Raw genomic sequence first — 55,727 nt, forward strand, 5'->3', positions numbered from 1 at the left:
CTGAACCACTTCGCTGCGAGTCAACTGACGGAAGACAATAATCTCATCGACACGGTTGAGAAACTCCGGTCGGAAATATTGCTTCAACTCGTCGTTGACTAAAGTGCGGATGCGATTGTACTGAGCTGACTCAGCCGAACCGCCACTAAACTCAAAGCCTAAGCCACTGCCACCTTTCTCGATCACTTTCGAGCCTAAGTTCGAGGTCATAATCACGAGCGTGTTCTTGAAGCTGACAGTACGACCTTTAGCATCCGTGAGCCGCCCATCATCTAAAAGTTGCAGCATCATGTTGAACACATCCGGGTGAGCTTTTTCGACTTCATCGAACAGAATCACCGTGTACGGATTACGGCGAACGGCTTCAGTCAGTTGTCCACCTTCGTCATACCCGATATATCCAGGAGGCGAACCGATCAGCTTAGAAACCGTGTGCGATTCCATGTACTCAGACATATCGAGGCGAATCATCGCATCTTCAGAACCAAATACCGCTGCTGCTAGAGCTTTCGCAAGTTCCGTTTTACCGACTCCGGTAGGCCCTGAGAAAATGAACGACGCGATCGGACGATTCGGATCTTGCAGCCCAACCCGCGATCGCTTCACGGCTCTCGCTACGGCAGTCACAGCTTCATCTTGTCCAATTACTCGCTGATGCAGCACTTCATCTAAGTGCAACAACATCGCAGATTCAGATTCAGTCAGCTTGCTCACCGGAATGTTCATCCAGGAAGAAATCACCTGCGCGATATCCTCTTCATTCACAGTCGGAAGCTCAGAGGTCGGAACATCTGTCGCTAATTGCCGTTCGAGTTCGATTTCTCGATCGCGCAATTGACCCGCTTTATCAAAGTCCTGAGCCGCTACGGTCGCTTGCTTTTCTTTCTGAACCTGCCGCAGTTCTTTCTTCAGCGCTTTTAATGCTGGATTAGTATTCCGCAACCGCACCAAAGAACCTGCTTCGTCGATTAAGTCGATCGCTTTATCCGGCATGAATCGATCGGTAATATAGCGATCGGCTAGCTTCGCTGCCGCTTCGACCGCTGCATCTTCGATTTGCAATTGATGGTGCTGCTCGTAACGCTCGCGCAATCCGCGCAAGATGTCGATCGTTTCTTCGACCGTCGGTTCTCCCACCATGACAGGCTGGAATCGCCGTTCTAGCGCTGCATCTTTCTCAATATGCTGGCGATATTCATCCAGCGTCGTCGCACCGATACATTGGAGTGCGCCCCGTGCTAGAGCGGGCTTCATCAAGTTTGCAGCATCCATTCCGCCGCCGGTCGAGCCTGCACCCACTAGCGTATGAATTTCATCAATCACCAAAATAATGTTGCCGGACTGCTGCACTTCATCGAGGATCTGCTTCATTCGTTCCTCAAACTCACCCCGGAAGCGCGTTCCTGCCAACAATGAACCCATATCAAGCTGCACCACTTGCTTACCTTGCAGCAAGTCGGGAACCGCTTGATCATAAATGCGTTGAGCTAATCCTTCGGCGATCGCGGTCTTACCGACTCCAGGTTCACCCACTAAAACAGGATTGTTCTTCGAGCGGCGACCCAGGATTTGAATCACGCGATCGAGTTCTTTTTGCCGTCCGATCATCGGATCGAGCTTACCTTCTGCGGCTCTTTGCGTCAGATCGGTGCCAAACTCATTCAGCGCAGGCGTTTTATTAGAAGATGCCGCTTTGCGGGGAGCGGCGGGCTTCGTTGCACCGACAAGTTCAGTTTGAGCGAGATCGACTTCAGCGCGAATCTCGTCTAGATTCAAGTTCAACTGCTTCAGTACCTTAATCGCGACACCCTGGTTATCGTCGATCAAGGACAACAGAATATGCTCCGATCGCACATAGCGCATTCCCATCATCTGGGCTTGTTGCAGCGCACGTTCAAGAATTTGGCGCGTTTTGGGCGTAAAGGGAAGTTCTCCAAACGACGAGCCAGATCCGCGACCGACAATTTTTTCCACTTCTGAGCGCCCAGCTTCGAGTGCGGCTCCCAGCTTATTTAAAACCAATGCTGCGATCGTGTCATCCTGTCTGAGCAAGCCCAGCAAAATCGCTTCTGTTCCCACGGCGTTTTGCCGAAGCCGACGGGCTTCTTCCTGAGCAAACATGATGGTCTCAATCGCCTGATCGGTGAAGTATTCAAACATCGGGCTTTCTCCACTATGCGAGGTCTGTGCTGTCGCCTTGTAAAGGGTTGTGCAGCAACAGAGAGCTACAAACTAAGTTAGTTGTAAACTTTCCTGTAGTTCTTTCACCCACTCTAGCGGGGGAATCTTGATCGCAGCGAGGGAGGATAACCGTCAAAAAGCAGAGACAACCGTACTAGGTCGGGAGATGGAGAGGAGCGAGTAGAAAAGATGATTTCTCTTCTCGCTTTCAGGCACGATCGTCTTCGGAGATGTCGGTTTCTTCGGGTTTAGTCAAGCCTTCTTTGAAGTTACGAAGGGTTTTACCAAACGTTCCACCCAGTTCAGGAATTTTCTTTGGGCCAAAAATCAGTAGGGCAACGGCGCAGATGACTCCGATTTCGACCCAGCCCAAGTTAAACATAATGTCTCTCCGATGCAATGTTTTTAATGTAGCGGTTTAGGGGACAGGTTTGATACGGGATTGATAGAGTTTGCGTGAGAATTGCCGCTTCGTTTAGGGCGATTGTGCCCCATTTGGGGCTTATCGCTGCGCGACTCCATCTTCTCTCGCGGCGCGTTGAACCGCTGCTGCAACCACGGTCGCCACTCGTTGATCAAACACCGAAGGAACGATGTGTTCACGATCGAGATCTTCCGTCTTAATCAAAGACGCGATTGCCAGCGCTGCTTGTAAATACATATTTGTAGTAAAGGCAGAAGCCCGACAATCCAGCGCACCCCGGAACACACCCGGAAACGCCAGCACATTATTAATTTGATTCGGATAGTCGCTGCGTCCGGTTGCCATCACGGCTACATCGTCTTTCACCAGTTCGGGCTGAATTTCGGGGATCGGATTCGCCATTGCAAAGACGATCGGATTAGTTGCCATCGCCCGCACCATTTCAGGCGTAACTACTCCAGGCGCACTCACTCCTAAAAAGACATCTGCTCCCTTCATCGCGTCGGCAAGCTTTCCAGATTGTTCGACCGCAAAGGCGCGTTTTTGATCGTTTAAGTCGGCACGATCGAGCGAAAGAATCCCTTTTGAGTCACACATCACAATCCGGTTTGCCCCGTTCTTTTTCAGAAGAGTGGCGATCGCCACTCCGGCTGCTCCTGCCCCGTTAATCACAATCTGCACCTCTGACATGGCTTTTTTAACTAATTTCAACGCATTCGTCAAAGCAGCAAGGGTGACGATCGCGGTTCCATGCTGGTCGTCGTGAAACACTGGAATATTTAATTCTTGCTGAAGTCGCGCCTCAATTTCAAAACAGCGAGGAGCCGCAATATCTTCCAGATTCACACCCCCAAACACCGGAGCAATTCGCTTCACTGTTTCCACGATTTCATCCGTGTCTTGAGTCGCCAAACAAATCGGAAACGCATCAATTTCTCCGAACTCCTTAAATAACATCGCCTTGCCTTCCATCACCGGCATCGATGCTTCCGCCCCCAGATTTCCCAAGCCCAAAACCGCACTGCCATCCGTGACGATCGCCACCATATTTTGCTTGATTGTCAGTTCGTAAACTCGATTCGGGTCTTGCGCGATCGCCGTACAAATCCGCCCCACACCGGGAGTGTACGCCATCGCGAGATCTGCCTGCCCTCGGAGGGGAATCTTACTAACAACACTGATTTTGCCGCCCCGGTGCAGCGTGAAGGTGCGATCATACACTTCCAGCACTTTAATATGAGGCAATTGTTTGACCGCCTGCACGATCGTTTCTGCGTGTTCGGTGCTGGCAGCATCGACTGTAATATCACGCATCGAAATATCCCGCGATTGTTCGATCAGATCAATCTGCCCCAAACTACCACCGCGCGCCGAAATCACTTGAATCACACTAGCAAGCATTCCCGGACGATTGGGAACCTGAAACCGAATCGTCAAGCTAAAACTGGAATTGGGAGTAAGAAGGTCTGACATGAGTAAAATCTGGGTGATTTGCGACTCGGCAAATCTTACCGCACTTGAGGGTCAGGAATTGTAAAAAGCGAACGACTAGGACTAGAACCCATGCCAAGTTTGTACACCGAAATCGATATTCGTGCAGCACGATCGCAAGTGTGGCAAATTCTCATTGCCAAAGAGCGCTGGAAATATTGGAATACCTTTTTATATGACTGTGATCCCTCACTGCCGTTTATTCAGGGGCGCGATGTTGCGCTCTCGCTGCTGCGCGTACCAGGAGAAGAAGAAATTCAATTTCGCCCGATCGTCACATTGGTTCAGCCTGATTACTGTCTTAAGTGGCTCTCAACGATTCCAGGTTTGCGAAACGAGCACGTTTTAGAGCTTCAGGACGTGGGCGTGAATCAAACGCGGTTTTTCTATCGACAGAATTTCTCTGGTACGCTGGCTCGGTTTTTGATGCCTTTTATTCGGCAGGATGAGCGCCAAGGCATTCAGCGAATGGCATGGGAACTGAAGCAGTACGCCGAGCATCAGAGCAAATCTGCTCTGTTCAACCGCTGAGGAGACGATCGCGCTGTGTTCTCGCTTCTAGAAAGTTCGGGTTAAAGCTGAGCGCAGTATCGAAAGACGCGATCGCCTGCTGCTGCTGTCCAATGCGGCTCAGAACGATACCGCGCCTGTACCAAACTTTGTCGCTTTCGGGATTGAGAGCCAGGGCTTGATCGTAGCTGTCGATCGCGCACTGAAGCAGTCCCAATTGATAGAGGGCGTTTCCTTGACTGTGCCAACCTTCATCGAGGTCAGGGCGGATCTTCAACACCTGCTCATAGCTCTTCAAAGCTTCCTTGTAGCGTCCTAAACGGTAAAGCAGATTGCCTTGATTGTAGTGAGCCGCAGAGAAATAAGGGCGCAAGATGAGGGCGCGGTTGTAGCTCTCGATCGCGTCCTCGAAGCGCTTCAGGTGCGTCAACACGATGCCTCGGTTGTACCAAGCTTTGGGATAACTGGGCTTGAGTTTTAGGGTTTCTTCGTAGCTGTAGAGAGCTTCGTAGATTGATCCGATCTTGAGTAAAGCGTTACCACGGTTGTACCAGACCTTGTAATTTGTGCCGCGAAGCTTGAGGGCTTGATCGTAGCAAGCGATCGCCTCCGCATGACGCTCAAGCTTAGAGAGCGCCACGCCTTGTAAATTCCAGGCGAGTTCGTGATCCGGCTTGAGCAAAATTGATTCTTTAAAGCTAGCGATCGCGCTGTCGTATTGCCGTAGTTGATAAAAAACTTTCCCGCGCTCAAACCAAGCGATCGCTGCACTCGGCTGCTGCTGCAAAAGCTGATCGAGTGCAGCGATCGCCTCGTCGTAGATTCCCGCTTTGCTAAATTGCTGCGCTTGTTGAAGGTAAATTTCAGACTGAGGATCAACAGGATCGGTCATAACAAACTAGAACGCAATGCCCGATTTAGTATGGACAGCAAAAATGCTCAACCCCCTGCTTCTCCAAAAGAAAAGCAGATGAGCCTAACCAGTTCTCATCTGCTTTCGCAATGCTTGAGGATGCAGCTGCTTTAGACTTTGAGCGGCTCTTCTTGAAGCGATCGCGCGATCGGCGTTTCGACGGGGGGTGAGGTCGTATTGGTAATCAATCGCGCTCCCCGTCCGCGAGTGATGTAGCTCCAAGTCCAGTGAATCATCACGACAAGCTTGTTATTAAACTCGATCAGGAAGTAGATGTGAGCCACAATCCAGATAAACCAAGCAATGAAACCAGACAAGTGAATTCCACCCAGGTTGGCAACGGCGGCATTCTGCCCGATCACCGCAAGGCTACCGAAATCTTTGTAGCTAAATGCAGAGAGCGATCGACCTTGTAATCTTGCTTGAATCAGTCTGGCAACGTATTTGCCTTCCTGCATGGCCACAGGTGCAACTCCTGGATAAGGCTTGCCTTCAGGATCGGCACAGTGCGCCAAATCGCCAATGATAAAGACATTCGGATGGTTCGGAACGCTTAAGTCTGAATTGACCATGACGCGACCCACCCGATCGAGCGATGCGCCTGTGCGCTCAGAAATCACGCGGCCGACACCAGATGCTTTCACCCCTGCTGCCCACAGAATCGTTTTTGCCGAGATCGTTTCGCACTGGTCGTTGTATTCGATCTTCAGCGTTTCGCCCTCGATCTGCGTCACTTTGGTTTTGGTCAGTACCGTAACACCCAATTTTGTCAGCGATTCTGCTGCTTTTGCAGACAGCTCAGCCGGGTAAGGCGGCAGTACGCGATCTAACCCTTCGATTAATAAAATCCGGGCTTCGGTCGTATCAATGCTGCGGAAATCGTGCTTGAGCGTATTGTTTGCCAGTTCGGCGATCGCGCCTGCTAACTCAACGCCCGTTGGGCCGCCGCCGACCACGACAAAGGTAAGGAGCGCTCTACGCTTTTCGGGATCGGTTTCTTTTTCTGCTGCCTCAAATGCCATGAAGATCCGGCGGCGCATTTCGATCGCGTCTTCCACGGTTTTTAAGCCGGGTGCGGTATCTTTCCACTGGTCATTGCCGAAGTAGTGATGGCTGACTCCAGTGGCAACGATTAGCGAGTCGTAAGGAATTAATCCCTGATTTGTCTTGACGTGCTGAGTTTCGGGATCGATGTCGATCGCTTCTTCCATGAGCACTTTGGCGTTTTTCTGACGGCTGAGGATCGAGCGCAGAGGCGCAGAAATGTCAGAAGGAGAGAGGCTTCCGGTAGCAACTTGGTAGAGGAGCGGCTGGAATAGATGGAAATTACGTTTATCAATCAGGGTCACATCAATATCAGCGCGGTTGAGATTTTGAGCAGCATATAAGCCCCCAAATCCACCTCCGATAATGACCACACGATGCTTGGGCAGGTTCGTCACTGGTTCCATAGGTTGTCAACAATGCTTATGTGGGCAGGCAAGGCTAGGAAGAATGCACTCGAACGGATAAAGCAGTCCGAAAAGCCAAGTGATAGGGTGATAACGTTCAACTCATCGATCTCGGTTCCTCGCTCCTCGTTCAAAAATGCCCGATCTCTACTTCAGTGTACTTAGCCTGATCGTAAATTTGTGACAGATTGTAACCGAATTTGGAAGATTTTACTATAGCGTCATAATTTGCTGATATTTGAGCGACTTTCTTCATCTCTAATTTGTGCTTTCGGTAGGTGCAGGACAAATTCAGGAGTATCTATTGCGATCGCTTAGCGTTCTAAGAATCGCTTATCTTCTGACTAATCAATAAATCCTGTTATTTTCATGGATTGTGTCGCGGGTGGATGAGGCCAAATTAGAGCGACTTTTATCGGAACATGATCCATTTAAGAAGTAGTAATGAGAGTGGAGAGTAGGGCGTAGAAATCTTTCTTGATCCCCCACTCTCATTACTACTCCCCACATTTGTCTAGAATAATCGCAGTCCCTCGATCTCTTTTTGCATGACTCAACCGCCGCTGCCCCCTCGCCGATCGCAAACCATGCTTGGCAATCTTACGCAAGCCGTGAAAACGTTGACGCGGATCAATTTCTCTAAGCTGAAGTTGAGACCGAATGCGCGTGTCCCGGAGTTGTTGGTGCAGGATGCAGATGCGCCGAAAGCGCAGGTCTTTCCGCTGCTGGGCGATCGCTATTCGGTGGGACGCAGCTCTAAATCCTGCGATATCGTGGTTCGCAATCCGGTGGTCAGCCAGGTTCATGCGGTAATCAAGCGCGATCGCAAACGGAAATTCTTGGGACTGCCGACGCGATCGAGATTTATGATTCGCGATGAAGGCTCAACGAATGGGCTGTATCGCGGCAAGCGCAAGCTGAAGTCAAAGATTCTCTACAATGGCGATATTGTGAGCTTAGGGCCACCTGAACTTGCTGCCTCCGTCCGTCTTCAATATAAAGACCCGCTGCCGTGGTATCTCAAAGCGGTGCGCTACGGTTTGTTCGGGATTAGTGGCGTGACCGCCCTAACTGCATTTGTCATTGGAATCGAATGGCAGCGATTTTCGGTCTATCCCTTACCGGAATCGGTGCAAGGCCCTGTGGTGATCAATTCACGGGATGGACAGCCGTTGCGAACCCCTAGAACCGATCGCCACATTGAAGTGGAAAACCTTTCAGGATTTTCGCCTTATCTCCCTAATGCAGTGATGGCTTCTGAAGACTCGCGGTTCTTCTGGCATTTGGGGGTTGACCCGATCGGGACTGCCCGTGCGCTATTTACCAATGTTCGAGGCGGTGAGATCCGAGAAGGAGGCAGTACGCTCACACAGCAGCTTGCCAGAAGCGTTTTGCCGGATTATGTCGGGCGACAAGATTCCGCAGGGCGCAAACTTCGAGAAGCGATCGTAGCCCTCAAGCTCGAAACGGTCTATAGCAAAAATTTCATATTAAGAACGTATCTCAATCGCGTCTATCTTGGTAGCGGAATTTATGGCTTTGAGGATGCCGCTCAGTTTTACTTTGGAAAATCGTCAAAAGATCTCAATCTCTCGGAAGCAGCAACGTTAGTGGGAATTCTGCCCGCACCAAATAGCTTTAATCCGGTAACAAACTACAAAGCGGCGATCGAATATCGCGATCGTGTCCTAGAACGGATGGCGCAGCAGGGCATGGTGGCACAAGAAGAAGCTGATCGCGCCCGACGATCGCGGATTGAGATCAGCCCCAGAGCTAGACAGGAACTGCAAAGCGCGATCGCTCCTTATTTTTACAGTGCAGTCTTTGATGAGCTTGAATCTTTACTCGGTGGCAGTCTTGCGAGTGAAGGGAATTTTATTGTCGAAACAGGACTCGATCGCCAAATGCAAGCGAGAGCTGAAACTAATTTGAGAAATAGTGTGGCGACAAGCGGCGCAAGCGCAAATTACTCACAGGGTGCGGTTGTGACGATCGACGCGAAAACAGGCGAAATTCTAGCCATGGCTGGAGGAGTTGATTATCAACAAAGCCAGTTCAACCGAGTGACGCAAGCTCTGCGGCAGCCCGGATCGACGTTTAAAATCTTTGCTTATGCGGCTGCGATCGAGCAGGGCATTTCTCCTGGAACGAGCTATTCTTGTGCGCCCTTGAACTGGGGCGGACAGACATTTGCAGGGTGCGGGGGCGGAGCGGCAGATTTTTACACCGGAGTCGCGCAGTCGTTAAACGCCGTTGCGCTCAGAGTGGCTCAAGATGTGGGATTAGACAAAGTGGTGCAAATGGCGCAGCGCATGGGTGTAAAGTCCACTCTCAAAGCGGTTCCGGGGCTGGTCTTGGGGCAAAGCGAAGTCACTCCACTAGAAATGACGAGTGCTTTTGGAGTGCTGGCAAATCAAGGAGTACGAAACCGTCCTCATACGATTAAGCGCATTCTGGATAGTGGAGACTGTAAAAATCGCCAAGACATCAATACTTGCCGTGTGATTTATCAGGCCGATCAAGATGGCGAGAATAATCAAAAGGTGATTGCGCCGGAAGTTGCGAATACGATGACGACGCTGCTGCAAGGAGTCGTACGATCGGGAACCGGACGCGGTGCCGCGATCGGGCTGGGTGAAGCCGGGAAAACGGGAACGACCAACGACAATAAAGATCTGTGGTTTATTGGCTATGTTCCGAGTCAAACGATCGTCACTGGTGTTTGGTTGGGCAATGACAATAATGCGCCCACGGATGGAAACAGTGGGCTTGCGGCGAAACTTTGGGGTGATTATATGCGGCAAGTTGTGCGGCAATAGGGCAATCAATATTAAGTCGCTATTTCTACTGACGTGATCCGACGGTATGGCAGATCGCGTGTCTTATCTCAGTTCTGGTAAGAAGAATAGGGGCTTCGATCGATCACTACCCGGTTTCATTTATAACCAGTGATTATACGGTAAGGCGGACTTCTATCTCAGGATAGATTGTCCTAAAGCTCTGTGAAACCTTTAATAATCTCAGAATTCAACCTCTGTATACAAGGGTCTGGCATCGCCACATGACAAAAACATCGGTGCAACTACGGGAATTTTCTACTACGGCAACTGCCGCAGCCTCTGATTCCGAGAGCGGACTCTGCTCTCTATTCGCTACAATTCCACCGGAGAGAATTGGTCTAAATGGTGAATATGATCATCATGGTTTAGTCAAGCGGGTGTGGCAGGCGCTTAGGGTTCGCTTTTCTGCTAGAGATCTTGAGAAATTGAGGGTCATGCAGCGAGGAAAAGTCGTTATTTTCCTGGGGAGCGTTGCATCGTTGGAAGTGTTGAAGCACTTTGTTTCGATCGCGCGAGAAATCGAAGGCGCGATCGATGTGGAGACGCACGGCGTTCGGATCAAGTAATCTCGAACTCAACACCGTAGTCTAGGCGCAAATTGCAAGTATCGTGATCCACAAGGTTGGTATCACTGAGTTCGAGATTGTAGAAATCAACGATCTCATCGTCGAAGTAGGGGCCAGCGTGCCAGGTGCCGATCTCTAGTTTGATGAAGCAGTTTCCTGGAATGCGGAAAGCTCTAAGATCCGAGAGCGCTGGACTCACGCTTTCACCTGGAGGCGCAACCACGATCAGCCATTCTTTGCCTTCTAGGGAACCGAGGCACTGAGTGCACTGCTGATGGCGCGTGATTTTGTGGAATTTCCGCCCGCGATGCTGGAGTCGCATAATGTAGAAGCGGGGAATTCCCTCTTCAAGATAGAGCTGAGCATCATCTCGATCGAAGCCTTTCCCGTCAGGTGAGGCTTGAATCAGTTGTCCAAAGGGACGAAAGGCTTCAGCGGTGATGGGTTGGGCTTGAATTGAGCGAATTGTTGACGGTTGCATGAAAATCTCTCCTGTGGTTCATCGTGAACCTTTCTTCCGGTTGACGATCGTTTTCTAAATTCTTTCTAGGATTCATGAGTTACTTCAATTTTGAGGATATGACTCATGAATAGATTAAAGCTAGTGTTAAAAGAATTTCGTCTCGCTGTATTAGCAATTCTACTGTTTGCAGTTCTGTTGCTTGCCCCGATGCAAGTCGCTCACGCGGCAGCAGATCCGTCTTATTCTCCAGGTGCGCCAGATAGCCCGAATAAGAAAGAAAAAACTCTGTACGAAGGTCGTCGGGTGGTGAGTGCAGAGGAGCAACCTGGAACTCAGAACTTGATGGGCAAGATCAAGCAAGATTTACAAAGTGACACCAGCGATCGCCCCAAAACCACCGGAGAATGGAACCGCGAAGCTCGTGAAACTTCCGGTAACTTGGGCGAACGTCTGAACCGCATTGGGAAAGAAACAGGCGAAGCGGTGAAAGATTTCGGACAAATGTATCCGGATACCGCAGAGCGTAGCGGTGATGCCCTGCAAGACAGCCTGAATCGATCGAACTAATTTAATTTTGTTTCAACAGGATGTTGACCATAGTAGGGGAGCGCTTCTGACCAATGGGGGCGCTCCCCTTTTTTCCAATTGATGAGCGCGATCGCGCTTATCCCCTCAACATAGCGTCCTTGATGCGGCTCCGCTTCAACTCGGAAATCAATCGATTGTTTTATTTGCTCCCATTCTGGGGCGGTCATCACGGCATCAGGTTGCATGACCTTTAATGTTTCATCGCGCTGATAGATTGCAGTATAAAGTTCACCTCGCTGCGCCGGCATTTGCACGGCGATCGTGCCACGGTACCCCGATTGAAGCGCGATCGCTGCTAAACTCGACACTCCAAATAATGGAATTTCTAGCTGTTGTGCAAGCGTTCGGGCGGCAACAACACCGATACGAGTGCCAGTAAATCCACCTGGGCCGATGGCGACAGCAAGAAAAGCAAGATCTTGCCAAGATTGAGGTTTGAGAAATTCGGTGAGGTGAACGTGCAGCGAACTCGATAATTCACGTCCTAAATTTTGAACGGACGATCGCTGATTGCCCTCAAAATCTGAAATCATCAATCCCAAATCAGGACTACTGGTGTGAATGGCTAAAGCATAAAGTGACATAGCTTAGAGCGACATAACTTAGAGTGACATAACTTAGTTTCGATTAATTTGTACCGAATAACAGAGACGATCGCCGCGTGAGATGGATTTACCGTGTACGATCGCACAATTCCCTTCGATATAAGCAGTGTGCTGATAAACGATGAGCGGATGTCCCAGGGGCACTTCTAATTGCTCACTGGTTTCGTCATCTGCTTGTGTACATTCAATCACAGCATCAAGCTTCTCTGTAAAAATTCCATGCTTCTCAAGCACGGTGAGGCTGAGTTGCTGCTTAAGATCTTCCGCATAAATCTCCCCTAGCTCTGGAACAATGTAAGTAATATCAACACAGCCCGGAACCCCATTGAATAGCAATACTTTCTTTTGAAAGTAGGCGATCGACACCGCCAAGATTTCCTGAACATCCTGCGGAACGGTAACTAATTCAAACACTAACGTCCGAACTGTGATCGTTACGCCTTGCTGCGCCATATCTGCTTCGAGCAACAATGGACTCGATAAAGAATGCGTGACTTTCTGCTGACTGGCGACGAACGCCCCCTTCCCTTGCTGCACGACGACTAAACCCTGCTGCATCAGATTTGCGATCGCTCGTCTTGCTGTAATCCGGCTGACTTCAAACTCCGACATTAATTGATGCTCACTCGGTAGTTGATCTCCGGGTTTATACTGACCGCTAACCATACGATCGCGTAGTTGTTTGGAGATTATCGCGTGTAGAGGAGTTCCCATGATTTAGTAGCATTCATTACAGAGTTTTGGTGATATATTGCTATTCTTGCTTGTTATAACAAGTTCAGCTTAATGGTAGGAAAAAGACGATGACTTCATCCATTTCTGAGTCTAACTTGATTGAATCCGAGTCAAAGCGCTACACACCTCTCAGTAGCGAAGCTTTGAAAGCGTTGAATACGCGATCGACCCTGAAGGGGCTGCTTCAACTTTTTGGACATTTAGCGATCTTAGGCATTAGCGGTTATCTTTGGGGCACGAATTTAGGACACAATTGGGCAATTGCAATTCCCGCCGTGATTGTTTACGGGTTTGGGTTTGCTGCGATGTTTGCTCCAATGCACGAGTGTTCACACCGGACTGCATTCGAGAACAACTTGTTGAATGATGTCGTTTGCTGGATCGCAGGTCTCTTATCTTTTTACAATGGTGCGTTCTACCGTCGCTATCACAAATGGCATCATCGCTACACCCAACTGATTGACAAAGACCCAGAACTTGGCGATCCGCTTCCTCAAACTTTAGTAGACTATCTCATTACTATGAGCGGTATTACTTGGTGGTGGGGCAAGCTGAAAACGCATTTTCGCGTTGCTTTGGGACAGTTAGAGGATTATCCCTACATCTCGGAAGAAGCTCGTGCGGGTGTAATGCTTTCAGTCCGATCGCAGTTAGCCGTGTATGCGATTGCGATCGCGGTTTCAATCTATGCTCATCAGCCTTGGTTTGTCGTCTATTGGGTGCTGCCGTTAGCCGTTGGACAGCCGATTCTGCGGATGATTCTGTTGTCGGAACATACCGGATGCACCCATGATGACAATCCGTTTACGAACACTCGATCGACCAAAACCCTATTTCCGCTTCAGTTTTTGATGTGGAATATGCCCTTTCATGCAGAACACCATCTTTATCCCTCAATTCCGTTTCATCAACTTCCCGCAGCACACCAACAGTTAAGAGAGCAGTTCACCTTCAAAGATCAAGGCTATGTTGAAGTGAACTACAACTTTGCAAAAGAGCTAGTATGACCCAATCTGCAAGTTGTTTTACGCTGAAAAACTTCCCGTTGTACTGTGGTGCAACCTTGCCCGAAGCGCAGATCGTCTATCAAACCTACGGGACGTTGAACCACGATCGTACCAATGCCATTCTCTACCCCACTTCATACGGAGCGCAGCACACCGATATCGATTGGTTAATCCGCCCCGACGGAATCTTAGATCCAAGCGAATGGTTCATTATCATTCCGAATATGCTGGGCAATGGTCTATCAACCTCGCCCAGCAATAGTGATGTTGGTTTAGAAGAACAAGGCTTTTGGTTTAGTCACTTTGACAATGTTCGTGCACAGCAACAGCTACTTCAGGAATTCTTTCAGATTGAACAACTTGCCCTGATCTATGGTTGGTCAATGGGCGCACAGCAGGCGTACCACTGGGGAGCGCTTTATCCCGATCGTGTGTTACGCATTGCTGCCCTCTGCGGTACGGCTCGAACCACCGATCACAATCGCATCTTTCTGCAAAGCTTACGAACTGCACTGACGGCTGACCCAGCTTGGACAGGAACGCGATTTGAAACAGTGCCCGATCGTGGATTTCGAGCCTTTGCCCGCATTTATGCAAGTTGGGCGGCTTCCCAGGCTTTCTATCGAGAGGGTTGCTACTATCAGCTTGGATATAGTTCGCTGGAGGACTACATCACGCGATTTTGGGAAATGAACTACCGCAAGCGCAACCCGCACAATCTTTTAGCCATGATTGATACTTGGCTGCATTGCGATGTCAGCGACAATCCAATCTACCAGGGAAATTACCTTGCGGCGATGAGTGCGATTCAGGCAAAAACATTTGTAATGCCTGCAACAACAGATTTGTACTTTACACCGGAAGATTGTGCAGCAGAAGCTGCTCTCTTGTCGAATGCAGAATATTATGCAATCGACTCGATCTGGGGTCATCGAGCGGGCAACCCCTATGACAATCCCAACGACGCAGCCTTTATCCGATCGCATATTCAAACCCTACTCCAGCACTCATTATGACGACGCTTTCCCAAATCGCTCAATCTCAAGGGATTCGCTACTTTCTGATTTCGTTTACGGATTTGTTTGGGGTGGCGCGATCGAAGCTCGTTCCGACTGAAAGCATTGATCAAATGGCAATCAGCGGAGCCGGATTTGCAGGCTTTGCCGCTTGGTTAGACATGACTCCCGCAGATCCAGATATTTTAGCCATTCCCGATCCATCCAGCTTAATTCAACTGCCTTGGCAACCCGAAGTGGCTTGGTTAGCTGCGGATTTGCACACCATTACCGGAGAGCCTTTAGAGCAAGCGCCGCGTGTTGTTTTAAAGCGAGTTCTACAACAGGCACAAGACCTCGGATACCGAGTGCGAACGGGCGTAGAATGCGAGTATTTCTTGCTCAGTCCAGAGGGTGAACAGATTGCAGATGGGCGCGATCGCCAAAGCAAGCCTTGTTACGATCAACAGTCTTTAATGCGTCAATATGAGGTCATTCGCGAAATCTGCGATGCGATGTTAGGACTCGGATGGGGCGCATATCAGAATGATCACGAAGACGGAAACGGGCAGTTCGAGATGAACTGGATGTATGCGGATGCGTTAGTGACGGCAGATCGACAAGCGTTCTTCAAATACATGGTCAAATCGATCGCAGAAAAGCATGGACTCCGAGCCACTTTCATGCCAAAACCGTTCGCCCATCTTACCGGGAATGGTTGCCACACCCATGTTTCACTCTGGGACAATGCCGGACAGGAAAATCTCTTCTACGACCCGCAAGGCGAGTTAGGACTGTCCCAACTCGGTTATCAATTCATCGCGGGTGTGCTGCATTCGGCTGAAGCCCTCTGCGCCATCACGAATCCAACCGTCAACTCTTACAAACGCATTAATGCACCTGTCACACTCTCCGGTGCAACTTGGTCTCCGAACACAGCGAGCTACAGTGGCAACAATCGCACACATACGATTCGCATTCCCGACGCTGGACGCTTTGAATTCCGTTTAGCCGATGGTGCAGCGAATCCTTATCTATTACCAGCCGCATTAATTGCAGCCGGATTAGATGGCATCGTTCAAAAACGTGATCCGGGCGTTAGACGCGATAACAATAGCTATACTGATCCGCTACCCGTGGGTGAAGCAACACCGTTACCTAAGAATCTACTCGACGCTCTGCGGTGTTTAGCATCGAATGAAATGATTACTCGATCGCTGGGTAAACCATTCGCCACTGCTTATCTCAAGCTCAAACACCAAGAATGGAATCAATTTACGAGTTGCGTCACGCCTTGGGAACTGGAAAACACTTTAGATTGCTAATTGCATTGATTGGGGCCAGCTTTTATCTGACCCTTTTATGTTTGCATCGAAATCAGCGTCTTCAAATCTTCAATCAGGCTGGTGAAAAATCTTGCTGCATCGACTTCGGTGGCAACCCAAGCATTTGCAGGTTGCTTTGCAAGATTACGATCGTCGATCAATGTTTGTCCTCGTGTCCATTCTCCCCGCGTTTCGATCTGCACTCTTGCCCGTTTCCACATCATTGTTTCTGGGTAAAACAAGTACCCTAGAGTTGCCGCATCATGCACAAGAAACCCTGAGATTCCATTTGTTTCTCGATACTCTAAGGCAGTACCAATCATGAACTCACAAAGACTGATCAAAAATTGTGCTAATTCACTGTGTGGATTGCTTTGAACGATCGACTGTGCCACTTCTCTCGTAAAGATCAGTCGTCGCGTAATATCGAGCGGAGTGATCACCAAATCACAACGACTATTCAGCACAATCTCTGCTGCTTCTGGATCAAACCAGACATTAAATTCTGCATGAGAAGTAATGTTGCCGGGACAGCTAAATGCACCGCCCATGATGATAATTTCCTTTGCTTTTCTGAGAACACCGGAGGCTTTTTTCTCTGCGGCTGCGAGATTTGTGAGTGGCGCGATCGCGACGATCGTAATTTCCCCAGGCATCGCATTCAATCGATCAATTAGAAGATCATCAGAGTGCCGAGCCATTTCATAGCTGTGAATCGCATCGGGAAGTTGCGAGGATAAATTACCCATGCCATCGTTACCGTGAATGTGTGAAGCATCATTGGGGGAATGAGCGATCGTAACTCCCCGCCCCACTTCCACCTCTGCCAATCCCCCTAAGCCTAGAATTCGACTTGCACTAGAAAATGTCTTTTCAGTCGAGACATTGCCGCCTGCAGTCGTGACCGCAATCAATTCTGCTAAACCTTGTTTCGCGAAACTTTGCAGCCAAAGCAGCACAAAAATATCATCGCCACCCGGATCGGTATCGAGAATGATTTTGGGAATGTTTGAAGATACGGGCATGATGATTGAACTCGATGATCACCTGAATTCTACTGTTAGCCTGCGAATTAGGGATTGGAATGGGTTTGCTCTATAGTTAGTGCAACTCGATACGATCGAGGGGGGCGACGTTAAGATTCAGTCTCTAAGTGAATTGGAATCGATCAATTAAGCACTACACCCGCTCATCCGAATGTTAAGAATCTTGAGAAACCTCAGATCCGTGTCACCCTTCACAGGTACATTCACAAATGGAATCATCTAACGAATAGGAAACTTTTCTTATGACAGGTTCATACGCAGCTTCATATCTGCCCTGGATTCTCATTCCCGTCGTGACCTGGTTAGTTCCCACGGTCGTCTTCGGTTTGTTGTTCTTGTACATCGAGCGCGAAGATCCAAGCGGCATCTAGCCTCTAGTTCCAAACGCATTAGCATACAAAAGCCGTCCAACATAACCCATTGGACGGCTTTTCCTATTTGAACGGTTCGATCTGCTTATAGCGACGAACCAATGCTGGTATAGGAACCGTAAAAGAACAGTCCCAAAACACCGATTGCACCCAAGCCTGCAACCGTTGCCACAAGCCACAAGGGAATTCTTCCACCAGTTTGCACAGTCTTATCCTCCTAACTCAAATGAAACAGAGTATCTAGTTGAAGAAATAGCTAGAGAACAAAATCCCCAGCGTGAAAATTAGCAAAAGACCCAAATAAAGCGAAGTCCGATTCAGCTCAACGGGCTGCTTGTTTGGGTTTGGAGAACCTTTAATTCCTGCCACAGTTCAAGCTCCTATCGTTGAATAAATTGCATTGAAGCGATCGCGCCAATGAAGAAGATCGCTGGAACTGCCAAAGTATGCACTGCTAACCAGCGAACGGTAAAAATCGGATATGAAATCGGTTCGTTCGGAGTGTTGCTTGTCATTGTTTTATAACCTCGTAGAACTAAAAACTACTTGCCAACTTGCGAGGCAAACTTATCAACCTGCTGCTTTGCTTCGGAGCGGTTGCTGACGATCGGCAACTGCTCTTGACGGGCAGTGGGATAGTATTCATTCGGGCGAGGCGTACCAAAAACGTCGTATGCCAAACCTGTGCTGACGAACAACCAACCTGCAATAAACAATGCAGGAATCGTGATGCTGTGAATCACCCAATAGCGAATGCTTGTAATAATGTCCCCAAACGGACGCTCACCAGTAGTACCTGCCATGTATTAGCTCTCTCCAGAAGTCAACGAACAAAAGCCTTATCTGTATCATACGGGACGGGAGATACCCTCACAAGGGAATCTGTGAAATTGATCCCCTGATCCTCAGTTATGCAGTTTGCGGAGTGGATTCATACTTCAATAAAGTCCCGCGCTGACCCATGATGAATCCTGTGTTTGAGTCGAAGAAAATAACTCTGTAAAGGTTTGCGGGAATGTTTTCAACATCGCGATCCTTTTGCCAAGTTTTACCGCCATCAAAGCTTGCTAAGAGATTGCCACTTCCGCCGACAACCCAGAGTTCTTCGGGAGTGCGATATCCCAAATCTAACAGCCCCCAACTGGTCGAGAATTCAGGATTTTGAGCTTCTAGCCAATCTTCTGGATTGTCTGAAGCAGTGAATTGAATTTGTCCACCTCTAGCTAACATCCACAAATGACCGTCAGGAGCAAAGCCCATGTTCTGTAGCTTGCGTGAACTGTTACGGTTGTAAGGTTGCCAAATATCTTGACCGGGCTTCCAGGTCGAGAAGAAGTTACCTGTTGAAGAAACAGCGAGGTACTTGCCATCGGGAGTGCGATCGATACTCCGCATCACCCCAAACGCCTCGGAAACAAGCGCTTTCCAGTTCTTCCCCCCATCGGTGGTGCGATAAATTGCACCCACATCGGTAGTCATCTCAGCACTGTCCTTACCCAGTGCAACAATCTTCTCCGGAGATCCGGGAAGCTTACTACTCAGTGGCAGACGTGACCACGATTTACCGGCATCGCTAGTATGCAGCAAAATCGAAGGCTGACCGGCAATCCAACCATCGTTTCCTGAGAAATGAACTGAAGTGAGGCGATATTTTTGTTCACCCAGTTCTAAAACCTTCTGCTTCCAGGTTTTACCGCCGTTTGTCGTTTCAAGCAGCGCTGAATTCGTACCCACCATCCAGCCATGATGCTTGTCACCCGTGAACCCAATATCGAGCATATTCTCCTCGATCGGCAGCGGCACCACTTGCCACGGATTATTTACAACGGCGGGTAAAAACCCTTTACAGCCAGTCGCCAGGAAGACAACCGCTAACAAAATTACAAACTGTTTCCAGGCTCTCAAAATCCGATACATCGCACTTGATCTCAGTGAATAAAGGGTTCAATCCGTTGCACTACTGCAACCCGTAAAGACTTAGAAAGAAAATAAATGCCAGAATCAGTCCGCCAAAGATGAGGAGGTTCTTTTGCCCTGGCGTTAAGGTGTTGACCCCCAACCCGTAGCTTAGATTCTGCTTGAATCCAGAAGGTGCATTCAGCGGCCCCACATTCTGAAAGCGCTTTTTCGGCACACCGCAAACTGGGCATTTCCAAGTCGACGGCAAATCCTCAAACGCCACGCCAGGGGGGATATCGTTGCGATCGTCGCCCTTCGTTGGCTCGTAGGTGTAGCCACAGGCTGCACACTCATGTCGATCGAGATCTCTCGGATCGATAGGCTTAACTTCAGGCTCTAGCGCGTTTTCTTTCGGATCAGCAGCTTCGGTACTCATGGCAAAACGTCAGGGAGTGACCCAAACCTTAAAGTGTTCGTTAATTATTATGACATTATTGCGATCTCCTCAAACATCGATCGTCTAAAGCGAAAATGTTTGGCGATCGTCATATACTCTTTCTAGAAATGACTCAGCTTCGATAGATTTCTCTTGATGAATTCGATTCAGAAGCGATCGCATCAGAGTCCTTGATTTGGGCGCGGTTTCAGCGCACGATGATATGTTGCGGCACACTATAATTAAGGTGTAAAGCGACGTAAACCAGTCCACTTTGTAGAACGAGAGGCGGCGAATACCTGTGTATGTCCTAAGCGGCTATGAATATCTATTAGGCTTCCTGCTGATTTGCAGTTTAGTTCCGGTTCTGGCTCTTCTGGCTTCTAAGCTAGTTCGCCCTAGCCGTCGAGGTCCCGAGCGTCGTACCACTTACGAGTCAGGGATGGAACCGATCGGGGGTGCATGGATTCAATTCAATATCCGTTACTATATGTTCGCTTTGGTCTTCGTGATCTTCGACGTAGAAACGGTGTTTCTGTACCCTTGGGCAGTCGCTTTCAATCGCCTCGGATTGCTGGCGTTTATTGAAGCCCTGATCTTTATTGCGATTCTAGTTGTCGGTCTGGTCTACGCTTGGCGGAAAGGAGCATTGGAATGGTCATGAATCCTGAAGCACCTGCTGTTAACAGTGGGTCACTTATCAATCCCATCGAGCGTCCAGGTGTGACGCAAGAATTATCCGAAAACGTCATTTTGACGACGGTAGACGATTTGTACAACTGGGCTAAATTATCGAGCTTGTGGCCGCTTCTGTTTGGAACGGCTTGCTGCTTTATCGAGTTTGCCGCATTGATTGGTTCTCGATTCGACTTCGATCGCTTTGGTCTGGTGCCCCGATCAAGCCCTCGCCAAGCGGATCTGATCATTACCGCAGGCACAATCACGATGAAGATGGCTCCGGCTTTGGTGCGTCTCTATGAGCAAATGCCCGAACCGAAATACGTGATCGCAATGGGTGCTTGCACGATCACAGGCGGAATGTTCAGCGCTGACTCTACGACTGCGGTTCGAGGCGTGGACAAGCTAATCCCAGTAGATATCTATTTGCCGGGATGCCCTCCACGACCGGAAGCGATCGTGGATGCGATCATCAAACTCCGCAAGAAAATTTCAAACGAGTCGATTCAAGAACGGGGTGAACTGCGGCAAACGCACCGTTACTACAGCACGACTCACAACATGCATGCTGCACCGCTCGTTCACGATGGTAAGTACCTGCAAGCGGATACCCGTATTTCACCGCCACGTGAGTTGGCAGAAGCGCTGGGTCTAGAAGTGCCTGCGGTTTTAGAAGCGGAAAAGGAGAAGAGCGATCGTGGCTGAAGAAAAACAAGCGACTGAAACAACGATCGTTGAAGCTGGCAAAACTTCAAAGTGGCTGACTCAGAACGGCTTTGATCATGAGTTCATGGGACTCGATGCCAGTGGCGTTGAAATGATTAAAGTTGAACCGGAATTGCTGATTCCGTTTTGTACCGCGCTGTATGCGAGTGGCTTTAACTGCCTTCAGTGTCAGGGTGGATACGATTTGGGTCCTGGCGATCAGTTAGTGAGTTTTTACCACCTGATTAAACTAACGGACAACGCCGATCGACCGGATGAGGTTCGGTTGAAAGTGTACTTGCCGCGTGAAGATCCGAGAGTGCCGTCTGTGTTCTGGATTTGGAAAGGTGCAGACTGGCAGGAGCGAGAAACGTTTGATATGTACGGGATTGTCTTTGAAGGACACCCAAACTTGAAACGCTTGCTGATGCCGGAAGACTGGGTAGGCTATCCACTACGGAAAGATTACATCTCCCACGACTTCTACGAACTGCAAGACGCTTACTAAATGAAAGCCTTGCTAACGTTGAAAGCTCTCCTGCATTGTCAGGGGAGCTTTTCTTTTTTAAACACGCTCTTCAACCTAGTGTTGTAAACATAAAATCCTCGTTAAGGAAATACTGTAACTTCTACGTAAAATCGAATACAAATGTTAGTATTCGCCTCAGTATAAGTTCTTGCACACTGACATAGATACGGCAGGCTTAACTATTCAATCCCTTACTCGAATACCCCGGTTTTCCTTATGATTGATGCGCTCTCAGAACGAGTGATGCGTAAGGTTCAATGGACTTTGACTATCGGCTGGCTAATTCTGATTATTTCGCTGTTTTACGATCCGATTTCGGCTCAATTAACCGCTCCTAGCAGCACTTGGAGTCCACTCCGTATCAATCAAAGCAGCTATCAATGTCCGATCACCAACGAAGAGAAATCCTCAATTGATTGGGGACAGTATTCCCCTGGAACTGCTGATTCTCGATGTCCGAGCATTCAAAACCGCTGGGTTGTAAATCATGCTTACCCCTTAGGAACACATATCTTCTGGGCAAGCGTATCGCTGGCTGCACCACTGCTGCTGATTTTCGGGCACAGTGGTTGGAGAAGAATTTGCCCACTCTCGTTTCTCTCTCAGCTTCCCAAAGCGTTAGGGTTGCAGCAAAATCGCAAAATCAAAAATGAATCTTGGCTTGGGCGGTACTACTGGGTTTTGCAGTTTGGCATTTTATACCTGGGGCTAACGCTGCGAATTCTTTTAGTCAATTCGTCTCGTCTTGGACTTGGCGTGTTTCTTCTGTTCACAATCGCATCGGCAATGCTGATAAATCTGATATTCAAAGGCAAAACCTGGTGCCACTATTTTTGCCCATTTGCACCGGTTCAGAAGATTTTGACTGGAACTGGTGGACTACTGGAAAAAACGAAGTCTACTCGTAGCTCGATTCCTCAGTCGATGTGCCGAACGATTGACTTACAGCAGCATGAAGTCAGTGCCTGCGTTGGTTGTAAAACTGCCTGCTCCGATATTGATCTCGAACGCTCCTACTGGTCTGAGTTGTTTAAGCCGGGGCGACGATTTGCTCAGTACGGCTACGTTGGATTAGTCGCTGGATTTTACGGCTATTACTTTCTGTATTCAGGCGATTGGGACTACTACTTTTCCGGCGTTTGGACGTATGAAAGCGACGTGGTTGAGCAGTGGTGGCAGCCTGGACTGTATTTACTAAAGTGGGCTGTTCCGATTCCAAAAGTGATTGCAGCACCACTGGTATTGGAGATCGCAACTGTAAGCAGTTATTGTTTAGGTGTTGGATTAGAACAACTCTATCGCCGTTGCCGTCAACAACTGGGGCATTCCATTTCCACAGAAATTGCCCGTCGTCAGTGCTATAGTGTGGCTTCTTACATTGCATTCAATCTCTTCTACTGGTTCGGTGGCAGATTATCTCTGGAAATACTGCCTGAACCATTGAGCTGGGGCACTAATATCGGAATCTTGCTTGCAAGTAGTGTATGGCTCGGTCGTGCTTTGTGGTACACAGTGCCCCCTAAGAGCAGTAAGCATGTTTCTGCGATCGCTAGCGAAACCGGAACTAGCAGAAAATCAAGTTTAGGTATCGTCGCTGCAAGTGTTGTTTCGATATCATCGCTTGCAAGACGATCGAAGCTGAAAGTGCATAAACCTGAATCCAGTTTCACTCCGGTAGCGCAACATCAAATTCATGATGTTCGAGTTGCTCAGTTGTTGAGTAGCAAGCGGTAATTAGGGTGCGATCGCAGCATCAACACATGAGCGATTGCAATACCAAAAGTGAAAAGCGGCGGGAAGTTCTAGAACCTCCCGCCGCTTCTGGTTATTGATCGTCAGAACCTATTCTGCTGCTTGCGGCAACAATTCGCGTTCTTGACCATGTAGAACCGTCACTTGTCCATTTTCATCCACGTCAACGGTTGCAGTATCGCCATCTTTCACCCGTGCTGACAGGATTTCTTCAGCTAACGAGTCTTCTAGCAGTCGCATGATCGCCCGACGTAATGGACGTGCGCCATAGCTTGGATTGTAGCCTTCATCGACCAAACGATCCTTGAATCGCTCGGTAACTTGCAGCGTAATTCCTTGCTCTTTCAAACGCTTGAACACATCGTTGAGCATGATGTCGGCAATTTCCTTGACCTCTGCCTTGTTCAACTGACGGAACACGATGATTTCATCAAGTCGGTTCAAGAACTCAGGACGGAAGTATTGCTTCAGTTCTTCGTTCACCAAGGAGCGGATGCGGTTGTACTGCGATTCCGATTCGTTCTCGGTGGAGAACTCGAATCCAAGTCCGCCGCCGCCTTTCTCAATTACCTTAGAACCAATGTTCGAGGTCATGATTAGCAGCGTGTTCTTGAAGTCTACGGTGCGTCCCTTGGCATCGGTCAAGCGACCATCTTCCAAGATTTGCAGCAGCATATTGAAGACATCGGGGTGCGCTTTTTCGATTTCATCGAATAGCACAACGGTGTAAGGTCTGCGACGAACGGCTTCGGTTAATTGACCGCCTTCGTTGTAGCCGACATATCCAGGAGGCGAACCGATCAGTTTAGAAACGGTGTGACGCTCCATGAACTCCGACATATCTAACCGGATCATCGCTTCTTCTGAACCGAAGAAGTAAGCGGCAAGCGCTTTCGTCAATTCGGTCTTACCAACTCCAGTGGGACCGGAGAAGATAAAGGATGCGATCGGTCGGTTCGGATTCTTCAAACCAACTCGCGCCCGACGAATCGCTCGCGACACGGCTTTCACTGCTTCGTCTTGACCGATCAAGCGAGTATGCAGCGTGTCTTCCATGTGCAGCAGCTTCTCGGATTCGGATTCGGTGAGCTTGTTCACCGGAACACCTGTCCAAGATGCAACAATTTGCGCGATGTCATCTTCGCCCACAACTGGGGAAGCATTTTCATCAGTGGATTCTGTCTTGCGAGTTTGTGCGATCGCTCGAATCTCTGCTTTGATCTCCATTTCTCGATCGCGCAGTTCACCTGCTCGATCAAAGTTTTGGGATCTCACTGCATCATCTTTGTCTTTCAGGACTTGACGCAGTTCGCGATCGAGTTCTTTCGCGGCTGGTGGCAATTGTGAATTGATCAACCGCACCCGCGATCCGGCTTCGTCAACCAAGTCGATCGCTTTATCCGGCAAGAATCGATCTGAGATGTAACGGTCTGAGAGTTTTGCCGCAGCTTCGAGAGCTTCGTCAGAGATCTTCAGCTTGTGGTGCTGCTCATAGCGTTCGCGCAAGCCACGGAGGATTTCGATCGTTTCATCAACCGAGGGTTCACCGACCATGACAGGCTGGAATCGACGTTCCAGGGCGGCATCTCGTTCGATGTGCTTGCGATACTCGTCGAGCGTCGTTGCACCGATACATTGCAGTTCACCACGGGCAAGGGCAGGCTTCAGGATGTTGGCGGCATCGATCGCGCCTTCTGCTGCACCCGCACCGATTAGGGTGTGAACTTCGTCGATTACCAGGATGACGTTTCCGGCAGAGCGGATTTCATCCATGATCTTTTTCAAGCGTTCCTCGAATTCACCTCGATACTTCGTGCCTGCAACCAGCAGACCGATATCGAGCGTAACCACGCGCTTATCTTCCAAGATGTCAGGAACATCATCATTGGCGATGCGCTGGGCGAGTCCTTCTGCGATCGCGGTTTTACCCACACCGGGTTCACCGATCAGAACGGGGTTATTTTTCGTCCGGCGACCGAGGATCTGGATCACTCGTTCGATTTCTTTTTGGCGACCGACCACGGGGTCGAGTTTGCCTTCGGCTGCCATTTGGGTGAGATTCGAGCCGAATTCGTCCAAAGTCGGGGTTTTGGTACGACCCTGGCTACCGCCGGAAGTGACTTCGGCGGTTTCACCGAGCATCCGAATCACTTGGGTGCGTACTTTCGAGAGGTCAACGCCAAGGTTTTCTAAAACTCTTGCAGCAACGCCTTCCCCTTCTCGGATGAGACCTAAAAGCAGGTGTTCGGTTCCAATATAGTTGTGACCGAGTTGGCGAGCTTCTTCAAGTGATAGTTCCAAGACGCGCTTTGCACGTGGGGTAAACGGAATTTCCACTGCGACAAAGCCCGATCCGCGACCGATGATTTTCTCAACTTCGATGCGAGCGTCCTTGAGGTTCACTCCCATCGACTTGAGGACTTTGGCAGCGACACCCGTTCCTTCTCCGATCAGACCCAGGAGGATCTGTTCTGTACCCACAAAGTTATGACCCAAGCGGCGTGCTTCCTCTTGGGCTAACATAATCACCTTAATGGCTTTTTCTGTGAAGCGTTCAAACATGGCGTATTTCCATCACCTGCTGCGTAGGTCTGATTCTAGCATAGTGGATCTTTCCGGTTATGACGCTTCACAACAGGGAAATGGGGAGATTACCGAACGTGTGCGATCGGTTCTCGGCTGGAAATGGTTAGATTTACGACCAAAGAGAGATTCTTATCGATTTCTTATGGTTTAGTCAAGCTAGTTTTTTCGAGACTTAGTAGAGATTCGGGATCGCTCAGTATTCGATTGTGCTGCGTGAGACGATCGCGAATCTCCAGCCACTTTTCTTTCAAAAGGCTCTGAAATTCTGCTGCTTGGAGTCCGCCGCGCCAAAGAATCAGCGCATTTTCGCCTGTGTCAGTGTAGTAGTCTTTACGCTGCCCCGCAACCTTAAACTGAAATTTCTCGTATAGGGAAATTGCGGATTGATTAGAAATTCTGACTTCTAATGTAGCGTGTTTCATCTGACGCTGACGAGCACGATCGAGTAACGCAAACAAAAGCAGTTTTCCCAATCCTTGCTGCTGATGATCAGGATGAACGGCAATAATCGTAATGTGCGCTTCGTCTACGATCGCCCAGAAGCATCCATATCCAATCAGACGATCTTCGAAGGTGATGGCGATGAGTTCGCTGTTCAGGCTATCGATTTCGCGCTGATAGCCTTCGAGCGTCCATAAACCACCGAAACAAATGCGATCGAGTTCGAGGACTTGGGGGAGGAGAGCGGAGTCGATCATTTGGAGCGTGATGCGGTTCACAAGGTTACAAGTAGCAGAACGGTTCTGATTGTATCGAAGCTTGATCTTGTTAGACTGAAACATGGTTTTGTTTCGGAGCGAAGCACGATGTCAGAGCTACTCGGAAGGATCACGATTAACCCCAAGCAATGTGGAGGTCGCCCTTGCATTCGAGGGATGAGAATTCGAGTATCAGATGTTTTGGACTTATTTGCTGCTGGATTGAGTGCTGAGCAAATTTTGGAAGAGATGCCCGATTTAGAAGCAGATGACTTAAAAGCATCTCTTTTATATGCTTCACGTAAGCTCAATCATCCAGTGTTAGTTGCATGACGATCTGGATCGATGCACACTTGTCGCCTGCGATCGCACTTTGGATCACGAATACATTTGGCATAACTGCATTCGCCTTAAGAGATGCTGGTTTGAGAGATGCTGAAGATCCTGAGATTTTCGAGGCAGCAAGAGAGCAATCCGTTATTCTGATGACAAAGGATAGTGACTTCGCTGATTTAGTAGATCGGCTGGGTTCGCCGCCGCAGGTAATTTGGCTCACCTGTGGAAATACTTCTAATACTCGATTGCAGGAGATTTTAAGCGCTGCTTTACCGCAGGCACTGGAGCTTTTACGATCGGGCGAGGCGTTAGTCGAAATAAGTGGGAATTAGCGACGTGACTAAACGATCGACGTTTGTGACATTTGCGGCGATCGTTATTACTCAGCCGAGATTTTGCATACGGCTCATGCGGTGATAACGGGAGAGCGATCGCTTAAACAGACTGAGTAAGTTCCGATCGCTCATCTCGAATCTGCTTAACAAGTAAATCTTTGTGTTGTCAATGGATCTTAAACTCAGCATCCTATTTTTCGACGATTTTCATCCTCAGCTTTTGGCTGCCCAAACTTCTGAACCAGAGCTAAAGCTGCATGATATTGCTCCAAATTACCTTGCTGTTTGTACAGTGCAGCAGCTTGTTGTAAATTAGCAGTTGCTCGCTGGCGATCACAGTAATACTTGTACATCGAGCCTCGAAAGAAAAACGGATCAGCAAGATCAGGTTTGAGTTTTGTAGCCAGATCAAAATCTATGATTGCTTTTTTCGCATCACCAAACCAGTACAAGTAGATTGCGCCTCGACCACTGTAAGCTTCTGCCAAATCAGGTTTAAGCTTAATTGCTTTCTCATAATCAGCCATTGCCTCTCTAAATGTGGATTGAATAGCTCCGACTTGCTCAAGGCTATTCATTTTCTCGTTTACATAGTCCAACTTCAGACGCGTATTGCCTCGACTGCTGTAAGCTTCAGCAAAATCAGGTTTGAGTACGATCGCTTGATTAAGATCTGCAAATGCTCTTCGGTAATCTTTGTTGCGATACCGTTCTGTCGCTCGATCAAACAATGCCTGTGCAGTCAATTGCCCTTTAGTGGCTGAGCTTTGTGACTGTGGAGGAAATGCCTCTATTGGTTTTAATGGTGTGGTGACACAAGTTACGATCGTTAAAAATGAAATGACTGTAATTTCAAGTTTGAAAGCCAATCTCGTAAAATTCATCCTTCTCGTAATTCTCAGAGAGTTGTTCCTGTAATAATTGGCAAAAAAGATCGATTAGTTTCAGATTTGCAAAAGTTCAATCACTTTCGCGATCGCTTCCGTCAACTTGTCTGGCTTTAATTGACCTGGGGTAGAGAGAATGATTGGTCGATCAGCAGTAAACAATCGATTCGGTCTGATGTTACTCGACTGCCTCAAGCCGCCGGAACTGAAATCAGAAGCCTCAAGTTGTACGGCATATTTATCTGAAATCTACTGACTGGTAATCTGACTCAAAATTAAATCATCACCGCGCAAGACTGCCAGCACCAAAGCAGGTCGCCGTTTTGCATTCGTCAAATCTGAGAACGGAAACGGCACGATAACCACATCGCCCTTCACAAATCCTGCCAAGCTTCGTCCTCCTCTGGTCTAAGCCAGTCCTTTGCCAAAGCGGACTCACTCATCGCACTGTTTCTAGTTTGTTCTGCAAATATTTCGACTTCAGAAATTGAACAAAATCTAGAACCTCTTCGAGTAAGAAGTCAGGAATTTCGTCAATCTCATGCAGCAATTGTTCTTTCGCTTGCATAGGGTTCGATCGCAGTAGGCTTCATTTCAGTCTACACAGAAGCACATAAATCACAGCATTCCTTAAGCCTCTGAGATCCGCTTGAATACACTTGCGCTTGTACACTAGAACAATGTGGCAAGATTGCCAAACTCCCCAGAATCATTGAGGACACAAAGCAAGCAATGGTAGTGACGCAAGCGCAAGTCGCGCACAATTCGGGTCGCCAGTATTTACCGGAATCCGGTTCCGATCGCTCTCCAAACCAATTTCTGATGCCGCTCACCGCTAGGGTGAACGATCGAGATCATCTCGAAATCGGCGGCTGTGATGTCACCGAATTGGTCAAACATTTCGGATCTCCGCTCTATATTTTAGATGAGGCAGGATTGAGAACGGCTTGCCAACAGTATCGTGAGGCGTTTCGCCGTTACTATCCGGCAGAAGCTCAAGTGCTATATGCCTCGAAAGCTTGGAACTGTCTCGCGGTTTGCTCGATCGTGTCGCATGAAGGTCTGGGAATCGATGTTGCAACCGGAGGCGAACTTTATACGGCGCTTCAGGTAGGGGCTGATCCCGCCAAGATTTATCTGCATGGAAATAACAAATCGATCGCTGAATTGGAATTAGCGGCGAAATCGGGCTGTACGATCGTCGTCGATAATCGCTTGGAATTGCAGCGATTGACGCAGATTGAGAGCGATCGTCCAATCCGAATTATGCTCCGTATCACACCCGGACTGGATTGTCACACGCATGAATACATCCGCACCGGACACTTAGACAGTAAATTTGGATTTGATCCAAACCACGTTGAAGAAGTGTTCCAATTCGTCAGCCAGAATCCAAGCGTTTCGCTGATTGGGCTTCATGCTCATATCGGATCGCAAATTTTTGAACTACAAGCACACCGGGATTTAGGCGGCGTGATGCTGCAATGGGTGAAAAAAGCCGCACAGCATGGGCTGACGATTTCTGAGATTAACGTTGGTGGTGGTTTGGGAATTTGCTACAACGAGAACGACGATCCGCCAAGCATTGATGAATGGGTGAGAATCGTTTGTGAATCGATGATCAAAGCGTGTGAAGCAGAGAATTTACCCCTGCCGAAGCTGCTTTGTGAACCGGGTCGATCGCTGATCGGTTCTTCTTGCATCACCGCTTACACCGTTGGCGGACGTAAAACTGTTCCGGAGATTCGCACTTATATTAGTGTTGATGGCGGAATGTCCGATAATCCGCGACCAATTACGTATCAATCAGTTTGTCGGGCAGTGATTGCGAATCGGATGTCGGATGAAGCAAAAGAAACGGTGACGATCGCTGGAAAACACTGCGAATCTGGAGATGTTTTGATCAAAGACATCACGCTGCCAGAGGCGCAACCGGGTGATATTCTCATTGTCATGGCAACGGGAGCCTACAATTACAGTATGTCATCGAACTACAACCGTCTCACTAAGCCTGCGGCGGTTCTCGTTTATGAAGGAGAAGCAAATATTATCCTAGAGCGAGAAACTTACGAAGATCTGATTCGACACGATCGAGTCCCGGACAGACTGAAATAAGGACGAAGCATGGAACCATAAAGGGTGAGGATTGGCAAAGATGGTAATTCAGTGGCAATTCTCCGCTCTAAGCTTAGAGAAAGCCTTGATTGACGTTGCTCCATCAAAGACGATCGCTCAATCCTCATCCTTGCTTCTCCTGACAACCGCTTTGCAATCTGTGCTGACCTTTGTTCTTCAAAATCTGCGATTTCTGCTTGACGTAGGACTGGTGCTGGCGCTTACCTACGTCATGTTGGTGATCATTGGGCGAGAACGGCGGACGCTGTGGATGGTGCGCGGTTTTATTGTGCTGATGCTGGCAGCAGCAATTAGTCGCCGAATGGATCTGGCGCTGCTGAGCTTTGTGCTGAATAATCTTGTCGTTGGGGCAGCAGTGGCGATGGCGTTTATTCTACAATCAGAATTTCGTCGATTTCTAGAGCAGCTTGGACGCGGGGAAATTGCACAACTGTTTCAGCCCTCGAGCCGGAGCCTGCCAGGATCAGACAGCGTGAGCGATGAGATTGTAGAGGCGGTGAAAGGGCTGTCCCAAAATCGAACTGGGGCATTGATGATTATTGAAACAGGAATTGCGATCGACGATCGAGATTTCTCAGTTCCAGGTGTTAAACTGAACGCGGAACTTTCTAAAGAACTTCTACAAACAATTTTTCAGACCACGACGCTCTTACATGATGGCGCAGTTCTAATTCGGGGGTCACGCATCATTGCCGCCGGAGTAATTCTGCCGCTGTCAGAAAAAACTGCCTCAAGACAACTCGGAACTCGTCACCGTGCCGCAATGGGAATTACGGAAAAATTGGAAAACTGTATTTGCGTTGTTGTATCTGAAGAAACGGGATCAATCTCACTCGCTGAGCGGGGAATTTTAAATCGTCCCTTAACGAGCAGTAAACTAAAGGAACTTTTGGAAGAACGGTTTTCACAGTCGGGCGATCGCGAACCCGTCTCACGCGATCTGAAAAGTCTCGGTCGTCAATTCCGGATAAAGACAGTATCCTTATTCTCGCGTTTACTGAATGAAGGTCGTGTAAAAGATCGCCGGATTCCAAACGAACGCAAGCGTGGCGACTCTTAATTCTGCTAAAACCAGATTGATTTCTCATCCCTTTCATCGGCGTTCCCCCGAAACCACAATGACTACTGCCAAGCACACGATTTTACGAGACCTGCCTGCTGATTTAGACCACGATCGCTTACCCCGCCACGTTGCAGTGATTATGGATGGGAACGGGCGCTGGGCAAAACGCCAAGGCAAGCCCCGAATTATGGGGCATCGTCGCGGTGTGGATGTGTTGAAAGATTTATTGCGCTGCTGCCGCGATTGGGGAGTTGAAGCGCTAACGGCATACGCGTTCTCAACTGAAAATTGGGGACGACCGCTTGAAGAGGTGGAATTTTTGATGACACTGTTTGAACGGGTGCTGCGTCAAGAATTGCGCGAGATGATGAAAGAAAATGTGCGGATTAAGTTCGTCGGTAATTTAGATGCGTTGCCGACGAGCTTACAAGCAGAAATTGAGCGATCGATGTTAGAAACTAAGGACAATCAAGGCATTCGCTTCACCATTGCAACGAACTACGGTGGGCGGCAAGAAATTATTAAAGCGTGTCGCTCGATCGCGGCTCAAATTCAGCAAGGGATCATTCAACCTGACGATATTGACGAAAGCTTATTCGAGCGGCATCTGTACACAGCGGGAGTTTGTGACCCAGATTTACTGATTCGGACGAGCGGTGAAATGCGATTGAGCAATTTTCTGCTGTGGCAAGCGGCTTATTCGGAGTTGTATGTCACCGATACGCTTTGGCCTGATTTCGATCGCACTGAGTTTCACCGCGCCTTGCTTTCCTATCAACAACGAGAGCGCCGATTTGGAAAGGTTGGAAATAAAATCTAGGCTATCGTCCTGCGGCCAAAATCTGTGCAGCCATTAGCGTTAAGTCCGGGAAAGTCGGGGAAGAAATACAGTCTTTCTCCCTGAACTGTCCCACTTCGCGGTACTGCTCTCTTTCCAAATACAGCACAATCACGACTTTGCGAGTCGGATCGATCAACCAATATTCAGGAATGCCACGGGCTGCATATTGAGCGCGTTTTCTTACATAATCGCGAAGGTAGTTTTCACTATTTGTATCACCGGGAGAAACGATTTCAGCCACCAGAATGGGCGGCGGCATCTCTGAGGTAATGGTGAGTTGCGATTGGGTTAGCGCAAGATGCTCTTCTCGCAAAACGACAAAATCAGGAAACCGATTTGCCGCATCTCCAGATTCGATTACAGGAACTTGAAGTTGACACGCATAAAGCTTGATGAGTCGGCGTGAGACGATTTGCGCGGTTGCAAACAGCCAAAAGAGTTCTTGCGCGATCGCAGTATTCGGTTCTGATTCTGGCGGCAATTCAACTAGCTCTCCGTCTATCCATTCGTATACCCGATCGCTGCCGTCATCATAATTGAGGTACTCTTCAAACGTGCTGAATCTCGGTTTGGCTTGCGTCATTGGGGTTAAGGTCCTGCAAAGACAGCATCCTCGATATCTTGGCGGCTGAGCGAATATTTGAACGATCGCTGAACATCGCGCCCGTTCACATTGAGATAACGCACACTCAGTTGATCGACATCAAGCATTAGTTCGGCTTGCCATCTAGGGCGCTCGATCGTCCAGCAGTGCAAGTCTTGCGGGTCTTGCTCACAGCCTTGCTCGGTTAGCCAAGCTTCGATCGCAGGCAAAGGATGGTTGTAAAGCGGAGTATCACCGGGAGGTAGAGTCATAAGAGGGATTCATTTCAGCAGATTCTATTGTCGCTCGATCTGGAGAAAGCGTGGGAGCGTTCTGGATGAATTCTACCGGCTGAACCTGTGGGCGTTGGACGGTAAGCGGCTGAAAAGCTTGATCGCCGCGAGTAATGCCGATCGTGATCGCCAAAATCAAACAGCCGACAAATGTGATTCCAAGAATAAACAGCGCAAAGACTTCTCCGGGCGAAAGCGGGCGATCGGTGGCATCTAAATAAGCAGAAGAGTTCGGTTCTGGCTTGTCAGTTTTGTGCAGGCTGGGTAACGGGCGCACCACGACTAGGCGAGAGTACCCGATCGACAGATCGTAAGCTGCGCGACGTTCAGGATTGCTTAGCGTCGCGTATGCTTCATTTAGGTACTGAAATTTTCTGAGTGCAATCGCTTGCGGTAGCTCAGTGGTATCAGGATGATAGAGCTTGCTTAATTCTCGATATGCCTGCCGAATCTCTCGCACCGAAGTCGAAGGATGCAACCCTAACAGCCCGTAGTAAGTTGACTCGATCGATGCTTTACCGCTTGAAACTGTTTTCTCCTGTGCCACTGGCTTACCCTTTCGCTAAGCGTTAGCAACTATTATTGTCGCCAGAAGCGGAAGTCTGCAAGTCGCACTCGCGCCACGCTCTGGAGAATTCATCGTCAAATCTTAACCAAACGCCAATCTGGAAATTACCTGTCCTTGGTATTAGAGCTTTAAAGTGAGAGACGGGATTTCAGCACGGGAGCAGAATTCATGATCCAATCGTTCGCAGCACCGTTGATTGAGCTACCTGATTCGCGCCTTCTTCTCGAACAGCTTTATCGGGAGCGGACTCTACAGCCATTTCGCGGCGGTCAAGGAATTCCTTTACGTTCAAATGAGCTTTGGGTGGTATGTCGAGGCGTTGTTCTTCTTAACACGCTGCACCCGACGGGAGATGAGGCGTTACTGGGAATGGCAACCCCTTCGATGCCGTTTGGCTTGCCGCTGACGTGGATTTCGCCGTATCAAGCGATCGCTTTGACCGATGTCGATTTGTTGCCCTTGACCGTTGCAGAAGTTGAGAAATCTCCGGCGCTGTGTCAAGGACTCTTTCGCCATCTCAGCCGCCGATTGCAGCAGTCTGAAGCGTTTCTCGCGCTATCGGGTTGCCGTCGCGTTGAAGAGCGATTGAAACAGTTGTTGGTTTTACTCCGGCACGAAGTTGGACAACCTGCTCAGCGCGGGACAAGGCTTCAGGTGCGATTGACTCATCAGCAGCTAGCCAATGCGATCGGTACTACCCGCGTCACCGTCACGCGCCTGATTGGACAGCTTAAACAAGAAGGCTGGCTGACGATCGATGCAAAGCGACACATTATTTTGCATCAGTAGCCTGTAATCACGCGGGCGACCTGCTGCGGCGGTTTTTTAGTTTGTGCAATCAAGGCAGATTCCATCACTGTGGCTTCGATCGGCACGATGCCGCGCTCCTCGCTGTTGAGCAGCCTTGCGGCTCGCTTAGACAAGTCGAGGACGCGATTATCAAAATAGGGACCGCGATCGTTGATCCGCACGATCACACTCTTGCCGTTGAGCCGATTTGTCACTTTGAGAAAGGTGCCGAGCGGCAGGGTGGGATGAGCGGCAGTGAGTTCGTTTTGATCGAAGATTTCGCCGTTTGCGGTTTGGCGACCGTGAAAATAAGGGCCATACCAGGATGCCATGCCCCCGATGCTGTGGTCGGTTTTTGCTAACTGGTACATCTCTATCTGCGCTTCTGCTAAAGGAATGCTGGTTTGTCCAAGCGCAACCCGGAGATTGTTCACCCACTCAATGGCTAGAAGTTCAGCAGGGCGACCGAGCCGGGAGGCAACACGATCGCTGATGGTGAAAATGGTGCGATCACCCAGTTTTGCTGCAAACTGGTTGTTGTCGAGTACGGCTTTGAGCGTTGTAGCATCAAGGTTAGGAATTTCGAGCAGTTGCGTGACCTGATCAGCTAGCATTTGCGCGGAGGCTCGATCGCGGACTGTGGCAATTTGACAACCCTTGACCCAAAGCTGAAAGCCACTGGATGCAGTTTTAGTAGTGGGACAGTGCCAAAATCCAAGCCTGGGGACGAGAGATTCTGAGTGATTTAGCGGAGTTCCGTCATCTGTCACCTCTACGATCGCGACCGATGAAGCTGTGTCTTTCGAGGGAGCAACTACTGGCAACTGTTCAAACAGAGATTGCATTGAATCAAGGAACTCGCTGAGATGATGGGAGTTCGAGCTTGAGGATAAGAGTAATTCTTCGACTGTGTTCAGCCAGCTTGATTGAGTATGATTGTGGGAGATTGATGCGGTGAGGTCAAAGTTGAGAGAGTTCTGGGCTGCGATCGCGAGGTGTGGCGAGGACGATCGCGGCAGCGTGGATTGACACACGCGGCTATGACATAGAACATGGGTGAGATATTTGGGTGTGTCTAGAAGCTTGCTTCCCAAACTGGGAATGCCGCTAAACCACGACGCGACCCACATAAGTCCAAGTATCAACATTTTAGTTTGACTTCAAAATTGTAAACAGCAATACTTTTTTGTCAGAACTTAGTATAAAGTTTTCCTGGTACAAAATGGGACTGTCCGGAGGAGATAGATCTTCTTCACATTAAAAAGTGATTTGTCTTTTAATGTATCTTCTGGCACACACTGGAGGGGGAGGAATGTCGCTACCGTTCTACATTGTGGATGTATTTGCTGAGCGTAAGTTGTCAGCGTCTCAGCTTGCCGTCTTTCCTCAAGCTGAGACGCTGACAACCGAGCAAATGCAGGCGATCGCAAAGGAAATGAACTATTCAGAAACGACGTTCATCCTGTCGGAGACACCCCAGAACGAGGGCTATCCAGTCCGCATTTTTACTCCAAATCAGGAGCTTCCCTTCGCAGGACATCCCACTTTAGGAACAGCGTTCATTTTGCAACAAGCTGTCATTCAAGAATCAGTATCTACTGTTAGCTTGAATCTGCAAGTTGGGCAAGTTCCCATTACAGTAACGTACTCCGGTGGAGTGATTGACCTACTGTGGATGCGGCAAAATACACCAACATTTGGGAAACAGCTAGAAAGAGAGCAGATCGCATCTGCCTTGGGACTGAATCTGGCACAGATTGACGATCGTACTCCGATTGAGGAAGTGTCTACAGGTCTACCATTTATTATGGTACCGCTCAAGAATTTAGCTGCCTTGCAACAAGCAAAGGTGAATCGAGACGCACTGTTTAAGCTGATCGAAACGACTGAAGCAAAGGCAATTCTGATTTTTTGCCCTGAAACTCGGAGTGCAGCGAATCATTTAAGTGTGCGCGTGTTTGTTGAAGCGATCGCAGGAACACCCGAAGATCCAGCCACCGGTAGCGCAAATGGATGTTTAGCAGCTTATCTGGTGCAGCATGATTATTTCGGTCAGAGGTCGAACGTGAAGCGCGGTGCAAGCATCGACATTCGAGTGGAGCAAGGCTACGAAATTGGGCGACCTTCATTGTTGCTGCTACAAGCGAAAAAGGAAAAGGAAGCTTTTGAAATTTCAGTAGGCGGCAAAGTTATCTTAGTTGCAAAAGGTGAGTTTGTTTAATAGAGGTGTAGATGCAAGAGACCACTGCAAGACTACGATCGCACCTCGAAGCGGTGGTGCGCGATCGCGATCCATTTTTTGCAACTCAGGGACATTTTTATGTTCAGCAATACATCCGCGAACAGTTTGCACAATGGGGAACGGTTGAATCTCATGCGTTTCAGGTTGGCAAGCGGACGCACTACAACTGGATTCTGAATCTACCAGGGCGTGAGAATACAAAGCCTCCGATTCTGATTGGCGCACATTATGATGCAGTACCAAATTCTCCGGGTGCAGATGATAATGCAACCGGTGTGGCTGTGCTGTTAGAGATGGCAAAGGCATTTTATGAACAATCAGCGCGGTATCCGATTCGATTAGTTGCCTTTGATTTAGAAGAGATTTTTACACAGTCGGATACCTTCGGGAACACACAGTATGCGATTTCATTAAACGGTGAACCGTTGCGATTGATGATTGCTTTAGAAATGTTGGGATACTGTAATCATGATCGCAATTCACAACGCTATCCCGCAGGATTAGAGCGATTTTATCCAGATCAGGGAAACTTTATCGCGTTGATTGGCAACATTCCAACAATTCCAGATTTGATTCGATTGAGTCGAGGAATTCGTCGATCGGAGGTTGGTTGTGAATGGTTGCCTGCTGGAATGCGGGGAAAGATTGTTCCGGATACTCGTAGAGGCGATCATGCTGCGTTTTGGGATCGAGGCTATCGCGCATTAATGGTTACAGATACGGCAAACTTGAGAAATCCGCACTATCACAAACCGAGCGATCGCATTGAAACAATTGATTTCGACTTTCTTACACGAGTTTGCGAAGGATTGATTCATGCAATTCGATCATTGTAGAACTCTAAATTGTTTCTAAAACTATCTTTGTCTTTAGCTATTTTCCCTATGATTAAAGGCTAATTGCCACCTACAAGGAAACACGCATGATTCACGCTTACGCAGCTAAAACAGCAGGCGGAACACTGGAACCCTTTGAATACGATCCAGGAGCGCTGAAAGATCAAGAAGTCGAAATCAATGTTGAATACTGCGGGATCTGCCACAGCGATTTGAGTATGCTCAAAAATGAATGGGGAATGAGTCAGTATCCGGCGGTTGCAGGGCATGAAGTGGTAGGAACGATCGCGGCAGTGGGCGATCAAGTAACAACACTCAAGATCGGTCAACGGGTGGGGCTGGGTTGGTTTTCACATTCATGTTTGCATTGCTCATCTTGCATGTCGGGTGATCAGAATTTGTGTGCGACTGCAGAACAAACGATCGTCGGTCGGTACGGCGGATTTGCGGACAAAGTGCGGGCGTTTGAAGAATGGGTGACTCCGCTACCCGAAGGACTCGATCCAGCCAAGGCAGGCCCGATGTTCTGTGGGGGAATTACGGTGTTTAATCCGATCGTGCAGTTTGATGTGCAGCCGACCGATAAGGTCGGGGTGATTGGTATTGGTGGGCTTGGACACATGGCGCTTCGATTTCTCAAAGCTTGGGGCTGTGAGGCGACGGCTTTCTCAACGAATCCTGATAAAGCGGCTGAAGCTCAAGAGATGGGTGCGGCTCATTTTGTGAACTCTCGCGATCCAGAAGCACTCAAAGCATTGGCGGAGTCGTTTGATTTTATTCTCTCAACTGTGAATGCAGATTTAGATTGGGGAGCTTATATCAATGCGCTGCGTCCCAAAGGGCGATTGCATTTTGTTGGAGTCGTTCCAGGTGCAATTCAGTTAGGCGCTTTTCCTTTGATTGCTGGACAGAAGTCTGTATCAGGGAGTCCGCTCGGTAGTCCAGCAACTGTAGCAAAGATGCTGGAGTTTGCGGTGCGGCATGAAATTGAACCTGTGACAGAAACCTTTGCCTTTGATCAAATCAATGAAGCATTAGCGCATTTAGAAACTGGAAAAGCGCGGTATCGCATTGTGTTGAAACGGTGACGGGTGTAGTTTAAGCGATATTTCTTTCTTTGATGAGTTCTAAACGCCTCTTAAGCCGTAGCAATATTGGTTTAGGAGGCATCAGTATTGACGATCCTATAATCTTCAAAATTGGGCAATCTTAATAGAGTTTGTGACAGTATTCAAAACCTATGCCCAAAGCAAATCGTCAAGCAGGACAGAATGTGCGTGAGCTAGCAGCAAAGAGACGAGTAAAAGCTATCACTTCTTTTGCTGAAGCAGGATTTTGTATTTTCTTACCTTTCTTTTTAGTTAGAATCACTAACAATTTCTTAAAGCAAATTCCTTCTATCAATGTTTCCCAAGCTCAAAGTTCGCTAAATTTCGCATTTATCTTTCATGTACTTTTTGCGATCGCTGCCTTAGGTTTCGCTGCTAATGGAATGTTTTGGTGGAAGCGTGCTAATCATGCTGATCAAGGTGCGAAGGGTGAGGAGGAAATTGCTCAGGAACTTTCTCAGTTAAAGCAGGAGGGCTGGGAAATTGAGTATGGTATGCGCTTAGGAAATAGATTAGGAGATGCTGATATTGTTTGTATCTCTCCTCAAAACAAAGCGTATGTGATTGATGTAAAGTCTCATCGAGGAGAAGTCACAACAGATGGAAAACAATTACTTCGATGTATAGGAAACAGAACCTATCCTTTTGAGAAGGACTTTCTCCAGCAGGCTATGAAGCAGGCTTTACAAGTAAAAAAACAAGAAAGCTTACAGTTTGTAACGCCGATCGTAGCTTTTTCTGATGCTAAAGTTTTAGTTCCAAATGGCAAGTTACAGAAAGTTTATGTTATCGAGAAAAACAGATTAACAGCATTTCTGCGCTCACTTGGTTAACAGGTAGTCTATCGCTACTGCACTCTATCCAAGCTAGTTTGCCATCGCTGCTTCATGCGACTTAGACATCAAATACTAATTGCTTTGCAGTACCGTCATCTTCGATTGATTGTTCACCAATCCCAATCATCTCAATGAGAAGTGTTCGATCGCTCGGTTGCCACTGTCCCTGTCGTGCTTCAATCTCAACAGTTAAATTGTTGACTCGATAAGTTGTGGTAGCAAACTGACCCGATTCATAGTCAAACGATCGACCATCATCCTCATACAGCGTAAATTCACCTTCACCTGGATAAACTCGCAATCGAAGCTGGTCGATCGGATGTTCATCGACATATTGCATCACAGGCTGCATTGGAATAATTGCGCCCGCTTTGACATACATTGGCATTCGTTCTAGTGGAGCATGAGCCAAGATATGTTGATTACCACTGAACTTTTCACCTGTCCACCAATCAAACCAGGTTCCCTCTGGTAGATAAACGGCGCGATATTCCACACCAGGACGATAGACGGGAGCTGCCATCAAATGTGTACCGAGCAGCACTTGATCATGAAGGTGATAAGTCTTTGAATCATTTGGATACTCATACAGCAAGGGTCGAAGGATCGGCGCACCTGTTTGTGAAGCTTGCCAGAATAAAGTGTAGAAATAAGGCAGCAATTGATAACGTAATTCAATGTATTCGCGGCAGATGGCTTCGACGCGATCGCCAAACACCCAGGGTTCATGTTGCGCTGTGGTGAGTGCCGAATGTGCCCGCATCAAAGGATAAAGCATTCCCACCTGCATCCAACGCGCAAATAGTTCTGCGGTTGCATTTCCGGCAAATCCACCAATATCAGCACCCACAAAAGGAACCCCGGATAATCCCATGTTCGATAACATTGGTAAGGATATTTCGAGATGTTCCCAAAGCGATTGATTGTCACCCATCCAAACCGAAGACCAGCGCTGAATTCCGGCAAATCCTGAGCGCGTTAAAACAAACGATCGTTCACTTGGTCGGAGCCGTTTTAAGCCTTCTGCCGAAGCACGCGCCATATTGTAGCCATACAAATTGTGTGTTTCTGCGTGGGTTCCCTGTTCTTCAGGATTGCCTTGGGGTGCATCCATTGGGAAAAAGATATATTTGCCTTCATCTCCGAAGGGTCGATCGGCAATGCAAGGTTCGTTCATGTCATTCCAAATGCCTTCAACTCCAACATCAGTTAAGGTTCGCTGCCAGTCGCCCCACCAGTGACGCACTTCGGAGCGCAAGAAATCAGGAAACACAGACTTATCAGGCCACACATAGCCCGCGACTAACTTACCGTCTGCACTTCTCACAAAACAATCTTTCTCTAAGCCTTCGTGATAGACCGGATAGTTTCCATCCGGTTCATATTTCACACCCGGATCAACGATCGTCACCGTCTTAAAGCCATTTTGCTTCAGTTCAGCAATTAGCTTTGCTGGATCAGGAAAGCGCTTTGGACTCCAGGTAAACACCCGATACCCGTGCATGTAGTCGATGTCGAGATGGATCACATCGCAGGGAATTTTGCGCGATCGAAACTCCTGGGCTAGTTCCTGCACGACATCTTCAGATTCATAGCTCCAGCGACATTGATGATAGCCGATCGACCATTTCGGCGGGAGCGGCATTCGTCCGGTGAGTTCTGTGTAGGTTTCAAGAATCTGAGCCGGAGTGGTGCCATGAATGATGTAGTAGTCTAATTCTGGACTCTGAGCTTGCATCTGCCAGGTGCCTGGTTCAGTGACACCTAAATCGAACTGACTGAGATGTGGGATGTTGAGAAAGATGCCGTAAGTTAACTGCGGTCTCAGTGCCATGAAAAATGGGATTGCCTGATACATCTCATCATCGATCGATGAGTAATCCAGCGCATCGACTGTCCAATTGGTTTTGATCTGCGATCGTTTGTCTAATAGTCCTGCCCGTTCCCCAAAGCCGTAGAAATGTTCGTCAGCTTCGATCGTTTTCCAGCAAGCAACCTGTCCCATCCGCCAAGCAATGTTTGTATCTTGTGCAAACGGTTTGCCTTCTAGATCAAAACAGCGAATGCGACAGGGAGAACGTTCAATCACGACCCGCATTTGAGCAGTTCTGATTGTGATTGTTTCCTTATCTTCGATCTCAAAGTGGACTGTTTTCCACTCTTCATCCGGTCGATTCACTGCCCACGATCGACGCGGCAGAAATTCGCCCGTTGGGGCAAGTTGCACTCGAATTAAATTCGTCGCCAAAATACTAAGTTTTAAGCAAGCCTCGCCGCAGGTGAGCAAAATTGAGCGCTCGGCAATGTCAACGCGATCGACATTACCCAACGAAATCCAGGGCTGACGAGTGGTAGGAAGCTTTCCAAAAACTTGAGGCATGATCTTGACCAGATAAACAATTTAGCCAACTAACATTAGCTAACTAACATTAGCCAACTAACAAAGATTCTGCACCATCGATCCAAACTTCTGTACCTGTGATGTGACTCGCGGCATCCGAAGCAAGAAAGAGCACCAATTCAGCCACTTGCTCGGCTCTTCCAGGTAAGCCACCATTTAAGGGCACAGTGCCATGCGGATATTCCACAGGCTCTTTGATTGTTTCGATGTGTTTTGGATGTGCAGTGTTGAAAATATTGGTTCCGATCGCACCTGGACAGATTGCATTCACCCGGATCTTATTTTTTGCGAGTTCCAGTGCAATCATCTTCATAAAGGTGACTTGGGCAGCTTTGGTACAAGCATACGCTGTTGCACCTGTGTTACTAAAGGTTCGAGTTCCATTCACGGAGGCGGTTACAATCACTGCCCCACCCTGTTTTTTTAAATATGAAACAGCATATTTGACCGTATAAAATGTTCCGTTCAAATTTGTATTGACAGTTTCATTCCATTCTTCAGGAGTAATCTCTTCAAGCGGTGCCCAAACGCCATTAATTCCAGCGTTAGCGAAAACAATATCAATCCGCCCAAATTTTTGAGCGATTTCATTCATCGCACATTCTACTTGATCCGGTTGAGAAACATCAGCCACCACTGCGATCGCACTGCCGCCCCGATGCTGAATTTTTTCAACCGTTTCCCCGATCGCGCTTGCAGACCAATCGATTCCAGCGATGATGGCACCGTGTTCAGCCAGCAATAGTGCTGACTCTCGTCCGATTCCTGATCCTGCGCCTGTAATGACTGCAACCTTACCTGTTAATGGCATAGTTTCCTCATCGAGAAGTCGTCCGCTTCTACCTTCGTTTTTATTGGCTTAAGGTTCCTCTGTCTTTAGCAGGGTTCAGAAGCATCAGGATTTAAGTTTCGCTGTACTCAAAGCGGTAGAATACAGGTTGCGTTTTTCTCCGAATGGTTATGCAACTTCAACAGCGCGGACATTTACTCACCGAGCAAGTTAATCCAGCGAGTGCAAATCTCGACCAGCTTTCGTCGATCGAGCTGGTTGATGTGTTTAACCAGGAAGATGCGAAAACGATTAGCGCGATCGCACAGGCACGAGAACCTTTAGCGAAAGCGATTGATTTAACTGCAGAAAAGTTACGTCAAGGCGGACGGTTGTTTTATGTCGGTGCAGGAACAAGCGGTCGTTTAGGCGTGTTGGATGCGGCAGAGTGTCCGCCTACTTTTTGTACATCTCCGGAAATGGTGCAAGGAATTATTGCGGGTGGCGCGGATGCTTTGGTGAGAAGTTCAGAAGGGCTAGAAGACTTGGCGGATCAAGGAGCGGCGGCGATCGTGGAGCGGCAGGTGAGTACGATCGATGTTGTGGTGGGTATTGCCGCAGGTGGGACGACTCCTTATGTTCATGGAGCTTTAGCAGAAGCAAGAAAACGCGGAGCAACCACAATTTTTATGGCTTGTGTGCCTCAAGAACAAGTTCAGATTGAGGTGGATGTTGATATTCGCTTGTTAGTCGGGGCAGAAGTGTTAGCAGGTTCTACGCGGCTAAAAGCGGGAACCGTGACCAAACTCGCATTAAATATTCTTTCAACTGGAACAATGGTGCGATTGGGTAAGGTTTACGGCAATCGCATGATTGATGTGGCGGTGACGAATACTAAACTGCACGATCGCGCCTTACGAATTCTCTGTGACCTCGCCGATTTAGATCGAGAACAAGCCGCAGCATTACTCGAAAAGAGCGATCGCTCTGTGAAGACTGCTTTGATGATGCACTGGACAGGACTTTCAAAAGCAGAGTGCGATCGCTTATTGGCTGAGCATCAAGGAAATCTAAGAGCGGCGCTAAATCAGCCTAATTGACACCCTGTAGTTTGTACTGCACCTAAGATTCGCCAGACTGCAAACACAACGATCGTGCCTGCAATTGCCACTCCACTGCGATAGAGCGTCAGCCAGAAGCCGATCGGCTTTTCATTGACAAGTTTCAAATAGCCCCAAGCTAGTGCAGACATAAAGATGCTAATCACACCTGCCCGAATTGAGCCATAACAGTCTGAGGTTGTAATCAGAAATCCACAGGAACCTAGAAATAGACACACTAAACTGACTAATGCTGCAAATGATCGAGTCATACGCCTGATAAATGTGCGATCGCACCTAGATAATCAGCGAACAATTTAGCATTGAGTGTTCCAATTGTTACAGGGTGTGATCACCATCTTTTTAGGGATCGATTACATCAGCGATCAAGCCACCATCCTCACATTTTCTTTGAGGCGATCGCTTATACCGTTGCGCTGCGGTTGTCGCTGCAAAATTTCCGCCGAGATACGATTAAGCCGACGCAAAGAAGCTCGATCGTGGTTGCTGGCGTGGTCGGGGCGCTAATTGGTGCAAAAGTGCTGGTGATGTTGCAGCACATTGATCTTTGGTGGCAGCAAAGAGGACTCTTTTAGCTGATGTTGCTAGTGATGGTTGCATTGATTAACTTTGGTTGCTATCTGTTTCTGATTACTCAGTTTCGATAGTCAGCATTTACCGCTTCCTTGCAATCTGATAGGCAGAAAGGTTGAAAAGCTGAATCTTGCCCTCGAATTGCTGGTCGATCGCACTCCGCAACCCCGAAAACAATGCTTCTCGCGTCGGTGCATCCAAAGCGATGTACGGCGAATAGCTGCTTAGAAGCTCCAAATAACGATCGACCTCATAAACCCGATCACAGGTGATCGTTTCCGTTACTGGAGCCTCAAATAGTCCTGAATCACCGATTAGCTTTCCAAGCCCTTGCAAAATCTCCTCTTGAGTGTCCTTGCCCTCATACTGGGGAGCGATCGACGGTGCGATCTGCTGATAAACCTCATCCAGTACCTGATGCACTTCACGGCTCGGCTCAAGTGACATATTCCATAGCAACACTAAAGCACCATTGTTTTGTAATGCTTCAGAGGCTTTCACATATTTGATATCAGATGCAATCCAGTGCCAAGCATTTGCCGCGAGTACAATCTGATACTTTCCAGACTCAACCTGCCACTCTTCAAAGGTCTGAGGAATAATGTTCACCTGCGGATAAGCGGCACAGTTCTGCTGAGCTAATCGGCAGAACTCCAAATTCGGCTCCACCGCATCGATCGCATATCCCAACCGAGCAAAATCTACTGTCGCCACGCCCGATCCGCAACCGACTTCCAGAATTCTCGATTCAGGCGACAACTGAGCAACCTCAACCACTCGTTGAATCAACGCTTCTGGATAGCGGGGTCGTGCTCGATCGTAGGCTTCCACAACCGGAGAATACCAAACCTTCCGCTGCTCCAGATCTTTCGTCGAATACTCGTTGAGAACTTCTACCCAGTTTGACATGATATTTAAGCAGAATGCTCCTCTTCGAGTCGGCGCTGATGCAGTTCGGGAAGCTGCCACCAAGCCAAATCCGGGCGCTCATGATGCTCTAAGTGATAGCCAAAATGGTAGCAGCTAAGAAACGACCAGAGCGGCGACCAGCTCGTACTCTGTGAACGGCTTTCATTCTGATATCCGCCTACCGGCTCACGATGCGGCAAGAAGGTTCCAAAAAAGAACAGTTGAACCGAACTCAAAATTGATGGAATCGCCCAAAACAGAGTTAGATTTGCTTCAGGAATGTGAAATAAGCGATGTGCAATGTGGAAAATTGCAACCAGTCCAAAGATGCGCGTCCAGCTCCAGTACCGCACCATGAAATAGGAATACCAGGCAAAGAAATTTTTGTGTTGACCGTCATGGAAATCAGGATCAGACTCAGAAGCAGGATGGGCATGGTGTTGCCAATGCGTCCGAATCATTTCTTTCAATGAAAACAACGCATAAACGCGGAGTGCAACTGAGCCAATAAAGTCATTCAGTTTACGATCGCTAGGAGAAACAGCGCCGTGCATCGCATCGTGAGCCGTAATGAATAATCCGGTATACAAAAATGTCTGTAGCGCGATCGCTGCAATCTTTACAAACAGCGGCATCGAGTTGACATCGGTAGTGAGCAAAATTGTCAGGCTCGCAGCCCACACACCAATAACCGAGAGCGCAACGAAGACACCACGATCGATGTCGATTCCAGAATCATGTGTAGACCGAATCGGGGCGGAACGAAAAGAAACCACGGGATAACTCCACAAACATTCAGAATGAGCGGCAAATTTCCACAGGTGCTGCTTCAACACAAACGCTTTGCAAATATTAACATTCCTAGGCGGTGTTGTAGAACTTGATCAGACAAAGACCGAGCTTTTAACAAGAAACTTTCTAAATAAGTTTTTGTTTTACCATGCAGAAACAGCAATGAAATTGCATTACATGACAGCTTAGAAACTTAACGACACAATGCTATCTCTCTGAGGGGCGAATCTCTACTCTGCCTTGAAACTTAAGCCTTTTCGCGTATCTCTAAATATTAACTAAATCTGCTTATTTCGCCGATTAACTATCAAAATCTAACGCAGGTTAGACGAATTTGATAGGATTCAAACCACACTAAAAGTACGCTTTATCTCAATGATTGTTATGGCTTCTACAGTAATTATCACAGGCGCATCTCAAGGAATTGGGAAAGCCACTGCCCTCCGCTTCGCTCAAGGTGGCTACAACCTTGTATTAGCATCCCGTAACGTCGATCGCCTCAACGCCGCTGCTCAAGAATTAAAATTAATCGCGCCCAGGGTTACGGCAATTCCAACCGATACCCGCGATGCAGACCAAGTAAAAACACTGATCGATCGAGCTATCTCTGAATACGGATCGATCGATGTGTTAGTGAATAATGCAGGCGTTTATATCTCAGGGCCTGCCGATAGTTTTACGCTCGAAGATTGGCATACGGCAATCGATACAAATCTGTGGGGATACATTCACACCATTCACGCCTTGTTACCGCATTTCCTCTCAAAAGGAAGCGGCACGATCGTCAACGTTTCATCTTCAGGGGGTAAAGTTCCTATCCCTTACCTTGTGCCTTACTCGGCCTCTAAGTTTGCTGTAACCGGACTCACTCAAAGCTTACAATCTGAACTTTCCCCCAAAGGGATTACCGTCTGTGGCATCTATCCGAATTTGATCAAGAGCGACTTCATGGAGCGGGCAATTTTTCGCGGCAAGGATGAAGAAGACGTGATCGCTCGTCGCAAGCAACTAGAGCAAGTTCTCAGCGTCCCAGTCGTCGAGAAACCAGACGATGTAGCGAAAGCAATTCTAGACGCTGTAAAACATAAAAAGACTGAAGTGATTGTTGGGTCTGCGGGAGCCTCAGTGTTCTCAAATCGACTGTTTCCAGACCTCTTACAGTGGGTGATGCGGCGGACGTTCAAAAACAGCGACAAAGATTATTAGGCTGTAACCCCAGATTCGAGCGGTCTCCAGTCTGTTAATTGTGAGACCGTTTCAAGCAGTTCTGTCAGTTGGTAAGGTTTGGTAATAAAGGTGTGAAAGCCCGCACTGACCGCCTTATTTTGCGCCTCAATCGCAACCCAAGCCGAAACCGCGATCGCAGGAATCTGACCGCCTTGCTCTGGAGGTAGGGTGCGGATCTGGCGAATTAGCTCGTAGCCATCGATATGAGGCATTGCCAAATCTGCAATCAAGATGTCAGGCTGCGATCGTAGTTTCTGCATGGCTTGATCTGCACAGAAAGCGGAAGTCACATCAACCCCGTGCATTTCAAGCAGTGTGGTTAACAGAATTACAGAGTCCAAGTCATCGTCAACAATCAGAGCGCGAAGTGGCGGGCTAGAAAGTAAATCATTCATGGGGTCTTACCGCGTATCCCTACTATAGATACTTAATTCTGAGCGGGAAATAAAGAAAATCTTAAGATATCTTATGCTTTCGTGATGTTTTGTACGATAAGCAAAAGTGCTTACTCAGACTTTATGAAAAATAGCAAGGTGGAAAAGCGGACAAGCAGTGCCATTAACCTCATCAGGCGCTTGGTATTCGAGCTAGTTTAACTCAAATCCTCCTCATGGGTCTCTATCGAGCAAGATTTAGCTTAGGTCATTCTAGCGCTCACTCAAGGTTACACAGTACACAGTTTAAGAGAATTCCTCTGTAATACAGACGTGATTCTTACGTCATCACCATTGCAACGTTGGCGTTTCTGCTGAGCATTCGCGGGCTATTCGCCTTTCAAGTGAACCTCTTTCTATGGACATACCGCAGTAGAGAAGAACTCAATTCCCCCGGTAGAGATAGTATTTGGGCGCGATCGATACAAATAATAGAAGGATTAACCCCAACCGTGCGCCTCACTCCTGTCACCATGTCGCCCTCAGAAAAGCCTCTCCTCCGTACCGAAATCGTTCAACCTCCTGCGGATCGTGCAACCGCAGACTCACAAATTGTGCAGGATGCCTCGCTCCTGCTCGTACCGATTTGTTTCGTTGCGATTTGGGCAGGCGTTGTGTGTATTATTGCCGACACCTGGAAACTCAGCCGCAAAGAAGTCAAAACCAATCGCCAGCTTGCCCAGTATCCGTGTAAGAAGTGCCAATTCTTTAATAACAATCCCTACATGAAATGTGCAGTTAATCCGCATAGCGCGATGACCCCTGCGGCAAAGGATTGTTTAGATTTTCGATCGCGCCATTCTAAGCCAGCCCAGCCCTATCATCGCTAAAACTTCTCTGTTCATTGTCAAAATTTAGAAGACTTTGCCCATACTGATCCTTGAAGCAAAGATGAAGTCTTATTGCTCTCATGGAACAATATAAATAAGGTGGTTAGTATGGGTTTTCAGACGGTTGCTCCAAGCCCGGACGCAGAACTGTTCAGTCGAGTCACGTCTTGGGTGCGGCGATCGCAACACTTGTCTGGAATTCTTGAAGCAACCGTAACTGAAATTGGTCAGTTTCTCAATTGCGATCGCGTCAAGATTTACCAGTTTCAAGCCGATGAAACCGGGCGGGTCGTTGCGGAGTGGATTCGAGAGCAGCGCTTACCGTCACTGCTCGGATTAACCTTTCCCGCAGATGATGTTCCACCCCACGCTAGGGAACTATTTGTCAAAGCGCGAGCGCGATCAATGGTGAATTTAGCCGAGCGCCAGATCGGACAGAGTGGAATCGATCCGGCAGCACCAGAGGAAATTCGCTATCGTCCGCTTGATCCTTGCCACGCGGAATATCTCACGGCAATGGGCGTTCAATCGTCTCTAGTGATTCCGATCTTGCAGGAGACAGTGCTGTGGGGATTGCTAGTCATCCATCACGTCGAGCCGCAGACGATCGCCGAAGAGCAAATTGAAGCGCTACAACTGGTGGTCGATTTGCTCACTGTTGCGATCGCGCAATCGACGCTGACCGAGAAAGCCCGCGCTAAGGCAGCCCGTGAGGCAATGCTGAATCAAATTAGTGGATTACTGCACTCGCTATCTACGATCGAACTCCAAGCTGCATTAGAGAGTACGGTTGCTGCGTTTAATGGTTCCGGGGGGCGGTTGTGGGTCTACGCCGAATCTTTGGCAGCGATTCCGCCTCGCAATCCGCAGCTTCCGAGTAATTGTGTCCGGCTATTTCAGGCAGGGAGCCAGCCAACAATGCCTGAAAATGCGCCCTTTGCACTGCTTGAAGAATATAGTGCCTGGAAAGATCGATTTCAGCATGAGCAAGCGCCCATTTGGGAGATCGTAGACCTCTATAAAGAATCAAGTTTACGGAACCTCCAGCCTGCATTCCGATTCACCAATATTCGCGGCTTATTGGTCATTCCGCTCTGGTATCGACGGCAATTGTTAGGATATCTCACTATATTTCGCGACGAGATCGAAACGGAAATTCTCTGGGCAGGAAGAGTCGATCCCGATCATCGACAACTCTACCCGCGTCAGTCGTTTGAGGTCTGGCGCGAATCTTATCGAGGAAAAATTGAGCCTTGGACGGCGACGGATTTAGAATTTGCGGGTGCGATCGCGCAGCAATTTGCAACCGCGATTCAACAATACGAGACGCATCAAAAATTGCAGGCGCTCAATGCCAGCTTGGAACTACAGGTGCAAGAACGGACTGCCCGGCTGGAGCAAGCAACCGAGCAGCAGCGCATTTTATTTAATGTCGTCACGAATATGCGGAAGTCGCTCCAGGTTGAGACGATTTTTGCAACCGTCACTCAAGAACTGCGAGGATCGCTCAGCGTCGATCGAGTTTGCATCTATCAGTTCGACTGCAGCAGCGAGTACAACTGGGGAAAAGTCATTGCCGAGGATGTCGGGACAGAGTTTCCAGCGATTCTAGGTTTGGATGTGGAAGACCGTTGCTTCGACGAGATGTATCCGCGCAATCGACAGGGGCGCGTTAGCTCGATTTCCGATGTGAATCAGGTTGAATTTCAGCCTTGTTATCGGGCCTTACTCGATCAATTTGAGATCAAAGCCAACATTGTTGCACCGCTTTTACGAGGCAATTTGCTGTGGGGCTTACTTTGCGTGCATCAATGCGATTTTCCGCGTCAGTGGACAGCTGCCGAGATTCGGTTTGTGAGTCAGGTTGCAGTGCAATTAAGCATTGGGATTGAACAAGCGGAGTTGTTGATTCAAACGCGCCAGCAGGCAAAGCAACTAAAGGACGCGCTTTCTACTTTGAAACAAACTCAGAGCCAATTAATTCAGACTGAGAAAATGTCCAGTTTAGGTCAATTGGTGGCGGGTGTTGCTCATGAAATTAACAATCCGGTTAACTTTATTCACGGGAATCTCAGCCATCTCAGCATCTATACGAACAACCTCCTGAGTATGATTGATGCGTATCAGGCATACTATCCTAATCCTGGAGCGGAGCTTTTAGACCAAGCCAGCGAGATTGATTTGGAGTTTTTGCGCGAAGACTTACCTAAGATCATTGCTTCAATGCAAGTTGGAACTGAGCGAATTCGCCAGATTGTCCTATCGCTGCGGAACTTCTCTCGGCTTGATGAAGCGGAAATGAAGGCAGTGGATATTCATGAGGGAATTGATAATACGCTAATGATCTTGCAGCATCGGCTCAAATCAGACAGCGCCTCTCGCGGGATTAAGGTGATCAAAAACTATGAAGCTTTGCCTTTAATTGAATGCTATGCCGGACAACTCAATCAGGTATTTATGAATATTCTGAGTAATGCGATCGATGCGCTCGAAGAATCGGATCAAGAAGTGCCAACACTTTGGATTACGACAAAGCGAGTTGAGGGCGATCGCGCTTTGATTTCTGTTCGGGATAGCGGCAAGGGGATGGGAGCGGAGACCCAAGCTCAAATCTTTGATCCCTTCTTTACAACAAAACCGATCGGGAGAGGAACGGGGATGGGGTTGGCAATCAGCTATGAGATTGTGGTGCAAAAACACAGAGGTTTGCTAGAGTGCCGCTCTCAATTGAATCAAGGTACCGAGTTTTGCATTGAGATTCCGATTTGCCAGAAATAAGCAAGAGCGATCGAGTTTACGATCGCTCTTGAATTTGCACTAGCCCGTTGTCCGACGAACGTGATCCAAAATTCGCTGTTTACGCTCTAGAGAGCTTGCAGGCAAAGGTTTGCTAAAGTCGTTGGTACTGCGGGATAGGTGTTCCATGATGCGCTTTTTGCGATCGTCCATCTGTGCCATGTTGTTACTCAAAGATTGCGAACGATCTTCATTCTGCCGCAATTATTCAGGGTTTTGATATTGTGGGTTTAATGGAATCGCTCTCTGACAGAGATGCCGTAAAGCCTTTGAGAGCACGCTCAATCGTTGATTGAAAGCACTTCGGCAAGACGAATCAAAGTCGATTCGTCTTGCTCAAAATTCAACTATTTCGTTCAGCTATTTCGACAGTTCGATCGATCGTTTAACCAATCCTTCTGCCGTGATGCCGTTAACTGCCATCAGTTCCCCAGCCGTTGCAGTCGTTTCACCCCGCTTCCAGGCAAACGTATCGCGCTTCGCGGTACTCCGGAGCATAATCGGCTCTAGCATTCCGCTTGCACCTCCTGTCACCCCGATCAGTGCGTCGCCACCGAACAAGGTTTCAAACGTTGCATCGTCGATAAATCCGCCATCTGGATCTGAGCAAATCTCCCAAGCGACATCACTGGCACGATACAGCCGTCGCGGATTCACCACTGACACAATTCGCACTCCAAACCCTTGCGATTCCAAAGTCGAAGCGGCAGCAAACACAGGGTTAAGCGTCATATCCCCGATCACCGCAAACACGATCGTTTTCGATCCCGTAGATTCATGCAGCACGATCGCACCCTGCTCGATCGCTTGTCGAGTCTGCTCAAACGTTGTCCGAATCGGTAACGGTGACTTACTTGCGGTAATCACAATTCCTTTATTTTTCGTCGTCAGCGCCCATTCGTAACAGGCTTGAATGCTGTTCGCATCGGGTGGGAACAACGGAAATACGTTGCCGTTTCGCATCATTGCAGCAAAATACGCTTCGATTTCGGGGCGTTGGTGTGTCCAGCCATTGCGACCTTGCTCTAATGCGCCAGCCGTAAATAAGGTAATGGTCGAAGGTGTAGAACGGCGTAATTCTGCCATCGCTTGCGTCACCGTTTGCCAAATCGGTAAACCATTGATCGCAAACGATTCATAAGAACACCACAGCGATCGACTTCCCATGAGTGCCAATCCTGCTGCCAGTCCCGCACAAGCATCTTCACTCAGCGGCTCATACACTTGACCATTCGGCGCTTGATGGTAGAGCGAATCTTCAGTCGGGTGAATAATCTTCAGCGCTTGGTTAATATTGGCGATTCCCGAAGCTTCGTTTCCGTCTGCATTGGTGACGAGAAAAGCACGATCGACCTGGCCCACATGCCCCACCAATCGACCCATTGCCGTGGTTGAAACCTTAGCATCACCCCCAACCGCATATTCTTCAAGCGGCAACTGTCCTAAGTCTGGTAGAGTGCGCTCAAATTCAGTCACGACCGTTTTACTTGCCGATCCGCCGCCGGCTCGTTCACAGTTCGATCGCACCAGTTCCCAAGCTTCTGGAGTTAGAGCACGGGCTTTCAGTGCAGCGATAATGTCTTCGTTCTCCAAAGTATGCTGTGCGTAAAGGTTGTGAGACTTCGACCCTTTAGCGTGAACCCCTGCGCCTTTAAGCTGCTTGATGATGAACACCGTTAACTGACCGCCGAGCGCTAGTGTTGCGGCTTTGTCGGCAGCAGTCAGAACGGCGTTCGCGAACTTGATGCGCTGTTCCAGCGAGAAAACGGTGCTATCAACGTAATCGCTGGGTTGATTGCGATCGTCAAAATCCTTCGCATCCACCAAGATCACATTCTCAAATCCGTTGCCCTTCCAGTATTCGATCATTTGCTCGTTGGTTTTGAGCGAGACCATGCTGTGATGCTCTTGCGAATAGCCGTTCCACACCAGCACCGGAAGGAAATTCGTCACGCCTGGAAATGCCGTATTGAAGTGCGCCATCGAACTCATGATGTACGGCTCACCCAAGCCTCCGTCGCCCACCGTGAACGGGAAAAGTTTATCGCGGTGTAACAGCGCGGCTGACATTGCGAAGTGTTGTCCCTGACCGAGCGGCCCTGCGGGCGCAAGAATGCCTGGAATAAAACCGGACAAGTGACCGAGCAAACCATGTTTTTCGCGGAAGCGATCGCGCAGTTGCTGAACGGTTTCGATGCCCATATCTTCGAGGGAGCGATCGAGGAACATAGCGCTATAAAAGCCCGGTGCGTGGTGTCCGACTTCGGTAATGATATTTTTGTGACCGAGCATCACGAATGCAGCATAGGCTTCGGCTTGGCTTGCAAACCCGCCCGGATGACCCGACGCTTTACTTGCAGTCATTTGCAGAATCAAGTAGCGCAGCGCGTCCGCAGCCAGAAGCGTTTGATAGCCTGCGGTCGGATCGGTTGGATCAGAAATAGCGGTTTGTCCGATTGCGATCGCAGACGTTTTGCCATACGTCTCAAACCCTGGCACTGTATCGCTAAAGTATTGAATGCCTTCGGTAAAGGCGGGTTTGGTAGACGTTGGATTGGGAGTCACTGCGGTCATGCTTCACCTGCTACATCTGTAAATAGGGTCTAGACACTCTATGGTACACAGGCAATGGACGCTTGAGAATAAAGTGCAGTCGTCGGTATACCATAGATTTTTATTGATGCTGATTTCGCGAAGGATAGAAAACGAAGCAGCGCTCTATGCGAAAGGTGCGATCGCATCAAAAGAAAATGCTACGCTCTCAACGGTAAAGGAGCGCGAATGTCATGTCTCAAATCTCAATTTTCCTAAAAGATCTTTTCCGATTTATGCGGGCCTATTTTATCTATTTATTGCCGTCTGTATTCATTATTTATCTAGTTTTGGAGTCCTATCAAATCGATTTTCGTCCTTATTACATTGCAGGAAAATCGGTTCTCTACGGTTTAGATCCATATATCAATCATGTGACAAAACATCCTGAGTTCTTCGTTCCTGTGAATGCAGGAGAAGCACCTATGTCGGGATTTATTTACTTACCGATCGCCGCTTTATTTTTCACACCGCTTGCCCTATTTTCTTATTCAACGGCAAAGATCATCTACAGTTCGTTTATCTTAATTCTATTGTGGCTTCTTTTATTTGAGTTAGTTCGTCGAAGCAATTTCAAAATTAAAGGAGAAGCACTACTATTTGCGATGACTTCTTTTCCTGTTCTTGCTGCATTTGAGCGAGGACAAATTGATATTCTTGTTTGCTATCTCACAATTTTAGGTTTCTTTTTACATCAGCAACATCGCCAGAGATTTCTAGCGGGGGCACTATTTGGATTAGCTTTTTGTATTAAGCTATTTCCTGCGATCGCCATTCTCTACTTCATTGCAAAACGCCAGGTTAGACTCGTTCTCTACTCATTTGCTTCGATCGTAGTTCTACTGCTTGCACCCCTACCTATCCTGGGAAACTCTATCTATACAAGCTATCTCAAACGGATGTTGCCCGGAGTATTTGGAGGAATTACAAGCGAAGTACCGATCACAGTACATGGACAAGCGGTGATTAATCGTGTTGTGATGTCAGTCGATAGCACTGGATTACGAGTTACGCATGATTTTGTGCATGGATTTATGAATCCATTTTTGCGAGGAAAGCCGATCGCATCTTTAACCGTTGGATTCATTGCCTTTTTAATTTTGATGTATTACCTAAGACGCGAATCGGCTGAACATCAGTTCTTTTCGATCGTTAATTGTATTCATCTGTTCAATCCGCAAACCTGGATTATGGGAATTGTTTGGTTTATTCCGCTGTTTGTCCACTTATTTGGAAAAGCGAATCATTTAGGAAAGTTTGTTTTAATTCTGCCGCTGTTTATGCCTCCATTTCTAAACAGCAGCGGAATGCTAGCATACGCCGTCACGCTACTCTTTGCAATTCCGCAAATGCGAGAAAAACTCCTTGCAAAAGATGACTATTATCAGTTGAATCAAGCCTAACGTGGCTGTTTCTCGGCTTGATAGATATAAAACTTGCCCATCAAGCCAACCGTTTCTAACTGAAAAGCAGGTAAATCCAGAAAAATCGGCAAATCTGGAATGATTGATCGCGTTGATAGTGTTGTGCTGTAGAGACTAAACAATCCGTAATTCTGGCGAGCAGTGCTTTGCAGAATCAGTCGTTTCACCTGTGCCTGATTCTCTTGCACAAATCGAGGACACTGACTACGAA

At 48.3% G+C, this 55,727-nt stretch carries 60 protein-coding genes and 1 pseudogene (2 of these 61 running past the window's edge); 28 read left to right on the top strand and 33 right to left on the bottom strand.

Annotated features, from left to right (window positions below):
• The 3 genes from NC981_RS09405 to NC981_RS09415 all read right to left on the bottom strand — a co-directional run.
• Window positions 1-2,160: the 5' portion of an ATP-dependent Clp protease ATP-binding subunit gene (locus NC981_RS09405; RefSeq protein ID WP_348242589.1), read on the bottom strand. 285 nt of this gene lie to the left of the window's left edge; only the first 2,160 of its 2,445 coding nucleotides appear in the window; the start codon lies at window positions 2,158-2,160; its stop codon lies off the left edge, out of view.
• Window positions 2,161-2,389: 229 nt separating this feature from the next.
• Window positions 2,390-2,563, bottom strand: a complete 174-nt coding sequence (gene tatA / locus NC981_RS09410) for a twin-arginine translocase TatA/TatE family subunit (protein ID WP_190375809.1) — start codon at window positions 2,561-2,563, stop codon at window positions 2,390-2,392.
• 120 nt (window positions 2,564-2,683) lie between these two features.
• A complete protein-coding gene (locus tag NC981_RS09415; protein ID WP_348242590.1) occupies window positions 2,684-4,078 on the bottom strand; it encodes a malic enzyme-like NAD(P)-binding protein in 1,395 nt (464 codons plus the stop codon).
• A 90-nt stretch (window positions 4,079-4,168) separates the two neighbouring features.
• Between NC981_RS09415 and NC981_RS09420 the strand changes: the two genes are divergently transcribed.
• Window positions 4,169-4,627: an SRPBCC domain-containing protein gene (locus tag NC981_RS09420; RefSeq protein ID WP_348242591.1), complete on the top strand. Its 459-nt coding sequence runs from the start codon at window positions 4,169-4,171 to the stop codon at window positions 4,625-4,627.
• Here NC981_RS09420 and NC981_RS09425 read toward each other — a convergent pair.
• Both NC981_RS09425 and NC981_RS09430 read right to left on the bottom strand, forming a co-directional pair.
• A complete protein-coding gene (locus NC981_RS09425; RefSeq protein ID WP_348242592.1) occupies window positions 4,617-5,498 on the bottom strand; it encodes a tetratricopeptide repeat protein in 882 nt (293 codons plus the stop codon). The two genes, NC981_RS09420 and NC981_RS09425, sit on opposite strands and share 11 nt — an antisense overlap.
• A gap of 131 nt (window positions 5,499-5,629) precedes the next feature.
• Window positions 5,630-6,970, bottom strand: a complete 1,341-nt coding sequence (locus tag NC981_RS09430; protein WP_348242593.1) for an NAD(P)/FAD-dependent oxidoreductase — start codon at window positions 6,968-6,970, stop codon at window positions 5,630-5,632.
• A gap of 548 nt (window positions 6,971-7,518) precedes the next feature.
• Between NC981_RS09430 and NC981_RS09435 the strand changes: the two genes are divergently transcribed.
• Both NC981_RS09435 and NC981_RS09440 read left to right on the top strand, forming a co-directional pair.
• Window positions 7,519-9,789: a PBP1A family penicillin-binding protein gene (locus NC981_RS09435; RefSeq protein WP_348242594.1), complete on the top strand. Its 2,271-nt coding sequence runs from the start codon at window positions 7,519-7,521 to the stop codon at window positions 9,787-9,789.
• A 242-nt stretch (window positions 9,790-10,031) separates the two neighbouring features.
• A complete protein-coding gene (locus NC981_RS09440) occupies window positions 10,032-10,376 on the top strand; it encodes a hypothetical protein (protein WP_348242595.1) in 345 nt (114 codons plus the stop codon).
• Here NC981_RS09440 and NC981_RS09445 read toward each other — a convergent pair.
• Complete coding sequence (locus NC981_RS09445) at window positions 10,369-10,857, bottom strand: ureidoglycolate lyase (RefSeq protein WP_348242596.1); 489 nt, start codon at window positions 10,855-10,857, stop codon at window positions 10,369-10,371. The genes NC981_RS09440 and NC981_RS09445 overlap by 8 nt on opposite strands.
• Before the next feature lie 105 nt (window positions 10,858-10,962).
• On the opposite strand from NC981_RS09445, the gene NC981_RS09450 reads away from it, so the two are divergent.
• The gene (locus tag NC981_RS09450; RefSeq protein ID WP_348242597.1) at window positions 10,963-11,406 is read left to right on the top strand and encodes a hypothetical protein; all 444 of its coding nucleotides are present in this window, start codon (window positions 10,963-10,965) and stop codon (window positions 11,404-11,406) included.
• Here the strand turns inward: NC981_RS09450 and tsaB are convergent.
• Together tsaB and NC981_RS09460 are read right to left on the bottom strand one after the other, a co-directional pair.
• Entirely contained in the window at window positions 11,403-12,011 is a 609-nt protein-coding gene (gene tsaB / locus NC981_RS09455; RefSeq protein ID WP_348242598.1) for a tRNA (adenosine(37)-N6)-threonylcarbamoyltransferase complex dimerization subunit type 1 TsaB, read from the bottom strand. The genes NC981_RS09450 and tsaB overlap by 4 nt on opposite strands.
• 33 nt (window positions 12,012-12,044) lie before the next feature.
• On the bottom strand, window positions 12,045-12,746 hold the full coding sequence (locus NC981_RS09460; protein ID WP_348242599.1) for a GntR family transcriptional regulator: 702 nt from the start codon (window positions 12,744-12,746) through the stop codon (window positions 12,045-12,047).
• Between the two features lie 89 nt (window positions 12,747-12,835).
• Between NC981_RS09460 and NC981_RS09465 the strand changes: the two genes are divergently transcribed.
• Genes NC981_RS09465 through glnT form a run of 3 tightly spaced genes read left to right on the top strand, consistent with a single transcriptional unit; the run spans window position 12,836 to window position 16,094 of the window.
• Window positions 12,836-13,774, top strand: coding sequence for a fatty acid desaturase family protein (locus NC981_RS09465; protein ID WP_348242600.1), 939 nt, complete (start codon window positions 12,836-12,838; stop codon window positions 13,772-13,774).
• Window positions 13,771-14,790 (top strand): alpha/beta fold hydrolase, encoded by a 1,020-nt coding sequence (locus tag NC981_RS09470; protein WP_348242601.1) that lies wholly within the window; start codon window positions 13,771-13,773, stop codon window positions 14,788-14,790. Before NC981_RS09465 ends, NC981_RS09470 begins: the two co-directional genes overlap by 4 nt.
• Window positions 14,787-16,094 (top strand): type III glutamate--ammonia ligase, encoded by a 1,308-nt coding sequence (glnT, locus tag NC981_RS09475; protein WP_348242602.1) that lies wholly within the window; start codon window positions 14,787-14,789, stop codon window positions 16,092-16,094. The genes NC981_RS09470 and glnT overlap by 4 nt, the downstream gene beginning before the upstream one ends.
• A 35-nt stretch (window positions 16,095-16,129) precedes the next feature.
• Here glnT and NC981_RS09480 read toward each other — a convergent pair whose 3' ends face one another.
• The gene (locus tag NC981_RS09480; RefSeq protein WP_348242603.1) at window positions 16,130-17,119 is read right to left on the bottom strand and encodes a nucleoside hydrolase; all 990 of its coding nucleotides are present in this window, start codon (window positions 17,117-17,119) and stop codon (window positions 16,130-16,132) included.
• Window positions 17,120-17,382: 263 nt separating this feature from the next.
• Here NC981_RS09480 and NC981_RS09485 point away from each other — a divergent pair, with 263 nt between their 5' ends.
• Window positions 17,383-17,511, top strand: a complete 129-nt coding sequence (locus tag NC981_RS09485; protein WP_190375794.1) for a photosystem I reaction center subunit VIII — start codon at window positions 17,383-17,385, stop codon at window positions 17,509-17,511.
• A gap of 85 nt (window positions 17,512-17,596) precedes the next feature.
• On the opposite strand, the gene NC981_RS09490 is transcribed toward NC981_RS09485, so the two are convergent.
• The 6 genes from NC981_RS09490 to NC981_RS09515 form a co-directional block, all read right to left on the bottom strand.
• A complete protein-coding gene (locus NC981_RS09490; RefSeq protein WP_190375793.1) occupies window positions 17,597-17,716 on the bottom strand; it encodes a photosystem II reaction center protein J in 120 nt (39 codons plus the stop codon).
• A gap of 35 nt (window positions 17,717-17,751) precedes the next feature.
• Window positions 17,752-17,871: a photosystem II reaction center protein L gene (locus NC981_RS09495; RefSeq protein ID WP_190375828.1), complete on the bottom strand. Its 120-nt coding sequence runs from the start codon at window positions 17,869-17,871 to the stop codon at window positions 17,752-17,754.
• Window positions 17,872-17,891: 20 nt separating this feature from the next.
• Entirely contained in the window at window positions 17,892-18,026 is a 135-nt protein-coding gene (gene psbF / locus NC981_RS09500) for a cytochrome b559 subunit beta (RefSeq protein WP_058999377.1), read from the bottom strand.
• A gap of 27 nt (window positions 18,027-18,053) precedes the next feature.
• On the bottom strand, window positions 18,054-18,314 hold the full coding sequence (gene psbE / locus NC981_RS09505) for a cytochrome b559 subunit alpha (protein WP_190375792.1): 261 nt from the start codon (window positions 18,312-18,314) through the stop codon (window positions 18,054-18,056).
• A 106-nt stretch (window positions 18,315-18,420) separates the two neighbouring features.
• Window positions 18,421-19,428, bottom strand: coding sequence for a photosynthesis system II assembly factor Ycf48 (locus NC981_RS09510; RefSeq protein ID WP_348242604.1), 1,008 nt, complete (start codon window positions 19,426-19,428; stop codon window positions 18,421-18,423).
• A gap of 40 nt (window positions 19,429-19,468) precedes the next feature.
• Window positions 19,469-19,846: a rubredoxin gene (locus NC981_RS09515; RefSeq protein ID WP_348242605.1), complete on the bottom strand. Its 378-nt coding sequence runs from the start codon at window positions 19,844-19,846 to the stop codon at window positions 19,469-19,471.
• 301 nt (window positions 19,847-20,147) lie between these two features.
• Between NC981_RS09515 and ndhC the strand changes: the two genes are divergently transcribed.
• The 4 genes from ndhC to NC981_RS09535 all read left to right on the top strand — a co-directional run bounded on the left by ndhC (window position 20,148) and on the right by NC981_RS09535 (window position 23,492).
• Window positions 20,148-20,510 carry a photosynthetic/respiratory NAD(P)H-quinone oxidoreductase subunit C gene (gene ndhC / locus NC981_RS09520; RefSeq protein WP_068387027.1) on the top strand — a complete coding sequence of 121 codons (363 nt, stop codon included), beginning with the start codon at window positions 20,148-20,150 and terminating at the stop codon, window positions 20,508-20,510.
• Complete coding sequence (locus NC981_RS09525; RefSeq protein ID WP_190375827.1) at window positions 20,507-21,229, top strand: NADH dehydrogenase subunit K; 723 nt, start codon at window positions 20,507-20,509, stop codon at window positions 21,227-21,229. Before ndhC ends, NC981_RS09525 begins: the two co-directional genes overlap by 4 nt.
• Window positions 21,222-21,737, top strand: a complete 516-nt coding sequence (locus tag NC981_RS09530) for an NAD(P)H-quinone oxidoreductase subunit J (protein WP_348242606.1) — start codon at window positions 21,222-21,224, stop codon at window positions 21,735-21,737. Before NC981_RS09525 ends, NC981_RS09530 begins: the two co-directional genes overlap by 8 nt.
• A gap of 237 nt (window positions 21,738-21,974) precedes the next feature.
• Entirely contained in the window at window positions 21,975-23,492 is a 1,518-nt protein-coding gene (locus NC981_RS09535; protein ID WP_348242607.1) for a hypothetical protein, read from the top strand.
• 108 nt (window positions 23,493-23,600) lie between these two features.
• Here NC981_RS09535 and NC981_RS09540 read toward each other — a convergent pair whose 3' ends face one another.
• Together NC981_RS09540 and rimI are read right to left on the bottom strand one after the other, a co-directional pair.
• On the bottom strand, window positions 23,601-26,072 hold the full coding sequence (locus NC981_RS09540; RefSeq protein WP_348242608.1) for an ATP-dependent Clp protease ATP-binding subunit: 2,472 nt from the start codon (window positions 26,070-26,072) through the stop codon (window positions 23,601-23,603).
• A 164-nt stretch (window positions 26,073-26,236) separates the two neighbouring features.
• The gene (gene rimI / locus NC981_RS09545) at window positions 26,237-26,794 is read right to left on the bottom strand and encodes a ribosomal protein S18-alanine N-acetyltransferase (protein WP_348242609.1); all 558 of its coding nucleotides are present in this window, start codon (window positions 26,792-26,794) and stop codon (window positions 26,237-26,239) included.
• 108 nt (window positions 26,795-26,902) lie between these two features.
• On the opposite strand from rimI, the gene NC981_RS09550 reads away from it, so the two are divergent.
• Complete coding sequence (locus tag NC981_RS09550) at window positions 26,903-27,127, top strand: DUF433 domain-containing protein (RefSeq protein WP_348242610.1); 225 nt, start codon at window positions 26,903-26,905, stop codon at window positions 27,125-27,127.
• The gene (locus tag NC981_RS09555) at window positions 27,124-27,462 is read left to right on the top strand and encodes a DUF5615 family PIN-like protein (RefSeq protein WP_348242611.1); all 339 of its coding nucleotides are present in this window, start codon (window positions 27,124-27,126) and stop codon (window positions 27,460-27,462) included. The genes NC981_RS09550 and NC981_RS09555 overlap by 4 nt, the downstream gene beginning before the upstream one ends.
• A gap of 185 nt (window positions 27,463-27,647) precedes the next feature.
• Here NC981_RS09555 and NC981_RS09560 read toward each other — a convergent pair whose 3' ends face one another.
• From NC981_RS09560 to NC981_RS09570, 3 genes and pseudogenes are all read right to left on the bottom strand, one after another.
• Window positions 27,648-28,349 (bottom strand): tetratricopeptide repeat protein, encoded by a 702-nt coding sequence (locus NC981_RS09560; protein ID WP_348242612.1) that lies wholly within the window; start codon window positions 28,347-28,349, stop codon window positions 27,648-27,650.
• Window positions 28,350-28,601: 252 nt separating this feature from the next.
• Window positions 28,602-28,742 (bottom strand): hypothetical protein, encoded by a 141-nt coding sequence (locus tag NC981_RS09565; RefSeq protein ID WP_348242613.1) that lies wholly within the window; start codon window positions 28,740-28,742, stop codon window positions 28,602-28,604.
• Window positions 28,727-28,920, bottom strand: a pseudogene (locus tag NC981_RS09570) (DUF2281 domain-containing protein). Before NC981_RS09570 ends, NC981_RS09565 begins: the two are co-directional and overlap by 16 nt.
• Window positions 28,921-29,084: 164 nt before the next feature.
• On the opposite strand from NC981_RS09570, the gene lysA reads away from it, so the two are divergent.
• Genes lysA through NC981_RS09585 form a run of 3 tightly spaced genes read left to right on the top strand, consistent with a single transcriptional unit; the run spans window position 29,085 to window position 32,371 of the window.
• On the top strand, window positions 29,085-30,467 hold the full coding sequence (gene lysA, locus NC981_RS09575; protein ID WP_348242614.1) for a diaminopimelate decarboxylase: 1,383 nt from the start codon (window positions 29,085-29,087) through the stop codon (window positions 30,465-30,467).
• A gap of 40 nt (window positions 30,468-30,507) precedes the next feature.
• Window positions 30,508-31,548 carry a diadenylate cyclase CdaA gene (cdaA, locus tag NC981_RS09580; RefSeq protein ID WP_348242615.1) on the top strand — a complete coding sequence of 347 codons (1,041 nt, stop codon included), beginning with the start codon at window positions 30,508-30,510 and terminating at the stop codon, window positions 31,546-31,548.
• A 58-nt stretch (window positions 31,549-31,606) separates the two neighbouring features.
• On the top strand, window positions 31,607-32,371 hold the full coding sequence (locus tag NC981_RS09585; RefSeq protein ID WP_348242616.1) for an isoprenyl transferase: 765 nt from the start codon (window positions 31,607-31,609) through the stop codon (window positions 32,369-32,371).
• Window position 32,372: 1 nt separating this feature from the next.
• Here the strand turns inward: NC981_RS09585 and NC981_RS09590 are convergent, their stop codons facing one another.
• Genes NC981_RS09590 through NC981_RS09600 form a run of 3 tightly spaced genes read right to left on the bottom strand, consistent with a single transcriptional unit; the run spans window position 32,373 to window position 33,815 of the window.
• On the bottom strand, window positions 32,373-32,975 hold the full coding sequence (locus tag NC981_RS09590; RefSeq protein ID WP_348242617.1) for a Uma2 family endonuclease: 603 nt from the start codon (window positions 32,973-32,975) through the stop codon (window positions 32,373-32,375).
• 5 nt (window positions 32,976-32,980) lie between these two features.
• Window positions 32,981-33,247, bottom strand: coding sequence for a DUF3143 domain-containing protein (locus NC981_RS09595; protein ID WP_190375778.1), 267 nt, complete (start codon window positions 33,245-33,247; stop codon window positions 32,981-32,983).
• Window positions 33,228-33,815 carry a J domain-containing protein gene (locus tag NC981_RS09600; RefSeq protein WP_348242618.1) on the bottom strand — a complete coding sequence of 196 codons (588 nt, stop codon included), beginning with the start codon at window positions 33,813-33,815 and terminating at the stop codon, window positions 33,228-33,230. The genes NC981_RS09595 and NC981_RS09600 overlap by 20 nt, the downstream gene beginning before the upstream one ends.
• 189 nt (window positions 33,816-34,004) lie before the next feature.
• Between NC981_RS09600 and NC981_RS09605 the strand changes: the two genes are divergently transcribed.
• A complete protein-coding gene (locus tag NC981_RS09605) occupies window positions 34,005-34,625 on the top strand; it encodes a Crp/Fnr family transcriptional regulator (protein ID WP_190375776.1) in 621 nt (206 codons plus the stop codon).
• Here NC981_RS09605 and NC981_RS09610 read toward each other — a convergent pair.
• Entirely contained in the window at window positions 34,619-35,755 is a 1,137-nt protein-coding gene (locus tag NC981_RS09610; protein WP_348242619.1) for a septal ring lytic transglycosylase RlpA family protein, read from the bottom strand. The two genes, NC981_RS09605 and NC981_RS09610, sit on opposite strands and share 7 nt — an antisense overlap.
• Window positions 35,756-35,937: 182 nt before the next feature.
• Between NC981_RS09610 and NC981_RS09615 the strand changes: the two genes are divergently transcribed.
• The 4 genes from NC981_RS09615 to NC981_RS09630 all read left to right on the top strand — a co-directional run bounded on the left by NC981_RS09615 (window position 35,938) and on the right by NC981_RS09630 (window position 39,645).
• Window positions 35,938-36,846, top strand: a complete 909-nt coding sequence (locus tag NC981_RS09615; protein ID WP_348242620.1) for a PhzF family phenazine biosynthesis protein — start codon at window positions 35,938-35,940, stop codon at window positions 36,844-36,846.
• Window positions 36,847-36,857: 11 nt separating this feature from the next.
• A complete protein-coding gene (locus NC981_RS09620; RefSeq protein ID WP_190375774.1) occupies window positions 36,858-37,703 on the top strand; it encodes a M28 family peptidase in 846 nt (281 codons plus the stop codon).
• Window positions 37,704-37,789: 86 nt separating this feature from the next.
• Window positions 37,790-38,791 (top strand): NAD(P)-dependent alcohol dehydrogenase, encoded by a 1,002-nt coding sequence (locus NC981_RS09625; RefSeq protein ID WP_348242621.1) that lies wholly within the window; start codon window positions 37,790-37,792, stop codon window positions 38,789-38,791.
• 152 nt (window positions 38,792-38,943) lie between these two features.
• The gene (locus NC981_RS09630; RefSeq protein WP_348242622.1) at window positions 38,944-39,645 is read left to right on the top strand and encodes a nuclease-related domain-containing protein; all 702 of its coding nucleotides are present in this window, start codon (window positions 38,944-38,946) and stop codon (window positions 39,643-39,645) included.
• Between the two features lie 61 nt (window positions 39,646-39,706).
• Here the strand turns inward: NC981_RS09630 and NC981_RS09635 are convergent, their stop codons facing one another.
• Window positions 39,707-42,028: a glycoside hydrolase family 31 protein gene (locus NC981_RS09635; protein WP_348242623.1), complete on the bottom strand. Its 2,322-nt coding sequence runs from the start codon at window positions 42,026-42,028 to the stop codon at window positions 39,707-39,709.
• Between the two features lie 49 nt (window positions 42,029-42,077).
• Window positions 42,078-42,860 (bottom strand): SDR family NAD(P)-dependent oxidoreductase, encoded by a 783-nt coding sequence (locus tag NC981_RS09640; RefSeq protein WP_348242624.1) that lies wholly within the window; start codon window positions 42,858-42,860, stop codon window positions 42,078-42,080.
• A 149-nt stretch (window positions 42,861-43,009) separates the two neighbouring features.
• Here NC981_RS09640 and murQ point away from each other — a divergent pair, with 149 nt between their 5' ends.
• Entirely contained in the window at window positions 43,010-43,918 is a 909-nt protein-coding gene (gene murQ / locus NC981_RS09645; RefSeq protein WP_348242625.1) for an N-acetylmuramic acid 6-phosphate etherase, read from the top strand.
• Here the strand turns inward: murQ and NC981_RS09650 are convergent.
• On the bottom strand, window positions 43,906-44,190 hold the full coding sequence (locus NC981_RS09650; RefSeq protein ID WP_348242626.1) for a hypothetical protein: 285 nt from the start codon (window positions 44,188-44,190) through the stop codon (window positions 43,906-43,908). The two genes, murQ and NC981_RS09650, sit on opposite strands and share 13 nt — an antisense overlap.
• A 51-nt stretch (window positions 44,191-44,241) precedes the next feature.
• Between NC981_RS09650 and NC981_RS09655 the strand changes: the two genes are divergently transcribed.
• Window positions 44,242-44,514: a hypothetical protein gene (locus tag NC981_RS09655; protein WP_348242627.1), complete on the top strand. Its 273-nt coding sequence runs from the start codon at window positions 44,242-44,244 to the stop codon at window positions 44,512-44,514.
• A gap of 79 nt (window positions 44,515-44,593) precedes the next feature.
• Here the strand turns inward: NC981_RS09655 and NC981_RS09660 are convergent, their stop codons facing one another.
• Window positions 44,594-45,421 (bottom strand): class I SAM-dependent methyltransferase, encoded by an 828-nt coding sequence (locus NC981_RS09660; protein ID WP_348242628.1) that lies wholly within the window; start codon window positions 45,419-45,421, stop codon window positions 44,594-44,596.
• Window positions 45,422-45,426: 5 nt separating this feature from the next.
• Complete coding sequence (gene crtW, locus NC981_RS09665) at window positions 45,427-46,197, bottom strand: beta-carotene ketolase CrtW (RefSeq protein ID WP_348242629.1); 771 nt, start codon at window positions 46,195-46,197, stop codon at window positions 45,427-45,429.
• Between the two features lie 400 nt (window positions 46,198-46,597).
• Here crtW and NC981_RS09670 point away from each other — a divergent pair, with 400 nt between their 5' ends.
• On the top strand, window positions 46,598-47,419 hold the full coding sequence (locus NC981_RS09670; RefSeq protein WP_348242630.1) for an SDR family oxidoreductase: 822 nt from the start codon (window positions 46,598-46,600) through the stop codon (window positions 47,417-47,419).
• On the opposite strand, the gene NC981_RS09675 is transcribed toward NC981_RS09670, so the two are convergent.
• On the bottom strand, window positions 47,416-47,835 hold the full coding sequence (locus NC981_RS09675; RefSeq protein WP_348242631.1) for a response regulator: 420 nt from the start codon (window positions 47,833-47,835) through the stop codon (window positions 47,416-47,418). The two genes, NC981_RS09670 and NC981_RS09675, sit on opposite strands and share 4 nt — an antisense overlap.
• 341 nt (window positions 47,836-48,176) lie before the next feature.
• Between NC981_RS09675 and NC981_RS09680 the strand changes: the two genes are divergently transcribed.
• Both NC981_RS09680 and NC981_RS09685 read left to right on the top strand, forming a co-directional pair.
• A complete protein-coding gene (locus NC981_RS09680; protein ID WP_348242632.1) occupies window positions 48,177-48,704 on the top strand; it encodes a hypothetical protein in 528 nt (175 codons plus the stop codon).
• Between the two features lie 108 nt (window positions 48,705-48,812).
• Window positions 48,813-51,482 carry a GAF domain-containing protein gene (locus NC981_RS09685; RefSeq protein ID WP_348242633.1) on the top strand — a complete coding sequence of 890 codons (2,670 nt, stop codon included), beginning with the start codon at window positions 48,813-48,815 and terminating at the stop codon, window positions 51,480-51,482.
• Between the two features lie 39 nt (window positions 51,483-51,521).
• Here the strand turns inward: NC981_RS09685 and NC981_RS09690 are convergent, their stop codons facing one another.
• Together NC981_RS09690 and NC981_RS09695 are read right to left on the bottom strand one after the other, a co-directional pair.
• Window positions 51,522-51,662 carry a hypothetical protein gene (locus tag NC981_RS09690; RefSeq protein ID WP_190375760.1) on the bottom strand — a complete coding sequence of 47 codons (141 nt, stop codon included), beginning with the start codon at window positions 51,660-51,662 and terminating at the stop codon, window positions 51,522-51,524.
• A 198-nt stretch (window positions 51,663-51,860) separates the two neighbouring features.
• Window positions 51,861-54,074, bottom strand: coding sequence for a phosphoketolase (locus NC981_RS09695; RefSeq protein ID WP_348242634.1), 2,214 nt, complete (start codon window positions 54,072-54,074; stop codon window positions 51,861-51,863).
• A 212-nt stretch (window positions 54,075-54,286) separates the two neighbouring features.
• Between NC981_RS09695 and NC981_RS09700 the strand changes: the two genes are divergently transcribed.
• On the top strand, window positions 54,287-55,495 hold the full coding sequence (locus tag NC981_RS09700) for a glycosyltransferase family 87 protein (RefSeq protein ID WP_348242635.1): 1,209 nt from the start codon (window positions 54,287-54,289) through the stop codon (window positions 55,493-55,495).
• Here the strand turns inward: NC981_RS09700 and NC981_RS09705 are convergent.
• Window positions 55,492-55,727: the 3' portion of a DUF4359 domain-containing protein gene (locus tag NC981_RS09705; RefSeq protein ID WP_348242636.1), read on the bottom strand. 154 nt of this gene lie beyond the right edge of the window; only the last 236 of its 390 coding nucleotides appear in the window; the start codon falls outside the window, past its right edge — the gene reads right to left on this strand; it ends in the stop codon at window positions 55,492-55,494. The genes NC981_RS09700 and NC981_RS09705 overlap by 4 nt on opposite strands.

Origin of the sequence: Leptolyngbya sp. DQ-M1, assembly GCF_039962505.1 — a bacterium.
Classification (GTDB): Bacteria; Cyanobacteriota; Cyanobacteriia; order Leptolyngbyales; family Leptolyngbyaceae; genus Leptolyngbya.

Excerpts from the sequence above, each read along its gene's own strand:
- tatA (WP_190375809.1), bottom strand. The coding sequence starts at position 2,563 with ATGTTTAACTTGGGCTGGGTCGAAATCGGAGTCATCTGCGCCGTTGCC.
- NC981_RS09415 (WP_348242590.1), bottom strand. The coding sequence starts at position 4,078 with ATGTCAGACCTTCTTACTCCCAATTCCAGTTTTAGCTTGACGATTCGG.
- NC981_RS09420 (WP_348242591.1), top strand. The coding sequence starts at position 4,169 with ATGCCAAGTTTGTACACCGAAATCGATATTCGTGCAGCACGATCGCAA.
- NC981_RS09425 (WP_348242592.1), bottom strand. The coding sequence starts at position 5,498 with ATGACCGATCCTGTTGATCCTCAGTCTGAAATTTACCTTCAACAAGCG.
- NC981_RS09430 (WP_348242593.1), bottom strand. The coding sequence starts at position 6,970 with ATGGAACCAGTGACGAACCTGCCCAAGCATCGTGTGGTCATTATCGGA.
- NC981_RS09435 (WP_348242594.1), top strand. The coding sequence starts at position 7,519 with ATGACTCAACCGCCGCTGCCCCCTCGCCGATCGCAAACCATGCTTGGC.
- NC981_RS09440 (WP_348242595.1), top strand. The coding sequence starts at position 10,032 with ATGACAAAAACATCGGTGCAACTACGGGAATTTTCTACTACGGCAACT.
- NC981_RS09445 (WP_348242596.1), bottom strand. The coding sequence starts at position 10,857 with ATGCAACCGTCAACAATTCGCTCAATTCAAGCCCAACCCATCACCGCT.
- NC981_RS09450 (WP_348242597.1), top strand. The coding sequence starts at position 10,963 with ATGAATAGATTAAAGCTAGTGTTAAAAGAATTTCGTCTCGCTGTATTA.
- tsaB (WP_348242598.1), bottom strand. The coding sequence starts at position 12,011 with ATGTCACTTTATGCTTTAGCCATTCACACCAGTAGTCCTGATTTGGGA.
- NC981_RS09460 (WP_348242599.1), bottom strand. The coding sequence starts at position 12,746 with ATGGGAACTCCTCTACACGCGATAATCTCCAAACAACTACGCGATCGT.
- NC981_RS09465 (WP_348242600.1), top strand. The coding sequence starts at position 12,836 with ATGACTTCATCCATTTCTGAGTCTAACTTGATTGAATCCGAGTCAAAG.
- NC981_RS09470 (WP_348242601.1), top strand. The coding sequence starts at position 13,771 with ATGACCCAATCTGCAAGTTGTTTTACGCTGAAAAACTTCCCGTTGTAC.
- glnT (WP_348242602.1), top strand. The coding sequence starts at position 14,787 with ATGACGACGCTTTCCCAAATCGCTCAATCTCAAGGGATTCGCTACTTT.
- NC981_RS09480 (WP_348242603.1), bottom strand. The coding sequence starts at position 17,119 with ATGCCCGTATCTTCAAACATTCCCAAAATCATTCTCGATACCGATCCG.
- NC981_RS09485 (WP_190375794.1), top strand. The coding sequence starts at position 17,383 with ATGACAGGTTCATACGCAGCTTCATATCTGCCCTGGATTCTCATTCCC.
- psbF (WP_058999377.1), bottom strand. The coding sequence starts at position 18,026 with ATGACAAGCAACACTCCGAACGAACCGATTTCATATCCGATTTTTACC.
- psbE (WP_190375792.1), bottom strand. The coding sequence starts at position 18,314 with ATGGCAGGTACTACTGGTGAGCGTCCGTTTGGGGACATTATTACAAGC.
- NC981_RS09510 (WP_348242604.1), bottom strand. The coding sequence starts at position 19,428 with ATGTATCGGATTTTGAGAGCCTGGAAACAGTTTGTAATTTTGTTAGCG.
- NC981_RS09515 (WP_348242605.1), bottom strand. The coding sequence starts at position 19,846 with ATGAGTACCGAAGCTGCTGATCCGAAAGAAAACGCGCTAGAGCCTGAA.
- NC981_RS09525 (WP_190375827.1), top strand. The coding sequence starts at position 20,507 with ATGAATCCTGAAGCACCTGCTGTTAACAGTGGGTCACTTATCAATCCC.
- NC981_RS09535 (WP_348242607.1), top strand. The coding sequence starts at position 21,975 with ATGATTGATGCGCTCTCAGAACGAGTGATGCGTAAGGTTCAATGGACT.
- NC981_RS09540 (WP_348242608.1), bottom strand. The coding sequence starts at position 26,072 with ATGTTTGAACGCTTCACAGAAAAAGCCATTAAGGTGATTATGTTAGCC.
- rimI (WP_348242609.1), bottom strand. The coding sequence starts at position 26,794 with ATGATCGACTCCGCTCTCCTCCCCCAAGTCCTCGAACTCGATCGCATT.
- NC981_RS09550 (WP_348242610.1), top strand. The coding sequence starts at position 26,903 with ATGTCAGAGCTACTCGGAAGGATCACGATTAACCCCAAGCAATGTGGA.
- NC981_RS09555 (WP_348242611.1), top strand. The coding sequence starts at position 27,124 with ATGACGATCTGGATCGATGCACACTTGTCGCCTGCGATCGCACTTTGG.
- NC981_RS09560 (WP_348242612.1), bottom strand. The coding sequence starts at position 28,349 with ATGAATTTTACGAGATTGGCTTTCAAACTTGAAATTACAGTCATTTCA.
- lysA (WP_348242614.1), top strand. The coding sequence starts at position 29,085 with ATGGTAGTGACGCAAGCGCAAGTCGCGCACAATTCGGGTCGCCAGTAT.
- cdaA (WP_348242615.1), top strand. The coding sequence starts at position 30,508 with ATGGTAATTCAGTGGCAATTCTCCGCTCTAAGCTTAGAGAAAGCCTTG.
- NC981_RS09585 (WP_348242616.1), top strand. The coding sequence starts at position 31,607 with ATGACTACTGCCAAGCACACGATTTTACGAGACCTGCCTGCTGATTTA.
- NC981_RS09590 (WP_348242617.1), bottom strand. The coding sequence starts at position 32,975 with ATGACGCAAGCCAAACCGAGATTCAGCACGTTTGAAGAGTACCTCAAT.
- NC981_RS09595 (WP_190375778.1), bottom strand. The coding sequence starts at position 33,247 with ATGACTCTACCTCCCGGTGATACTCCGCTTTACAACCATCCTTTGCCT.
- NC981_RS09605 (WP_190375776.1), top strand. The coding sequence starts at position 34,005 with ATGATCCAATCGTTCGCAGCACCGTTGATTGAGCTACCTGATTCGCGC.
- NC981_RS09610 (WP_348242619.1), bottom strand. The coding sequence starts at position 35,755 with ATGTGGGTCGCGTCGTGGTTTAGCGGCATTCCCAGTTTGGGAAGCAAG.
- NC981_RS09615 (WP_348242620.1), top strand. The coding sequence starts at position 35,938 with ATGTCGCTACCGTTCTACATTGTGGATGTATTTGCTGAGCGTAAGTTG.
- NC981_RS09620 (WP_190375774.1), top strand. The coding sequence starts at position 36,858 with ATGCAAGAGACCACTGCAAGACTACGATCGCACCTCGAAGCGGTGGTG.
- NC981_RS09625 (WP_348242621.1), top strand. The coding sequence starts at position 37,790 with ATGATTCACGCTTACGCAGCTAAAACAGCAGGCGGAACACTGGAACCC.
- NC981_RS09630 (WP_348242622.1), top strand. The coding sequence starts at position 38,944 with ATGCCCAAAGCAAATCGTCAAGCAGGACAGAATGTGCGTGAGCTAGCA.
- NC981_RS09635 (WP_348242623.1), bottom strand. The coding sequence starts at position 42,028 with ATGCCTCAAGTTTTTGGAAAGCTTCCTACCACTCGTCAGCCCTGGATT.
- NC981_RS09640 (WP_348242624.1), bottom strand. The coding sequence starts at position 42,860 with ATGCCATTAACAGGTAAGGTTGCAGTCATTACAGGCGCAGGATCAGGA.
- murQ (WP_348242625.1), top strand. The coding sequence starts at position 43,010 with ATGCAACTTCAACAGCGCGGACATTTACTCACCGAGCAAGTTAATCCA.
- NC981_RS09650 (WP_348242626.1), bottom strand. The coding sequence starts at position 44,190 with ATGACTCGATCATTTGCAGCATTAGTCAGTTTAGTGTGTCTATTTCTA.
- NC981_RS09660 (WP_348242628.1), bottom strand. The coding sequence starts at position 45,421 with ATGTCAAACTGGGTAGAAGTTCTCAACGAGTATTCGACGAAAGATCTG.
- NC981_RS09670 (WP_348242630.1), top strand. The coding sequence starts at position 46,598 with ATGGCTTCTACAGTAATTATCACAGGCGCATCTCAAGGAATTGGGAAA.
- NC981_RS09675 (WP_348242631.1), bottom strand. The coding sequence starts at position 47,835 with ATGAATGATTTACTTTCTAGCCCGCCACTTCGCGCTCTGATTGTTGAC.
- NC981_RS09685 (WP_348242633.1), top strand. The coding sequence starts at position 48,813 with ATGGGTTTTCAGACGGTTGCTCCAAGCCCGGACGCAGAACTGTTCAGT.
- NC981_RS09690 (WP_190375760.1), bottom strand. The coding sequence starts at position 51,662 with ATGGCACAGATGGACGATCGCAAAAAGCGCATCATGGAACACCTATCC.
- NC981_RS09695 (WP_348242634.1), bottom strand. The coding sequence starts at position 54,074 with ATGACCGCAGTGACTCCCAATCCAACGTCTACCAAACCCGCCTTTACC.
- NC981_RS09700 (WP_348242635.1), top strand. The coding sequence starts at position 54,287 with ATGTCTCAAATCTCAATTTTCCTAAAAGATCTTTTCCGATTTATGCGG.